The sequence below is a fragment of the Streptomyces sp. NPDC090445 genome (assembly GCF_044769385.1).
Lineage (GTDB): Bacteria > Actinomycetota > Actinomycetes > Streptomycetales > Streptomycetaceae > Streptomyces.
This window is the reverse complement of sequence record NZ_JBIVXV010000003.1, coordinates 121,217-177,533: the sequence shown is the minus strand read 5'-3', so window position 1 is coordinate 177,533 and position 56,317 is coordinate 121,217. Positions and strand designations below refer to the sequence as shown.

Below are 56,317 nucleotides of genomic sequence, written 5' to 3'. Positions count from 1 at the left end.
CGCCCACCAGAGCCGCGGAAGCGCCGGCCAGAACAATACGACGGGTCCAAAAACGCTCGAACATCAGAATTCTCCACTCGGTATAGGAAGGGGTTTTCGTGAACCGCCCCGCAGGAGGAGCCGGAATTTTCCGCCGGCCCCTTTTCCTCCGGGAGTTCCCGGTGAGGGCGTACTCCAAATAAACCCCACGAGCGAAGAGGCGTCACGCCACTTGAATGCGTGGCTTGACGGCTGCCGTCGAGCCTGCTAATTGGCCGATGCCGTGCGGCGCCCGGATCCCCGCGGTGATCCGGGCGCCCGGAGAACACGCCGCATGCCGCGGGGTCCTGCTCGCGGCATGATCCACACGCTAACGTCACCCTCGCACAAGCCCCCGGGGGATCTCCCCGACGTCTGCAACGCCACCGGACGCATCCGGCCGCAGCCCCCCAGCGCCCCCAGCGCCCCCGCCTTGGCCGCAGGCGAAGACTTCGCACACGAATCCCGGAGAGTTTCCGATGAACGCGCGTTCCTGGACCCGTCGTATCGTGCTGGCCGCGGCTTCCGTGGCACTGACCGGCGGCGTGGTGCTGCCGTCGACCGCGATGGCCGCACCCGCAGCCCCGTACCACAGCAGCGCCCTCGCCCCCGGCGGGTGCAGCGGCCTCTGCCACGGCAGCACCAACACCGCCACGGGCACCGGTGCCTCCGGCTCGTGCGAGGGCCTCTGCCACGACAGCACCAACACGGCCGTGGGCGACGGCGCCTCCGGCGTGTGCAAGGGGCTGTGCACGAACAGCGCCAGCACCTCCGTGGGCGTCGGCGCGTACAACGAGTGCACGGGCCTGTGCGGCGGCAGCACCAACACCTCGGTCGGCGCCGGCGCCTCCACCCTGTGCACCGGCCTCTGCCTCGACAGCGTCAACACCGCCGTGAGCGACGACGTACTGAGCACCGGCACGTTCCGTGCCCTGACCGGTGTCCAGAAGGGCGCGCGGGCGGCGGGCGACACCAACGGCGGCACCAACGCCAACGCCACCGCCACCACCGGTGCCGCGACGGCCGAGAACAACACGCTCGGCGGTACCGCCACCTCCGGCAGCGCCAACACCGGCGTCGGCACCTGCATCGGCCGCTGCACCATCACCACGGGCAACGCCACGACCGGCAGCGCCAGCGCCGACGCCCTCAACTCCGGTTCGGCGACGGCCATCAGCGGTGACGCCACCGCCACGGGCGGCGGCAGCTGACCACCCGGCGATCGGAATCAGGCCCCCCCGTCACGCGCGCGTGACGGGGGGCCGCCTTGCAGCGTGCGGCGGCCGGGCGGGGCGCCCGGCTCAGCGGTGCCGGGCCACGCCGGCGACGAGCAGCGGCTTCAGGGCGGGCATCGACCTCAGCCGGATCACGGCCGCGGTTCCCGGCCCGGCCAGCAGCATCAGCACGGCGGGCGCGAGCAGCGCGCCCCAGGCGAAGCCGGCGATCACGTCGTGCAGGTAGTGCACACCGAGGAAGCTGCGGGACAGGGCCGTGAGCACCGCCACCGGAAGGGCGAACCTCATCGCCGTGCGCCACACCGCGAAGAGGGTGAACGCCGCGCCTCCCGCGATGGCGGAGTGGTTGCTCGGGAAGGACCAGTCGCCCGGCTCCGGGCACTCGGCGATCGGCCGCGCACCGCTGACCGCGCGGCAGGGCCGCTCCTCGCGGATCACGGACTTCACGATCTCGCTGAGGACGTACGCCACGCCGGTGGCCACCGGCGCCAGCAGGGCGAGCGCCATCCCCGCGTCGGATCCCTTCCGGGCACGCCACCACGCTCCGACGAACAGCGCGAGCAGGATCAGGATGCCGCCCTCGGTGCCCAGCTCCGCCGTGTGCCGGAACCAGGAGGGGGTGTCGTCCGCCCGTTCGGTGATGTGCCTGTAGAGGTCACCCCCGAACGGATCGGCGGCATGGATCAGGAGTGGTTGAGCGGTCACGGTGAAGCCTCCCCGGCCTTCGCGGCGTTGTTCCCGACCAGCACGCTACGAATCCGCAGGTCACCGGGCATTGCACGAAAGGAGGGGGCCAACTCAACCTTCGACCTATGTCCGAGGGCCCCTCGGATCCACGGGGTGGCCCGGTCAGGCGAAGGAATCGGCTCCGGCTTCGTGGGCGACGACCGCGGCGGCGGCCCGGTTCTCCACCCCCAGCCTGGCCAGGATGGAGCTGACGTGCGCCTTCACCGTGCCTTCCGCGACCCGGAGGCTCCTGCCGATGGCGGCGTTGGACTGCCCCTCCTTCAGCAGGCCGAGAACCTGCCGCTCGCGCGCGGTGAGTGCCGCGACCTTCGCCTTGGCGTCGGCGCGCCGGGCGCCCAGCACCCCGGCCCCGGTGGAGGCGAGGTGGGCGACCACCCTGGCCGCCACGACCGGCGACAGGTAGGCGGCGCCGGCGGCCACGGCCCGGACGCCCGCGATGAGTTCCTCGGGCTCGCCCGATTTGATCAGGAAGCCGGCGACGCCACCGCCCAGGGCCTGCAGGATGTAGTCGTCCTCGCCGAAGGTCGTCAGCATGACCACTCCCGTCTGCGGCGCCAGCCGGCGGATCTCGGCGGCGGCCTGCAGCCCGTCCGTGCCGGGCATGCGGATGTCGAGAACGGCCACGTCGGGGAGGTGCCGCCGGGCCAGTTCCACGGCGTCGCGCCCGTTGCCCGCCTCGGCGATCACGTCGAGTCCGGGGTCGACCGCGAGAACGGCGCGGACTCCCGCGCGGATCATCGGCTCGTCGTCGGCGATCAGTACGCGGATCATGCCGCGCTCACGGGGTGCGGGCGCCCGGCGACGCGATCCTGCCGACCTCGGAACGGCTCCGGTACGCGGCCCCCGAGCGGCCGTCGAACCGGTCGGCCGTCATCGCGCCGTACTCCCATGTCACACCCTGCCCTTTCGGTTCGGGCGCTTCCGGCAGGTCCGGCGTCCGGCGGTCCGGCGGTCCGGCAGCACCCGCTCGGTCTTGGAACGATCTTGCCGCACGCGCAGCCTCGTGCCGTCACGCGGGTGGAGGACGGACCAGTACGCCGCCGTCCGGTCCGGGCCGCTCACGGCTGCGACGCGGCAGCTGCGATGGGTGCGGCCCGGAAGTGGTGGCCGTTGAGCAGGGTGCGGCCCAGCGGGGTGAGCGCGTGCATGACCGCGCTGCCGTGGCGGGTGGTGGTGATGAGGCCGGCCTGGCGCAGGACGGTGGCCTGCTCGCTGGCGGTGGGCAGGGATGCCGAGATCCGCTCGGCCAGCTGCCCGGTGGTGCAGGGCCCCCGGCCGATCGCGTCGAGGGCGTGGGCGCGGGTCCGGCCCAGGAGGGCGGTGAGGGCCTTGTCCAGCCCGTACTCGGGTGTGGTGAGCAGCGCGGCGGCGTCGGCGACGCTGTGGATGACGGGCACGAACAGCACGGTGGGAGCCTGCCCGTCGACCTCGCTGGTGTAGGTGGCGGGTCCGGTCCGGCTGAACGCCGGGGCTGCGGCCGCCCGTCCTCGGCGGCCGGCGCCGTGCGACGGCGGGGCGGGCGGCGGGGCGCGGTGCGGGCCCCGGTCCTCGCGCAGCCTCGGCCGCGGCCCGCCGGAACCGTGCGGCCCGGACTGCGTTGGTGCTCCCTGCCCCGCTGGATCATGCTTGTCAGTGGGGCCTCTGGCCGTGCGGTTTCCCGTGGGACCTCCCACGGGACAGCGGTAGCGGAACGAGCGAGGGCGAGTGAGCGGCGATGGAGCAACTTCCCACCTCTCCTGGTGAGCGGCCGGAGGAGACGCACGCCTCCCCCCAGCGGGCGTACACGGCCACGGCCACCATCAACGAGCAGGGCATCGTGACGGAGTGGAGCGAGGGTGCCACCCGGCTGCTCGGCTACGTGTCTTCCGAGGTCGTGGGGCTGCCCGCCGAACGGCTGCTCGCCGATGCCGCCGACGGCACGGCGCAGCGGATCGCGCCCGGCCAGGAGCGGTGGAGCGGCACGGTCGCGCTGCGGCACCGGGACGGGCACCGGCTGGAGCCGGGGCTGCTCGCGCACCGCTGGACGTCCAGCGGCGGGACCGCCAAGTGGTTCGTGGTCTCCGCCGTGCCGGGCGGGCCGGCCGCGCCCGCCGGCGAGCCGCTGATGGAGCTGAAGGAGTGGGCGTTCACCCAGTCCCCCTGCTTCCTGGCGATCTTCGATGCGGAGCTGCGGCTGGTGCGGGCGAACGACGGCATGGAGCGCACGCTGTCCCTCACCGAAGCCGAGATGCGCGGCCTGCGGCTGCCGGAGATCGCCCCGGACCCGGTGAGCGACGAGACCGAGCGGAGGATGCGCCTGGTCCTGGAGACGGGGGAGCCGCAGTACGTGGACGCCTTCGTCCGTCCCACGGCCGCGGGATCGGAGCACGGCTGGGCGGCCTCGCTGGCCCCGCTGCGCGACCCGGACGGCCGGGTGCGCGCCGTCTGCCTGGCCGCGCACGACCGGGCCGCTGCCGGGGAGGGCGTCCGGGAGCACCTGCACCTGCCGAACGACGTCGCCGCCCACATCGGCACGGCCCTGGACAGCGCCCGCACCGCGCAGGAGCTGGTCGACGTCGCCGTCCCGCGGCTCGCCGACTTCGCCGTCGTCGACCTGCTCGAACCGCTCCCGCGGGGCGACGAACCCGCGCCCCGCCCCGGGGCGGGGCCGGTCACCGTCACCCGTACCGCGGTGCGGTCGGTCCTCGAAGGGGGCCCGGAGTCCCGGATCGCGATCGGCGGGACGACCGTCTACCCGCCGCTGTCGCCGCCCGCCGAGTGCCTGGCCGCGGGCCGGGGCGCGGTGTACGGGGCGGGTGACCCGGCGGTCGCCCGGTGGGCGGAGCAGGACGCCGGGGCCGCCTGGATCGGCGAGTACGGGACCCATTCGATGATGGTGGTGCCGATGCGGGCCGGCGACACCACGCTCGGGGTGGCCCTCTTCGGCCGCCAGCTGCACCGGGAGCCCTTCCAGTCGGAGGACCTGTGGCTGGCCGAGGAGCTCGGGCACCGGGCTGCCGCCGGCATCCACGGCGCGGTCCGGCAGCCCCGCGAGCACACCACCACCATGACCCTGCAGCGCAGCCTGCTCCCGCACACGCTGCCCGAGCAGGCGGCGCTGGAGATCGCCACCCGCTACCTGCCCGCCGGCACCGAGGCCGGGGTCGGCGGCGACTGGTTCGACGTGATCCCGCTCTCCGGCGCGCGCGTGGCCCTGGTCGTGGGCGACGTCGTCGGCCACGGCATGCGGGCGGCCGCCACCATGGGCCGGCTGCGCACCGCCGTCCGCACCCTGGCCGACGTCGACCTGCCGCCCGACGAGCTGCTCACCCACCTCGACGACCTGATCATCCACCTGTCCGCGGACGAGGGCGACCAGGATCCCGGCGGCGAGGCCGCGGGGGGCATCGGCACCACCTGCCTGTACGTGGTCTACGACCCGGTGACCCGCCGCTGCACCCTCGCCCGGGCCGGCCACCCCCCGCCGGCCGTGGTCTCGCCGGAGGGCTCCGTGTACCTCATCGACGTACCGGCCGGCCCGCCGCTGGGGCTGGGGGGACTGCCCTTCGAGACCACCGAGGCGGAACTGCCCGAGGGCAGCATCATCGCCCTGTACACCGACGGCCTGCTCCAGACCCGCGACCGGGACATCGACGACGCCCTGGACAGCATGCTCGCCGCCCTCTACCGGCCGGCGAACACGCTGGAAACGGTCTGCGACCGCGTCCTGACCGCCCTGCTGACCCACCCTCCCGACGACGACGTCGCCCTGCTCGTCGCCCGGACCCGGGCCCTGCACGCCGACCAGGTCGTCGTCTGGGACCTGTCCTCGGACCCGTCCGTCGTCGGCCAGGCCCGCCGGTACACCACGGACCAGCTGACGGCCTGGGGGCTGGAGGAGGCCTCGTTCGTCACCGAGCTGCTGGTCAGCGAGCTGGTCACCAACGCCATCCGGTACGGCCAGCCGCCGATCCAGCTGCGGCTGATCCACCAGAACAGCACGCTGATCTGCGAGGTCTCCGATTCGAGCAGCACGGCCCCGCACATGCGGCGGGCCCGGACCTTCGACGAGGGAGGGCGGGGCCTGCTGCTGGTCGCCCAGCTCGCCCAGCGCTGGGGCACCCGGCCGGCCCCCATCGGCAAGACCATCTGGGCCGAGCAGTCCCTCGTCGGGTTCTGAAACGGGACGGGCGGGCCCTGTGACACGCCTGTGACAGTCGACGGACAGCGCCATGACGTCGCGCAGCCAGTCTTTTGAGCAGGGACAAATACCGACATTCGGTATAGATCCCCTGCTTCCGAGGGTGTGAGCAGAGATGACCCAACCGATTCGTCGGAGGAAATCCCATGAGCCTCACGCTGACCGCCCCGACCGCCCCGACCGCCCCGGCCACCTCGGCCGCCCCGGCCGCCCCGGCCGCCGAAGCCACCGCCTCCACGCTGGCCCCGCGTGAGCAGGAGGCCCTGCGCCACATCGCCTCCGGCTGCACCTACCTGCAGACGGCCCGCAACATGGGGCTCTCGAAGCACACGGTCGACGCCTACCTGCGCCGCATCCGCGCCAAGCTGGGCATCAACACCACGGCGGAGATGACCCGCCTGGCCGTCTCGATGGGGCTGTGACCCCCGCCGTCGTTCACAGCGGCCCGCCGGACGGGCCGCGGAAGACCGGGGCGGCCCAGGCCGGAGGCTCCGGCGGCGGCTCGCCGCCCGCCGCGCCCCCCGGAGGCCGGCGGTCCGCCCGGGACTCGGGATCCGAGCGCCGGCCGGCGATCCCGGTGGCGGCGCGCAGGGCGGCCACGAACTCCAGGCAGGAGTCGTAGCGGTCCTCCGGGACCTTCGCCAGGGCCTTGCCCAGGACCTCGTCGGCGGCGGGCGGGATGTCCGGCCGCTTCTCGGTCACGGGGGGCGGCGGATCGTACTGGTGGGCCCACAGCAGCGCCGCGTCCTCCTCGCGCTCGAAGGGCGGCCCGCCCGCGAGGGATTCGTACACCACGCAGGCCAGGCTGTAGAGGTCGCACCTGCCGTCGACCGGCCGGCCGGAAATCTGCTCGGGCGCCATGTAGTCGAGGGTTCCGACGAACTCGCCGGCGGTGGTGAACCCGGTGAGCGACAGGGACTTCTTCGTCAGCCCGAAGTCCGTGAGGTAGACGTGCTCGGGGTGGTCGCTGTCGGTGCCCGCGGCGACCAGGATGTTGCCGGGTTTGACGTCCCGGTGGACGAGGTCGTGCTCGTGGGCGGCGTCGAGCGCGGACGCCACCTGGCCGGCGATGCGCAGGGCGGTCGCGACGGGGAGCGGGCCCTCCCGGTCCAGCAGGGCCCGCATGTCCAGGCCGGAGACGTACCGCATGGCGATGTAGAGGACGCCCTCGGTCTCGCCGGCTTCGTAGATGGGCACGATGTGCGGGTGGTCGATGGACGCGGCCACCCGCGACTCATGGGTGAAGCGGCGCCGGAAGGTGTCGTCGCGGGCACGCTCCGGGGCGATCAGCTTGAGCGCGACCGTACGGTCCAGGCGCAGGTCCTTCGCGGAGTAGACGACGGCCATCCCGCCGCGGCCCAGCATGCGCTCGACCCGGTATCCCGCGATCTGCTTGCCGATCAGGCCGGAGCCGCGGCCGCCCGCGTACACGCTCAGGTTCGACGCCGTGCCCATCAGGCACCCCTCACCCGGCCCCGCAGGCGGCGCCGCCGCGGACGCGGTGGTGCCGGCTCGGACGCGCGATCGACGCGACAGGCCGCTCCTCCATACCCGAAAGTCTATCCAGTGATCCACACGCGTGCCCGTTCTCGCGGCCGTACGGCGGACCGGGCGCGGACGGCGCCTGCGGGCGCGCCGCGGCCCGTGCGGGCTCGGGGGTTCCGGATCGCTCCGGCTCGGACAGCGTGCGGTGCGCATCGCACGGGCAGGACGGGGGTCAGCAAGGTGACGAACGGTCAGCATCCGGACGCCGGGGACGGCGTGGGCCGCGCGGACGCGCCGGCCGCGCACTTCGAGCCGCTCGGTCCCGACGACCCGGCGACGGTGGCCGGGTACCGCATCGGTGCCCGGCTCGGCGCGGGCGGCATGGGCAAGGTCTACCTCTCCCACACCCCCGGCGGCCGCCCCGTCGCGATCAAGGTGATCCGCCCCGAGTTCGCGGAGGACCCCGAGTTCCGGCGCCGGTTCACCCAGGAGATCCGCTCCGCGCACCGCGTCCAGGGCCTGTTCACCGCGCCCGTCATCGACGCCGACACCGACGGGGCGCACCCCTGGCTGGCGACCGCCTACGTGCCGGGGCCCTCGCTGGCCGCGGCCGTGTCGGCGCACGGCGCCCTGCCGGACGAGACCGTGCTGCTGCTCGTCGCGGGCATCGCGGAGGCGCTCCAGGTGATCCACGGCGCGGGCATCGTGCACCGCGACCTCAAGCCGTCGAACGTCCTGCTGGCCGCCGACGGCCCGCGGCTCATCGACTTCGGCATCGCGCACGCCGCCGACGCGACCTCCCTCACCGGCAGCGGCGTGGCCGTCGGCACCCCCTCCTTCATGGCCCCGGAGCAGGCCGCGGGCCGGGGCGTCGGGCCCGCCACCGACGTCTTCGCGCTGGGCCAGGTCGCCGCGTACGCCGCCACCGGCGCGCCCGCCTTCGGCGAGGGCTCCTCGCACGGCGTGCTGTACCGGATCGTGCACGAGGAGCCCGACCTGTCCGGCCTGCCGCCGCGGCTGTCCGAGCTCGTCACCCGCTGCCTCGCCAAGGACCCGGCGGCCCGGCCGCCGGTCGCCGAGGTCATCGCCCTGTGCCGGTCCGCGAACGACGCCACCTCGCTGCGCCGGGCCGAGGACTGGCTTCCGGCGGCGGTCACCGCCGAGATCGCCGCCCGGTCCGCGGCCCCCGCCCCCGCCCCGGCCCCGGCCCCGGCCCATCCGCCGACGGCACCCGCCACCCAGCCCGCGGCACCGGCCGCTCCGGCACCGCCCGCGGCCACGGCGGCTCCGGCGGCCCCGGCCCATCCGCCGACGGCGCCGTCCGGCCCCGGGTACGCGCCGACGGCACCGTCCGGACCCGTGTACGCGCCAACGGCCGCCGCGACCCCGCCCACGGCAGTGCCGTCTGCGGCCCCGCCGCAGGCACCGCAGCAGCCGCACCCCGCCGTGAACCCGTACGCTCCCACGCAGTTCTCCCCCGCCCAGCCGGCGCAGCCACAGCCGCAGGCGGGGTACCTCCCTCCGCAGCTCCCGTTCCCGGCCCAGGCCGGGGCCGCGGGCGGGCAGCCGCCGAAGGCGGGCCGGAGCAGCCGGGCCGTCGCGGCCGCCATCATCGCGGCGGCCGTCTTCGGCGGGGCCGCGGTGTACGGCCTGGTCAACGGCAAGGACGCCGAAGGCGGCTCGTCGGCCTCCTCCGGAGCCGGCGGCAGCGGCAACGGCGCCACCGGGACGGGGACCGGCGCGAAGCCCTCCGCGAGCGGGGCCCGACCCGACCCGGCGCCGGCCGACTACAAGAACATCAACCTGACCGCGGGCTACCACCTCACCCTCGGCGAGGACCCGCTGCACCCCCAGAAGGGCGAGGACGGGAACTACGAGCTCTCGTACGACACCGGCGGCTACCTCGACGCCGAGAGCCGCGGAAGCACGTTCGCACTCCTCGACCCCGGCCAGGAGGGATCACTCGCCGCCTGCCGCGCCGAGACCCGCTTCACGGAGAACGTGTACGTCAACAAGCTGGGGGTGGGCCGCCAGATGTGCCTCACGACGGGGACCGGCCACATCGGCCTGGTCACGGTCCGCGGCATGTCCCCGGAGAGTTCGTCGAGCACCTACCTCACGCTCGACGTGACCGTCTGGCGCAATGCCGCACCGGGCACCGCCTCCCGCTGACCCGCGCACCCGGCACCCGGCACCCGGCACCCGGCACCCGGCACCCGGCACCCGGCACCCGGCACCGGGTCAACGGCCCAGGGCCTGCTTGAGTTCGGCCTTGTCCATCCGGGAGCGGCCCTTGATGTTCCGCTCCTTGGCCTCGTTGTACAGCTGCTCCTTCGTCGGTCCTCCGGAGCCGCTGTGCGACCGCTGTCCGCCGCGCTTGGACGAGGACATGTCGTGGGTGGAGGAGCGGCTGGCGGTGTCCGACTCGCCGGAGCGGGCACGCTCCTTGTTCACCGTCCGGGCGGCGATCTCCTCGGCCCGCCTCTCGGACTCGCCGCGGTCCAGCGCGGACTCCTTGATGTGTTCGTACTGTCGTTCCCGCTTCGGGGAAGAGCCGCGGGGCATGACCCTCTCCTTCCGTGTCTTCCGTGCCTCCGTGGGCGGAGCCGCGGCGGCTCAGGCCGCCTTGCCGCGGCCGGTGACGAGGTCCCGTGCCCGGTCGACGAGGCCGAGGCCCGGGGCGAGCAGCTTGTTGGCGGGCGGGGTGGACGGGCTGCCCGGGTGCGGGCGGGTCGGCGCGAGCTTCTTCGCGCGCCGGATGCTGTCGCCGAGGTCGTCCAGGTCCTGCTGCGGGCAGTTGTGCCGCAGGGCCGGGAAGAGGTTCTCCTCCTCGTCCTTGATGTGGGCGAGGACCTCGGTGCGCAGTTCGATCAGGCACCGCTCGAACTCCGGTCCGGACGGGTCCAGTTCCTCCAGCTCCTTGAGCATCTGCTCCGCCCGGGAGTGGTCGGCGATCTCCTTGTCGGCGATCCGGTCGCCGCCGTCGAGGTGTTCGCGGACGGCCGGGTAGAGGTACTGCTCCTCCGCGACCGAGTGGCGGACGAGTTCGATGGTCAGCAGGTCGGCGACCTCCCGCCGCCGCTGGCCCTCGGTGGTGGTGCGCAGTTGCGTGAAGTAGTCCTTCACCTCGTCGTGATCGGCAGTGAGTTCCTTGACGACGTCTCCACCGTGTCCCATGGGGTGCCTCCGATCCAGCGGTCCGGGCCGGCCGCCCGGACACCATTGGTCGGCGCCTGCCCCGTCGCCCGCGCGTCATGCCGGGTGGCCGGGCTTCAGGTCGCGTACGTCGGCGTACCTCAGCGGCGGGACGGGCGGGCCGGGCGGGCCGGGGGCCGGCGGGGACCCGTCGACCGGGGACAGGAGGAAGCCCTCGTGGTCGCCGCCCGCGAGCACGCCCTCGATCCGGCCGGTGAACCAGTCGGCCGCGTCCGACAGCACCGGGCTGCCGTCGCGGCCAGGCCGCCAGCCGGTGCGGGCGAACTTGTCCACGCGGTCCCCGGTCCGGCCGCCGAAGAGCTCCGCGAGTGCCCGCTGGTCGCGGCGCAGCAGGTGCACGGTGAGGTACCGGGCACTGCGCGCGACCGTGTGGGTGTGGTTGGCGGTCGACAGCCAGACGACGAAGCGGGGCGGCTCGATCGAGCACTGCGAGGCGAACCCGACCAGGCATCCGGCCCGCTCGCCGCCGGACGCGGCCGTGACCACGTACATGGGTCCGTCCAGCGCGGCGTTGAAGGCGTCGAGGCCGGGTCCGGGTTCCGGCACGGATGGCTCCTCGGGGTCGGCTGACGGGCCTGTGAGGTGCCCCCTCCTGCATCGGCAGGGCCGCGGCCCGGCTTGAGGCGTCGGCCGCGCCGCCGAGCGTATTGCTGCTCCAGCAGCTTTCGGCCGGTGCAGTGGCTTGCGACCGGCCCCCGAGCCCGTGCGCCGATGACCCGGCCGCGATCTGCCGGGCGGAGGTTTGGCGGGCGGAGGTTTGGCGGGCGGCCGAGCGGTTAGGCGCCGGTCGGCGCGGCGACAGCCGCCGCCGAGCAGTGCGCTCACGCGCGGTGACGCAGCAGATGCGACCGGCTACGGGCGGACGATCTGGGAGTGTGAAAGGCCATGGGCGGCGACAGCGACAGGCAGGACAGGGACCGGATCCGCGGGCGGTCGCCGGACCCGGACCGGCTGAGGACGGGCGGCCGGCCGCGCAGCCCCGAAGAGGTCGCGCACGAGCGGGGCCGGGAGGACGCGACGATGCGCGACGTCATGCACGAGCTGAGTGAGGGCGACCTGGACGACATGCGCGACGACCGCTGAGGAACGGCCGACGGGGAGGACGCCCGGGCCCATCTGCCCCGGACCGGCGGACGGCGGTCCTCCGCGTCCGCGCCCAGTGACGTTTCCCCGGTGAATTCACTCCCCCTGGAGAGTGAGCAAAGCGCTCGCCTAAGGAGTTTCCCGGTTCTCCCACGAAAGTATCGGGCTTTGGTAAAGGACCGTCGTGTTGCGGCGGTCCTGCCATGTCTCTGTGCTGCTTCACCATGACGAGGAGTCAGGCGTTGACCTACGGGAACAAGTTGCGGGAACAGATCGCCGCGCCGGGAACCACGCCCCTGATCGGCGTGTACGACATGTACTCGGCGTCCATCGCGGCCCGGCACTACGACGGGATGTTCGTCTCCGGCTTCGGTTTCGCCGCGTCCTACTACGGGCTGCCCGACATCGGGTTCATCGCCTGGCCGGACATGGTCGCCTTCGTGCAGCGCCTGCGCGGCGCGTTCCCCCGGCACCACCTGCTCGTGGACATCGACGACGGCTATGCCGACCCGGAGGTGGCCTGCCACGTGGTGGAGGGGCTGGAGCGCATCGGGGCCTCCGGCGTGATCCTGGAGGACCAGCAGCGCCCGCGCCGGTGCGGGCACGCCGACGGAAAGCAGGTGCTGCCCCTCCAGGAGTACCTCGACAAGCTGGAGATGGTGCTGGCCGTCCGCCGGGACATGGTCGTGGTGGCCCGTACGGACGCCACCGAGGAGGCCGACATCCTGCACCGGGCCGAGCGCCTGGCGGCCACCGGTGCCGACGTCGTCCTGGTCGACGGGGTGCGCAGCGTGGAGTGGATCCGGCGGATCCGGGAGGTGGTCGGCGCCAAGCCGCTGCTGTTCAACCAGCTCGCGGGCGGGAAGTCGCCGCGGCTCTCGCTCGGCGAGCTGGCCGACCTCGGCGTGGACGTGGCCATCTACAGCACGCCGTGCCTCTTCGCCGCCCACGAGGCGATGGACTCGGCGCTGCGCGACCTGCGGCGCGACGACGGGCGCCTGCCCCTCGTGACCGCCGACGGCGGGATCGGCGTCGCCGCCGCGACCCGGCTCCTGGAGGACAACGTGGCCCGGCTGCGGCCGGTTCCCGAACGGGTGGGGGCGTGAGCCGGCGGCCGGGCGGGCGGGTGCGGGCGGCGGCCGTCCCGGCGCTCGCCGCGGCCCTGCTCGGTGCGGCGGCGGCGCCCGCGGCGGCCGGCGGGAGTCTGATCACGGTGGTCGACAACTCCGGTGCCGACTCGTTCCTGGAGGTCGACCGGGCCGCCAACGTCCAGTACCGCAGCAGCGGCACGGCCGGCAGCGACCACGACGGCAGCGCCGTCGCGGCCGTGCAGGCCCTGATCGGCGCCCTCGGCCCCGCGCAGCAGGGCTGACCGGCACGGCGGCCGCCGCGACCGGTCCGGGCCGCCCGGCACCCCGGCACCCCGGCGCCTCGGCGCGCCCGGCGCCGGGCGGTCGGCCGCGGCGGCCCGCCCCGCCCCGCCCCGGTACCGGGCCACCGCGTGACGCAGGTGATGCGGCCGGCCGCTCCGTCGACGGGGAGGAGGTTGCCGTGCAGGTCGTTGATCGCGAGCAGCTGTACGGGGACGCGGTGTCCCGGGCCGCGGCGGCTGCTTCGGCGGCCGCCGGCCCGGCCGGGGCCGGGCCGGCGGCGAGGGAGAGGGCGGTGAGGGCGGGCGCGGGGACACCGCGCCGCGCGAGTTTCCTGATCACGCCCAACGTTCTGCGGTTCGGGCCGCGGGCCGCGGACCGCGTCCGCCCCGGTGCCTCACTCCGACGGCGGGGGCGGTTCACCGCAGAAACGATCACGGGTGCGCCCCTCCGGCGCAATCCTCCCGCTTGCGGTTTCCGTCAGGCGAGGACGACGGGGGTGCCGGTGAGTTCGACCCCGGCCCGGCGCAGTTCGTCGACCGCCTGCTCGGTCGTGGCGGCGGCCACACCCGCCGTGTAGTCCAGCAGGACGCGCACGCCGAATCCCGCGCGCACCCCGTCGAGGGCCGTGGCCTTCACGCAGTGGTCGGTGGCGATGCCGACGACGTCCACCGTGTCCACGCCCTGGGCGCGCAGCCACTCGGCGAGTGCGGTGCCCTCGGCGGTCGCGCCCTCGAAGCCGCTCTTCGAGGCCGAGTGCGCGCCCTTGAAGAAGACCTCGTCGACCGATCCCGCGGCCACGGCGGGCAGGAAGTGCGGATGGAACTCGCTGCCCTCGCTGCCGACGAGGCAGTGCACGGGGAAGGAGTCGCGGAAGTCGGGGTCCGCGGAGAAGTGGCCCCCGGGATCGATGTGGTGGTCCCGGGTGGCCACCACGCGGTGGTACTCCCCGGGAGCCCGGTCACGGACCAGCTCCTCGATGGCGCTGGCCCGCTCCGCACCCCCTTTCACGGGGACGCTGCCGCCTTCGCAGAAGTCGTTCTGCACATCGACGACGATCAATGCTCGGCCCGTCATCGGACCTCCTCGGTACTCGGACGATGCGGCGCTCCCCGGTCCGGGGGCGCGGCCGGACGTTCCCGTCAACCGGTGCCGACGGGTTCCGGACGGGTCCCGTGCGCTCGCTTCACCCGCTTATTCGTTCCTGCGGCGGCCATCCGGCGCAGCTGCCGTCGCACGCCGCTCCGACACCGACGGTGACGGTGCCGACGGCGGCCGGGGCGACCGCGGCGGGGGCGGCACGGGTGCGGGATGTGCACTGCATCGGGCGGCCTGCTCTTCCAACTGCGGTCGAAGGCCGGAGCGTTCGCATGGTCCCACTGTTGCGGCCGGCCTGTCGGTCCTGCGCAGCGGACGGCGGAGATGCGACCGAGGCCCGACGTCGGGCGCGCGCGGCCACGCTCCGTGTTCACCTTCCGATAGGGGCGCGTTCCACATGGCACATATTGCCGTGGTGGCAATCGGCGTTCGCTCAGCGGAGGCTCAGATCCGGATAACGATCGAGTCACCGAGGAAGGGTCTTTCGGCCAGGTCACAGGCGAATGACCGTTATGCCGGTGATGTGCGCCACGGTCCGTCGTGGCCGGGCGTGGTACATCTTCACGACCGCCTGCCGGACACCACCCTCGTCCGAGCAGGGGCGCTGGAGCCGGCCACCGCCGGCAGCAACTCCATCAGCATCCGGGGGATCGGAACCCGATTCGCAGCCGTGCGCGGCGCGGATCGGCATGGAGCGGAAAGGCGCACCACAGCATGACCTCGACGCAGGTCGAACAGCACAACGGCGACAACACGGCCGCGGGCAGCACGCCCGAGGAGGGCTACGAGCGCGGGCTCGGCAGCCGCCAGGTCCAGATGATCGCCATCGGCGGCGCCATCGGCGTCGGCCTCTTCCTGGGCGCGGGCGCGAACATCGCGAAGGCCGGGCCCAGCCTCATCCTGATGTACGCCCTCGCCGGCGTGATCGTCTTCTTCATCATGCGGGCACTCGGCGAGCTGCTCCTGTACCGGCCCGTCTCGGGTTCCTTCGCGGAGTACGCCCGCGAGTTCCTCGGTCCGTTCTTCGGTTTCGTGACCGGCTGGACGTACTGGCTCATGTGGGTGGTCACCGGCATGGCCGAGCTGACCGCCGCGGCGATCTACATGCACTACTGGTTCCCGGCCATCCCCCAGTGGGTGACGGCCCTGGTGTTCCTGGTGATCCTGTTCGTCGCCAACCTCATCTCGGTGAAGATCTTCGGCGAGATCGAGTTCTGGTTCTCGATGGTCAAGGTCACCGCCCTCATCGGCATGATCGTGATCGGTATCGGCGTCGTGACCTTCGGCTTCAGCGCCGCCGGTGACACCGCCGCCGTGTCGAACCTCTGGGCCTTCGACGGCATCTTCCCGAAGGGCGTCGGCTCCAGCCTGATGACCCTGCAGGGCGTCATGTTCGCCTACCTGGCCGTCGAGCTCGTCGGCGTCACCGCGGGCGAGTCCGAGAACCCGGAGAAGACCCTCCCCAAGGCCATCAACACCCTGCCGTGGCGCATCATCGTCTTCTACGTCGGTGCCCTCAGCGTGATCCTGATGGTCGTCAAGTGGACCGAGTTCCAGCCGGGCGTCAGCCCCTTCGTGGCCGCCTTCGCCAAGATCGGCATCCCGGCCGGTGCGGCCATCGTCAACTTCGTGGTCCTCACCGCCGCCCTGTCGTCCTGCAACTCCGGCATGTACTCCACCGGCCGCATGCTGCGCGACCTGGCCGCCAACTCCGAGGCCCCCAAGCTGCTGGGCAAGCTGAGCTCCACCAAGACCCCGGCCGTGGCCATCACCCTCTCCGCCGCCCTCATGGGCATCGGCGTCGTCCTCAACTACGTCGTCCCGGAGAAGGCCTTCGGCTACGTCACCTCGGTCGCGACCGCCGCCGGTATCTGGACCTGGCTGATGATCCTCGTCAGCCACATCCGCTACCGCCGCGCGGTGGACGCCGGCAAGCTGCCCGCCTCCTCCTTCCCGGCCCCCGGCGGCACGATCTGCAGCTGGATCGCCGTCGCGTTCCTGCTGCTGGTCACCGCGATGATCGCCATCGACCCCGACAGCCGCATCTCCCTGTACGTGGGTGCCGGCTGGGCGGTCTGCCTGGCCATCGGCTGGGCCGTGCTGAAGTCCCGCAACCCGCAGATCGCGGCGCGGGCCGCGGCCGACAGCAGCCCGAAGACCGCGGGCCGGTCCTGATCAACCCCTGAGCGGGTCCTCCCCCGCCCGCTCCCCTCGGGGGCGTACCTGCCGGAACGGCGGGTACGCCCCCTTCGGCGTACGCACCCGCAGCCCGACGGGCCGACCGGATCGGCCGGGTCGGCCGGCCGGTGTGCAACCCGGCGGCCGGACCCTGCGTCCCTCTGCACAGGACGCGCCGGCCGACCGGCGCGTACAGTCCCACGGAAGCAGGACATGGTGATGAGCGAAAAGGCGCGCAGGCTCTTCGACGCGCTCGATCTCGACCAGGACGGCACCCTGACGCGTGCCGAGGTCATCGGGGCCCTCCGGGCCAAGGGCCCCACCCTCGCCGCGCAGGGAGTGATCCCCTTCTGGGGGGTCGGGGACGATGCCGAGTCCTCCGCCCTCTTCGACGCGGCCGACCAGAACGGCGACCGCGTCCTGACCTTCGAGGAGTTCTCCGCCGTGGTGGACCGCCGCTTCGGCTGGTGAGCCACCGCGCCGGGTAGCCCTCCCGGCAGCCCCGCCCGCCGCCGCCGGCGGATCCCGCCCGATCCCGCGGGAACCCGGCGCCCCCGCCGGCCGACTACTGGCAGGCAGGAGCCGTCCGCTCCGGTCCCGCTCCTGCACGCACCGCGGCAGGGAGGCAGGGAATGGGTGGACTGGACGTACGGATGCGCGGGGTCAGCTGCCGGCACGGCAGGGTCGACGCCGTCACCGGCGCCGAACTGGAGGTCGCGGCCGGCGAGCGGGTGGCGCTGACCGGAACGAACGGATCCGGGAAGACCACGCTGCTGCGGGCCGTCCTCGGACTGCACCGGCCCGCCGCCGGCAGCGTCCTGGTCGGCGGCCGCGACGCCCGCACACCCGCCGAGTGGGCCTGGCGGCGCCGGGCCTGCGCCTGGATCCCGCAGAAGCCGGCCGCCGGCCGCTTCCCCCTGCTCGGCCGGGAACTGCTCGCGGCGGGCACCTCCCCGCCCGAGGCCGCCGAGGCCGCGCAGCGCCTGGGCGTGGCCGCGCTGGCGGAGCGGCCGCTGCACACCCTCTCCGGGGGCCAGCTCCAGCGCATGTACCTGGCCCGGGCCGTCGGCTGTGTCGCCGCGGGGGCCGGGGTGCTGCTCGCGGACGAGCCCACCGCCGCCCTCGACTTCGCCGGCCAGGCGGAGGCCGCCGACGTACTCTCCGCGCTGCCCGTCACCCTGGTCGTGGTGACCCACGACCGGGCCCTGGCCGAACGCTGCGACCGGATCCTGGAAATGGCCGCCGGGCGGCTGCGGGAGGTCCGGTGACCACCCTCGCCACCGCCGATGTCGGCGCCCTGCTCCAGCTGGTCCCCGTACAGCGCGCCGGGGCGGCGCTGCTGCTCGCGGCGATCGGCCTGCCGGTGATCGGGGTCGTCATCGTCGGGCTCGACATCATGCCGGTCCGCTTCGCGATGATGCACGTGGCCCTGCTGGGCATCGCCGCCGGCCTGCTGACCGGGCTCGACCCGATGCTCTGCGCCCTGGTCGCCTGCGCCCTCTCCGGTGCCGGGGTGGCGCCGCTGGCCCGCACCCCGGCGGGGCTGTCCGGGGCGATGGGGCTGCTGATGAGCCTCGCCATCGCCGCCGCCCTGCTGCTGCTCGCCGTGTCCGGGGTCAACGCCTCCGGGGCGTTCGCGCTGCTGTGGGGCTCGATCCTGTCCGTGGGCACCGCCGACCTCGTGGTCCTCGGGGTGCTCGCGGCCGCCGTCCCCGGCCTGTTCCTGTGGCGCCGCCGCGACGTGGCCCTGCTGCTGTACGACCGGGAGCTGGCCCAGTGCTGCGGGGTGCCGGTACGGCTGCTGACGACCGCCCTGCTGGTGCTGGTCGCGGTCTCCGTCGCCGGAGCGCTCAAGCTGACCGGCGCCCTGCTGGTCGACGCGCTCACGCTGCTGCCCGCGCTCGCCGCGCGGCGCCTCGGCAGCTCACTGAAGTCGATCACCCTGTGGGCGGTCGGCATCGGCGTCGCCGTCAACCTGGCGGGGTTCCTCCTCGCCCTCTGGCTGGACTGGCCTCCCGGTCCGGTTCTCGTCCTGACGGCGGGGGCGGTCGTCCTCGCCGTCCACCTCGTACCCGAACGGAGAAACACCACATGGCGCGCACCCGCGTCCGTATCGCCCCCCTCGCCGCACTGAGCGCGGCCCTGCTCCTCACCGCCGGCTGCGCGGACGGCGGCGGGACCTCGTCCGAGCCGACCGCCGCGGCCTCGGCCGGGGCCGGGGAGCGGAAGGCGAAGCCGGTGGTGGTCGTGACCACCACCTGGGAGGGGGCCTTCGCCAAGGCCGCAGGCGCCGAGAACGTGAAGGTCATCGTGCCGCAGTCGGTGCACCACGCCCCGGACTACGACCCGAAGCCGTCCGACCTCGCCGCCGTGGCCCAGGCCGACTTCGTGCTGTACGCCCCCTTCGAGCCGTACGCGGCGAAGATCAAGGAGGCGGCCGGCTCCCGGGCGAAGCTGGTGGAGGTGAACCTCGACAACGATGCCGACAAGGTCGGCGCCGAAGTGGCCCGGCTCGGCGCGCTGTTCGGCACCGAGTCCGCCGCCGCGCAGTGGAAGTCCGGCTTCGACGGCGAATACGCCCGCCTCTCCGGGGAGGTGAAGGCGGCCTGGCCGGGCGGCACCAGCCCGAACGCCGTCTCCCAGGTCTTCACGGTCTGGGCGGCGAAGCTCGCGGGGGCGACAACGGTCGGCAGCTTCGGCCCGGAGCCGGTGACGCCCGCGCAGCTGGCCGAACTGTCCGCCAAGAAGCCCTCGTTGGTCCTGGACAACGCCCACATGTCGACCGGCACGGTGCTGCCGGACACCGGCGCCCGGCAGGTGAAGATCGTCAACTATCCCGGGCCGGACCTGGACCTGCTGCCGGTCTACCGCAACGCGGCCGCCGAACTGAAGAAGGCCATGGGCGGCTCCTGACCCGCGCCGGCCCCGGTCGGGGTGGGAGGACGCCGCGCGCCCTCCCACCCCGCGCGCTACCGGCGGGGCGGCGCGTCCGGCGTCCACACCGTGCCGCGGGCCTCGTATTCGAGCATGGCCTCCACCGACGCCGCCGTTTCGGCGCCGAGTTCACGGCGTACGAGCCGGAGCGCGAGGTCGAGGCCCGAGGTGATGCCGCCCGCGGTGACCAGGTCGCCGTCGTCCACGACCCGCGCCGTCTTCAGCACGCCGCCCTGCTCCGCCAGGTCGGGCCGGGCCCGGTGGTGGGTGGTGCAGGGCCGCCCGCGGGTCAGCCCGGCGGCGGACAGCAGCATGACGCCCGTGCACACCGCGGCAACGGTGAGCCCGGGCCGTACCGCCGCGGCCAGGGCCCGCGGCAGGGTGCCCCGGCGGATCTCGGCCCACACTCCGGGGTCCTCCCGCCGCGCGTATCCCCCGCCCGGTACGAGGAGCACGTCGGCCTCGTGCGGGGCCCAGCGGTGGGGGACCTGGACCGTCGTGCCGTAGGCGGCGTGCACCGGGCCCGGGGCGGAGACGGTGACGTAGCGGACGTCGATCGTGCGCTTCGTGAAGAACCGGGCTGCGGAGAAGACCTCGTACGGTGCGGCGAAGTCCAGTTCCTCGACTCCGTCGAACATGACGAGGTGCACGCGCAGCGGCTTCCCGTCCGCCGCGGCGGGCTGCCCGGAGGCGGCGGCCGGGGCGGCGGCCGTTCCGGCGAGGCCCGTGACCGCCGCGGTGGCGCCGAGGGCGGTGGAGGAGCGGAGCAGGTCCCGCCGCTTCACCGTGTGCTCCCTGTGGTGTCGTGGTGCGGCCGGCGCGGTCCGGGGACGGGCGCCGGGGCCGGGGCCGCGGTCAGGCGTGCGCGGAGGGCGGCGCGGTCGGGCTTGCCGGCCGGGGTCAGCGGCAGCTCGGGGACGAGGAGGAGCCGCTCGGGGTGTTTGCGCCGGTCGAGGCCGCGGCCGGCGAGGTGGGCGCCGAGGGCCTCCAGGGTGGGGGTGCGGTCGGCGCGCGGCACCACGCAGGCCGCCAGGCGCTCGCCCATCAGCGCGTCCGGGACGCCGACGCACACCACGTCGCGGACCTCGGGGTGCGAGGTGAGCTCCCGTTCGACCTCGGCCGGGCTGATGTTGGCGCCGCCGCGGATGACGACGTCCTTGAGGCGGCCGACCACGTGCAGCACTCCCCCGTCGTCCAGGAAGCCGAGGTCGCCGGTGCGGACCCAGCCGTCGGGGGTGCGGTAGCGGGCGTCGAGTTCGGGGGCGCCGACGTAGCAGAGGGGGGTCATGGGCCCGCGGGCGGTGATCTCCCCGACCCGGCCCGCCGGGAGCTGCTCGCCGGTGTCCGGGTCGGTGATGCGAATGTCGGCGACCTTGGGGTCGGGGCGGCCGGCGACGGCTCCGTGGGAGTCGGTCGGCGGGGTCCGGTGGTCCAGTCCCGTATGGCAGTTGACGCCGTCGGCGGATCCGTAGAGGTTCACGACCGGGCAGCCGAAGGCGTCGGCGGCGGCCGCCGCGGTCGTCTCGTCGAGCGGTGCCCCGCCGAGGACCAGGGCGGTGGGCGCGGGCAGTTCCCCGCCGGTCTCGGCGAGCCGGTCGAGCATCATCCGCACCATGGTCGGCACGCCGAGGACGTGGGTGGGCCGGTGCTCCCGGATGGCCGCGAGGGCGGCGTCGGCGGTGAAGTGGTCGAGGAGGACGAGGGTGCCGCCGTGCCGGGCGAGGGTGACGGCGGTGCCGTTGGATCCGAAGGCAGTGGACAGGGGCACCAGGAACAGGCATCGCGGCGGCCGGCCGTCGGGGATGAGCGAGGCGAGGAAGTTGCCGCGGCCGCCAGCCAGCGCGTTGTGCGAGTAGGCGACCATCTTGGGCTCGGCCTCGGAGCCGGAGGAGACGAGGATCCGGGCGGCGCTGTCGGGGTCGGGCCGGGCCGGGGTGAATCCGGCCGGGTCGGTCCGTGTCAGCGAGGCCAGCGGAATCGTTCCTTCGGGGGCGTTGCCCGGCCCTGCGGCGATGACGTGGGCCAGCGCGGGCAGCCGGGCCGACAGGGCGTGCAGGTCGGCGGCGTGGTGGCAGCCCCGGTGGTCGGCGGCCGCGATGACGGCGACTGCACCGGCCCGGCGCAGCAGGCACGCGGCCTCCCGGGCGCCGCGGCCGGCCGGGAAGGGCAGCGCGACCGCGCCCAGCGCGGCGATCGCGAGGTCGGCGATGACGGCATTGCGCTGGTCGGGCAGTTGGACGCCGACCACGTCGCCCGGCCGCACGCCGAGGTCCCGGAGGCCGGCGGCCAGCGAGCGCGCCTTGCGGTCGAGGGCGGTGTAGCAGAGGGCGCCCTTGGCGTCGAGGACGGCGGTGCGGTGCGGGTCCGCGATCTGGCGGGCCCGCTGGAGGCTGTAGAGGTCGAGGTCGGGGCAGGTCCCGTCGACCGCCCAGGAGCGGCGGAGGGCGGCGGGCAGCAGGTCGTGCAGTACGGGCCGGGCGGAGGCGGTCATGCGAAGCTCCACGGGTCGGGAACGGCGGGGGCACCGTGCGCGTCGCGGCCGATCGAGCCGGCGAAACGCGGATCGCGGTGCAGGGCGGCGAGGTCGGTGGTGACCGCGGTGGCGGTGAGGCCGCGGGTCCGCAGCCGGTGCAGGGCCTCGTCCGTGGGGAGTTCGCGGACGGCGTCGGCGACGGCGGCGACCACGGCCGCGGAGTCGTCGCCCGGGGCGATCCAGCCGTCGGCCGTCGGCAGCGGGCGCCGGAACCCGGCCGGCCGCCGGGGTTCCCCGCCGGAGGCGGCCCGGCGCAGTGCGGGGGCGGTGAGGAGGTCGGCGGCGCCCAGGAGGGAGGAGTCGACGCGGACGGCCCGGCCGGTGCGTTCGCGCAGCAGCAGTCCGGCGAGGACGGCCTCGGCGCCGGTCAGCCCGCCCAGGACGTCGAGGAGCGTCATGAGGGAGGGGGCGGGCGGTTCGCCGTCCGGGCGGACCGCCTCGCCGACGCCGGTGCGGGCCTGCACCATGAAGTCGGTGCCCATGGGGGCATCGCCGATCCGGCCGGCCCAGCCGCTGGTGTACGCGTACACGAGCGCGGGCTGTACGGCCGTCAGGTGCTCGGCGTCCAGGCCGAGTTCGCCTGCCTTGCCGGGGGCCCAGTTGTGCAGGAAGACGTCGGCGCCGGCCACCAGCTCGTACAGCCTGCGCCGGTCGCCCGGCGCCTTGATGTCGATCTCGACGGCCTGCTTGCCGCGGTTGAGGGCGAGCCAGCGCGCGGACGTTCCCGAGCAGGCGGGCGGCATGCCGCGCAGCGGGTCGCCGCCCGGGGGTTCGACGCGGATGACCTCGGCGCCGAGCAAGCCGAGCAGGTGCGCGGCGAGCGGGGCCTGGATGCGTCGGCCGGCCTCCACGACGGTGAGCCCGGCCAGCGGGCGGCCGGGGGACGGGGCCGGTCTGCGGCGCACGGCGGTTCCGGGGTCCGCCGGGGGCGTGCCGAGCGGGTCCAGGGTCCAGGGGGCCGCCCCGTCGTGCTCCGCGGCCCGCTCGGCCAGGGTCCGCAGGGCGCACACGTCGGCCCCGGCGTCGGCGGCGGCCTGCCGGATCCGCGCGAAGGCGTGGGACCGGGTGGTGCGGTGGAGGGCGTCCGGGAGGGGCGCGCTGGCCGTGGCGTAGCGGAACTGGAAGGGGCGCCAGCCGGCCCGCAGGGCGTCGGCGGGGGCGTCCAGGGCGCGCCAGAACGCGGCCCACACCCCGGCGTCAAGGGTCTCCAGCTCGAACCGGACCCCCTCGGCGGAGGTGAAGGGCGGCCCTCCGGGAGCGGGGGCGACGGCCTCGGCCTCGTCCGCCCCGGCGGCCGCGAGGTACTGGGAGACGGCGAGCAGCCCGGCGTGGTCGGCGCGCGTCTCGACCCGGGCGGGGGCGCCGCCTCGGGCCTGGGCGAGGAGCCCGGCGAGGAGGCCCTGCACGGTGAGGATGCCGGTGGCGGTGGCGGCGTAGTCGGCCGCCAGGCCGTGCGGTGCGCCGTCACGGCGGCCGTGGACGGCCATGATCCCGGTGGCCGCCTGGACGGTCGCCTCGTCGGCGATCCCCGATCCGGGCGCCGCCCACACGGTGGCCGCCTCGGCGGGGGCGAAGCCCGCACCGGTGAGCACGGCGTGCCCGGTGGGCGCGATGGGCCCGGCGGCCGCGATGGGCCCGGCGTGCGCGGCGGGTGCGGCGGCCGGGTCGGCCGAGGTCGCCCGCTCCGCGCCGAGGAGCCGGAGGTGGTCCGCGACGACGTCCGTGATCTGCGGGGGCCCCGAGATGTCGAAGCGCAGGGTGTCGAGTGGCCGGACCGTCCTCGTGGTGACTGGTGACGCCATGCCTCTCCTCTCCGGGCGCGGTGGTGTGGTGCGCCCGAGGTCGTGTGGAACGCGGGAACCCGTCGGGGCTCGCGCCCGACCAGTTCCACGGAAAAGTCAGTCGGACAGCCGTTCCCACGGGTTCCCGGCGAACTGGAGGAAAACCGTGCCGAGTCGAGACCGTTCAGCGCCCGTACGGGGCCAGGAGGCCCCGGATGCCGGGCCGTTGCGCGAGCGCGTCGAGGAGTTCACGCGGAGCCGCGTGCTGCCGGAGGAGCCCGTACTGGACGCGGGCGGCCCCGCGGCGGCGGCCGTCCGGGCACGGCTGCGGCGCGCCGCCCGGGAGGCCGGGCTGTGGGCGCTGCCGCTGCCGGCCGAACTGGGCGGCGGGGGCCTGACGCTGGCGCAGTACGCCGGGGCGGCGGAGGCCGAGGGCGCGAGCGACCACGGGCCGGCGGTCCTGGGCTCCGCCCCGCTGCTGGACGTACGGATGCTCGCCCGGTACGGCGACCCCGTCGTCCGGGAGCGGTACCTGGAGCAGATCGTCGCCGGGGAGCTGCGCGCCTGCTACGCGATGACCGAGCCCGATGTGCCGGGCACCGACCCGTTCCTGACCGGGACCCGGGCCCGGCAGCAGGCGGACGGCAGCTGGTGCATCACCGGCCGCAAGTGGTTCACCTCCGGGGCCGCGGACGCGGACCTGGTCACCGTGCTCGCCCGCACCGACGGCGGCGACGGGGACCGCGAGGGCCTGTCGCTGCTGCTCGTGCCCACCGCCTCGCCCGGCTTCCGCTTCGTACGCGAACTGCCGGTGCTGGGCGCGGCCGGCCAAGGGGAGATCGAGCTCGACCGGGTCGTCGTGCCCGGCCACCACCTGCTGGGCGAGCGCGGCCAGGCCCTCGCCATCGCCGGCGAGCGGCTCCAGCTCGGCCGGACGCTGCGCTGCCTGCGGTGGCTCGGGCAGGCACGGCGCGCCTTCGACCTGATGTGCGGGCGGGCCGTCGCCCGGACCGGGTCGCGCGGACCCCTGGCCGGGCACCAGCTCGTCCAGCAGCACGTCTTCGACGCCCTGCTCGCGCTGCGCACCACCCGGCCGCTGGTGTACGAGGCGGTCGCCCTGCTCGACGCGGGGCAGGACGCGCACACCGAGGTCGGCCTCGCCAAGGTCGCGGCGGCCCGGATGCTCCAGCAGGTCGCCGATGCCGCGATCCAGGTCCACGGCGCCGCCGGACTCGGGCCGGACACCCCGCTGCCCGCCCTGTTCCGCACGGGGCGGGCGGCACGCATCCTCGACGGCCCGGACGAACTCCACATCACGTCGGTGGCCCGCCGCGTCCTGCGCGAGTACGAGCAACGCACCACGGCGTCCTGCTGAGGCCGGGGCCGCGGAGGCGTGTCCGACGCGGGCCCGCACCCGGCGGTGTCCGGCGTCGGCCTCCTCCCGGCCTGGCAGGAGGGGCCGTCCGCGAAATCCATCGTGCCGACGGACGGCCTTGGCGGGGAGGTCGCACTCGCACCGGCCGCGGGCGTCGGTGTCGTCGCCCGGGCCGGCCGGGCTGGTGCGGCCGCACGGCGAATGCCGGCGGCGACGACGCGCTGTACGTTCGCCGAGGACCGGTGGTTGCGGGACGCGGCCCCGCCTGCCGGCCGCGGACCGGGACGAGGGTGCCGTCCACGATCCGCAACCGGTCGGCCGGCAGACCCGTGGCCGGGGAGAACCCGAAGAGCGGGGCGGGCTGCCGTATGCCCGCAAGCCCGCGAGCGTCCGCCCGTGCCGGCGAAACGCCCCGGACCGGGTCTTCTGCGACACCCTCAGGCCTCGGCAGCCCCGGTCAGGCCGGTGAGGGTGGCCAGGCCCAGTGCGAGGAAGAAGTCTCCCCAGATCAGCTCGTGCCGGACGGCCGTGCCGTCCCGCGCGTCGTAGCAGCCGTCGAGCAGCATGCCGGCGGGGCGGGCGCCGCCTCTGCCTGAGAGGTGGGTATCGGCCAGGTGCCGCAGGATCCCGGCGGCCCGGCGCCGCAGTTGTTCGGCGCGCCGGGTGTCGGTGTGGGCCAGTTTCAGCAGGGCCACCGCGTTGACGGCCGCGGCGGAGGTGTCGTACGGCCCGCCGGGGTGCGCGGTGTCGGCGGGCGGCACGGGCGGGCCGTCGAGCACGCCGGACGTGGCGAGCAGCTCCTCGGCGGCCCCGCGGAGCCGGTCCGGCCGCCAGGCGGACGCGGCGGGGTGCAGCAGGGCGTCGGCGACGGCCAGCAGCAGCCAGGCCCGGCCGCGGCTCCACCCCGGCGGGGGCTCCGCGCACGGCTGCCACCCCGCCCCGGGCGTGAACCGCCAGGCCGGATACGCGCCCCCGGATCCCCCGGCCCCGGCGAGGCACAGGTCGAGGTGCCGGTGGAGGTGGTCTCCGGCCGCCCGCACCCCCTCCGGGCCTGCGGCGGCGAGCAGGTGCACCGTGCCGGGCACCCCGTCGGCGCGGGCCTGCAACCGGTCCCCGCCCAGGGCGGAGCCCCACGGCAGCAGGCCGAGGCCGGGGTCCGCGGCCGCAAGGCAGGCGCGGGCTCCGCGCCGGAGCAGCGCGGCCGCCTCCCGGTCCCCGGCCGCGAGCGCGGTCCCGTACCAGAGGATGAGGCCGCGGGTCGCCGTGTCGGCGTCGGCCCACGGCGCCAGGCGCCGGGTGCACTCCGCGGCCGCGCTCCGATCCTCGCCGCTGCCGGTCCAGCGGGCCCGCAGCCACAGCAGTCCGGCCCAGAAGCCGCCCGTCCAGGAGCCCCGGGCGGTGGTGGTCCAGCGGCCGGTGGCCGGGTCGGCGAACAGGGGAAAGCGCTCCCCGACCCCGTCCCGGGTGACAGCCACCCGATTCAGCACCACCGCCAGCACGTCCCCCGCCCATCCGAAACCCCCGCCCGTCGGACCCAAGCCCGGACGTTCACCGGCCAGGCCCTGCCCCTGACGGCCGCCGGTCACATCCGGACCCCGACCACCGGCCGTCAGTTCGGAGCCCCGGCCGCCCCGCGGCGCGACCGAGCCCCGGTCGCCGCCCGTGACGTCCGGGATCCGGTCACGGCCGGTCAGGCCCTGGCCCCGGTGGCCCGTCAGCCCCGAGGCTCGGCGGCCGGCGGCCGTCCGGCCCGGGCCGGGGTCGTCGGGTCGGGTCGGGGCCTGTGGGGTGCTCGGCGGGTTCGGGGTGGGGTCGGCGGCGGTCATGCGGGAGTCTCCGCGGTGCGGCGGTGGTCGCGGATGGCCCAGGCGGTGGCCACGGCGGCGGCCGCCGCGAACTCCGCCGCCACCAGCAGCCAGCCGGCACCGTACCGGCCGACCTCCGCGAGCAGGCCGAACAGCGGCGGCCCGACGGCGAATCCGGCGAAGAATCCGGCGGCGACGAGTGCCGAGTCCTGGCCGGCCCTCCCGGCGACGGCCCGCTGCATCACCAGCACCATGGACACCGCGTTGCCCGAGACGGCGAACACCCCGACGGCGACGGCCGCCGCCCAGGCCAGCGGGGCGGCGTACACCGCGGCCGCCAGCAGGAGCGCGGCACCGACCGCCCCGGCCGCGAGCCCGCCGGGCAGCCATTCGGCGCGCCCGGGCCGGGCCGTCCGCGACCAGCCCACGCGCCCCGCGATCCCGGCCACGCCCAGGACGGCGACGAGCGCCCCGGCCGGGGTCGGCCCCATGCCGAGTTCGCGTACGCCGAACAGCGCGAGGTAGGTGTTGACCGAGGCGATGCCGGCACCCAGCAGCAGGGAGAACGCCGCCAGCCAGGCGACGTGGCCGCGCGGCAGCAGCGGCGCCGCGGCGGCGCCGGCCGGCGGGGCCGGGTCCGCGGGCAGGGACCGGGCGGCCCACAGCGCGACCACCGCGGCTGCCGCGGCGGCCGCCCAGACCGCGCCGCGCCAGCCGATGCCGCCGGCCAGTGCCGTGAGGGGCAGTCCGGCGGCGAAGGCGCCGAGCTGGACGCCGGACTGCTTCATGCCGGTCACCGCACCGCGCCGGGCGGGTGCGACGGCGGCGAGGACGGCCTTGTTGGTGGCGGGGTTCGCCAGGGCCTGCGGCAGCCCGCCGAGGGCGACCGCCGCCAGCAGCACCCCGGCGCCGGGCGCCACCGCGATCAGGGCGAGCGCGGCGGCGGTGACCAGCAGCAGGGCGACGAGGGCGCGCCGCGGACCGATCCGGTCGACCAGGCGCCCGCTGACGGGGGACAGTACGGCGGCGGTGCCGAAGCCGACCGTCGTCGTGACGCCCAGCAGGGTCGCGGAGACCTCCAACTCGTCCATCAGCCGCGGCCCGAGCGCACCGAGCAGGAACAGCTGGAGCATCGAGAACCCCATGGCGCAGGTGAGCAGCGCGGTCGGCGCGCGGCGCTCCGGAGGGCCGCCGGCCGCCTCCGTCGCCGCGCCCGGGGCAGGGGCCTGCTCCACGCCGTTCTCCCTTCGTACCGTCTCCACACCGTTTCGGCGGCCCGTGGCCGTGGGACAGAAGTCGGAAGCGGCAACTCGCTGGTTCCCGAAGGGATTTGTGGCGTACGACACAGCTTCCGAAACGGAATGGCAGTAGCCGACTTGTCTCCACCGACCTGTGCCCGCCGGATCCGGGAGTGCAAGGATGAGCCCGTTATGACCTCTGACCGATGGTGTCGAGCCGTGCGGGCCGCGGTGTTCGCGGCCACGTGTGTGCTGCTCGCGGCCATCGGCCACACCCTCATGTCGGGCGCCGGTGTGCCCGGTTGGGCGCTGGCCGCGGCGTTCGCCACGACGGCCGGCGCGGCCTGGGCCCTGGCGGGCCGGGAGCGGCGCCTGTCGGCCGTGACCGCCGCCGCCGTCGGGGTCCAGGGGGTGCTGCACGAGCTGTTCTCGCTGGCACAGGCCCCCGTTCCGCATCCGCCGATGCACCACACGGCGGCGGGCACGGGCGGCCACGGCACGCCCTGCGGACACGGGGCAGCCGGGGCCGCCGGCACGGTCGACACGGCCGGGATGGACGGTACGGCCGCCGGGTTCGACGGCACGGCCGGGATCGGCGGCATGCACGGCATGCACGGCACGGCCGGTGTGTCGGGGAGCGGCATGATCGCGGCCCACCTGCTCGCCGCCCTCCTGTGCGGCCTGTGGCTCGCGTACGGCGAGCAGGCCGCGTTCCGCATCCTGCGGGCGCTCGCCGGCTGGTTCCTCGCACCGCTGGGGCCGCTGCCCCGCCTGGCCGCCCACCCCCACCGGCCCCGCGTCCGCTCGCGGCGGCCGCACCACGGTTCCGCGCTCCGCCGGCTGCTGCTCGCCTATGCGTTCGGCACGCGGGGGCCGCCGTCCGGGATCGCTGTCGTCTGACAGCCGGCTCACCCGAAGGCGCGGGTCATCCCCCGCGCTTCGGGTCTCGGCCCTGCCGTCCGGCAGCGGCCGTACGACGCACCGGGCCCGCCGATCGCGCCGGTCCGGATCCCGACACCTCGTGAAGGACCTGTGGCGATGACCCCTGCCCTCAGCCTGCCCCTTACGCCCGCCACCCCCGCCATGCCCACAACAACCGCCATGCCCGCCACGCCCACCCGCACCTCCCACCGCCCGCGCCCCTCGCGCCCCTCCCGCCCCGCGCACGCGGACCGCACCGCGCGTGCCGCCTGCTCCGAGGAGCAGGTGACGCGGCTGGCGCTCGCCGCGCGCGGCGGCGACCCCCGCGCCGTGGACGGGTTCGTCCGGGCCCTGCACCGGGACGTGTGGCGCTACGTGGCGTACCTGAGCGCCGACCGGCAGGCAGCCGACGACCTCACGCAGGAGACGTTCCTGCGGGCCCTCGGCAGCCTGCACCGGTTCGAGGGCCGCTCCTCCGCCCGCACCTGGCTGCTCTCCATCGCCCGGCGCACCGTTGCGGACAGCCTCCGGTACGCCGCCGCCCGGCCCAAGGTGTCCGACCGCGACGACTGGCAGGCCGCCGCGGAGCAGTGCCAGCCGCGCGGCGTGCCGGGCTTCGAGGACGGCATAGCGCTCGCCGAGCTCCTGGCGGCGATTCCGGGCGAGCGCCGGGAGGCGTTCGTCCTCACCCAGTTGCTGGGGCTGCCGTACGCCGATGCCGCGAAGGCCATCGGCTGCCCGGTCGGCACGGTCCGCTCCCGGGTGGCCCGGGCGCGGACCTCGCTGATCGAGGTGATGGAGCTTTCGGCGTAGCGGGTCGGGCCCGGGCTCGCGGCCCGGGCCCGACCTCGGCTTCAGCCGAGCCGGAGCACGACGGTGGCGGCTCCGCCGGCGCCGACCGCGGCCGACGCCTGGGCGCTCCTCCCGTCCGGTGCCCGGCACTGCACCGTGTAGACGCCCTCGGCCGACACCGCGAACGAGAACCGGCCGTCGGCGCCGGTGAGGGCGGCTACGTCGGGGAAGGAGCCGGGCCCGCCCGCGAGGTAGACGGACACGCCCGGCGCCGGACTGCCGTCCGTGTCGACGACGACACCGCCGATCAGATGCGTGCGGGCGCCGCCGGTCGGGGGCACCGCTCACACCGCCCGGCGGTCCGGCGGCCCGGCGGGACGCCGGCCCGTCACGCCTTCCACTGCACCAGGTTGTTGAAGACGGACTGGGTGATCCGGGTTCCGGAGTTGGTCGTCGTACCGCCGTACGCGTGCACGGCGATGCCGTACCGGCCGCCGTTGTGGATGCGGTAGACCGCGCTGCCGCTCTGGCCGCCGGCGGTGTCGATGTCGTAGAAGACCTTCAGGGGGTTCACCGAGCTGACGCCCCGGCCGTCGTACCACTGGGTTCCGGGAGGCTTGTCCCCCGGGTATCCGGAGATGTTGACGGAGGTCTTGAGCAGGTCGGCGTCCGGCCAGGCGCCGAAGCCGAACCAGCCGGTGGTGGCGCCGAGTTCGGTGGGGATGATGATGGCGCCGTAGTCGAAGTTCTCGTCGCCGCTCTCGGTCCAGCCGGTGACGGTGCGGAAGCTGGTGCTCGTGACCGCGCCGAAGGGCAGGGTCGAGCCGTTGCGGCCGGGCATCACCTGGATGCTCTTCACGAAGCCGTCTCGGCCCGGGACACCGCTGTTCTTGATGTACACGACGTGCCCGGCGGTCGCCAGGGTGTGCGGGCCGATGAACCAGCCCGTCCCGATCCACTGGGAGTTGTCGGCGGCGGTGATCAGCAGGGACGCGTGGGCCCGCCACGGATAGCTGGAGGTGTCCGTGATCGGGACGCGGTCGTCGGGGAGGTGCACCGTCTCCAGCATGTCCGGCGGGCCGAAGGAGGCCACTCCGATGTCGGGCAGTACGGCGGTCGGCGCCCGCCACGTCTCGGGCATGGATTCCGGCGCACTGCGCATGTGGCCGTTCACCTGTTCCAGGCCGTCGGACGTGAAGGGCGTGGGGCTGCCCTGCACCCCCTCCGACGGGCCTTCGAAGACCGGCTGTTCGGGAACGGCGTTGGCCAGTTCCTCGGGCTGGTTGGAGACGGGCGTGTGCGGGCCATTGGCCATGGGGACTCCTTGGGTGGGCACACCTGAGGTGTTCACGGACGTGGGTCGTGGGGCTGTTGGGCTGCGGGGCTGCGGGGCTGCCCGCGACGGATGCACCGCTGGGACTTCCCGGGTCGGAGCGCGTGCAGCATCCGGGCACGTCCCCCCACGACCATGTAAAGCCGACCCGGGGGTGATCGCCACGCGACGGCGGCGCCGACCCGGCCGCCGGACGGCGTACGCGCCCTCCGGGCGCCGGGCCGGATGCGGGGCCGGAAGCCGGGCCGGAGGCGGCCCGCGCGGTCAGCGCTCCGACAACTCGGAAGGGGCCTCCTGGACCACCCATCCGTTGCCGTCCGGGTCCGTGAAGGTCATGAACGAGTTCCAGGTCTCGCCCTTCCCGTCCTCCCAGCCCGTCTTGCCGACGTGGCGGACCGGCGAGACGTCCACGCCCCGGCCGACGAGTTCGGCGCGGGCCGCCTCGATGTCGGTGACGCACAGCTGGACGCCGTGCAGGGTGCCCGGGGCCATCTCCCGGGTGCCCGGGGTCGCGGGCAGCCCCTGCTGCAGGGCGATCGAGCAGCGGGAGCCGGGCGGGGTCAGCTGGATGACGCGCAGGCCGGGGGCGACCTCGTCGTCGATGTCGACCTTGAAACCCACCCGATCGGCGTAGAACGCCTTCGCCCGGTCCAAATCGGTCACGGGGACGAGGACGACTTCGAGGGTCCAGTTCATGGCAGCTCTCTCCTCCACGGGGGTCGGCGCATCCGGCCGGTCCACGCCACGGTGGCGTACGCGGGCGCCGCGGCGCACCCCGAAACGCCCGGCGCGCACGGCTTCGGCTGCCCGGGTGCCGACGCCCGCGGCCGGGCGGGCGCGGCCTGGCGGGCGCGGCCGGGCGGTGCCGTACCGAGGGGCAGAAGCAGCGCTTCGTTCGCGGAGGCCGGCAGGGGCCCGTCTCCTCCCCGCACCGTCAACTCCGCCGTCGCGCCCGTTCCTTGCCCGGGTGGATCCTTTCTCGCCATATCGCGGACAGTCTTTGCCTTCTGCCGCCCGACCGTGGTTAGGATTACGGCATGGTCACGGCCCGGTCGTCATGCGGTGCGCCGCGGATCCGGTGGTACCGGATTCCGTCGGCACCTCTTTGGCTGGCGCTGCTGTTTCTCGGATTCCTGTACGCACACGGCAGCGGCGACGCGATTTCCGTGCACCATTCCTCCGCCGCTCCCGCGGTGGACTCGGCCCCGTATCGGACCGTCCACGACACGAGCGGGCTTTCCGCAGCCCCCGCGGCCCGCACCCCGCAGCAGGAATGCGCACACGGTGCGGAAAGCTCCCCGCACCCGGGCGAGCACTGCATGCCCGGGCAGCCGGACCAGGCGGCCGTGTCGGCGCCCTGCCCGCGGGCCGGCGAGCCCGGCGCGACCGCATGCCCGGACGGCGGCCGGCCTCCCGCACCCGGTGGAGCGGCGCAGACAAGCGGCACGGCAGCGGGCCCTCCCTCCGGAGTGCTCCGCATCTAGACGGCCGGATCCCCTGACGGTCGACGTCGACGGGCCCGGTGATGTCCCGACCGGCCCATGAAGGCGCTGCCGGCGCCCCCTTTCCTGCGGGTTCATACCGGTTCGCGCCCCGCCCCGCCCGCAGGCATCCGCGCGGATGGCCGAAGCGCCCGCGCGCCCTCGGTGCGGCCCCTGCCGCCGGCCGGCTCCCCGGAGGAACCGTGTCGCTCCACCCCCGTACCCACTCCCTCCCCCGCCCCCGCACCGGCCCGGCGTCCCGGGTGCGGCGGCTGCTCGCCGTCCTGCTGCTGGCCGCCTTCGCCGCAGCGACGGCCGGCTGCCTGCACCACTCGGACGCCACACCCCGGGCGCACGCGTCCGCGTTCGCGGGGGCCCATTCCGCCGCCCCTCACACGCACACCCACACGCACACCCACACGCCCTCCCACCGTCCGTTCACCGCGGATTCCCCCGGTTTTCCCGACCCCGGCGAATCCTGTGTCCCGAATTACCCGTCCCTCCCCGTCCAGGAAATCTCGGCGCCCCGCGCGGCCGCTTTCCCCGTCCTCCTCGCGGTGCTTCTCGGCCTCCGCTCCCCGCACCTCCCCGTGCGCGGGCAACGCCACCCGTCGGCATTTCCCGCGCGGGCACGGGAAGGCCGGACAACCCGCACGAGCATCTGCTGCTGGCGCATTTAGGCCTCATTCGCGCGGCCCCACCGCTTTCGGCGCGGCCGCCTGCCCCGTCCCGTACGGAATCAGCCGTCCAACGAATGAGAGCCGAGGAAATGTCCTCTCCGTCCGCCCGCACCACCTCCCCCACGCCCACCCCCACACCCCTCCACCGCACGGCCCTCTCCGGGCTCGTCGGCAACACCCCGCTCCTGCACGTGTCCGAGCCGTTCACCCCCGAGGGCCGCGGCTTCTGGGCCAAGCTGGAGGGCTTCAACCCCGGCGGCATCAAGGACCGCCCGGGCCTGCACATGGTCGAGCGGGCCCGCGCCCGCGGCGAACTCCGGCCGGGCGCCCGGATCATCGAGTCCACCAGCGGCACCCTGGGCCTCGGCCTGGCCCTGGCCGGACTGGTGTACGGGCATCCGGTCACCCTGGTCACCGACCCGGGCCTGGAGTCGTCCATGACGAAGCTGCTCACCGCCTACGGCGCCCGGGTCAACGTCGTCTCCGAACCGCACCCGACCGGCGGCTGGCAGGAGGCCCGGCGCGAACGCGTCCGGCAGCTGATGGACCGGCACCCCGGATCGTGGTGCCCCGACCAGTACAACAATCCCGACAACACCACCGCCTACACGCCGCTCGCGCTGGAACTCGCCGCCGACCTCGGGCACCTCGACGTCCTCGTGTGCAGCGTCGGCACCGGCGGGCACTCCGCCGGCGTCTCCCGCGTCCTGCGGCAGCTGTACCCGCAGCTGGAACTCGTCGGTGTGGACACCATCGGGTCGACGATCTTCGGCCAGCCCGCCCGGCCGCGGCTCATGCGCGGCCTGGGATCGAGCATCTACCCCCGCAACGTCGCCTACGGGAACTTCGCCGAGGTCCACTGGGTGGCACCCGCCGAGGCGGTGTGGGCCTGCCGGCAGCTCGCCTCCTCCCACTACGCCACCGGCGGCTGGAGCGTCGGCGCCGTCGCCCTGGTCGCCGGCTGGCTGGCCCGCACCCGACCGGCCGACACCCGGATCGCCGCGATCTTCCCCGACGGGCCCCAGCGGTACCTGGGCACCGTGTACGACGACGACTACTGCGCCGCCCACGGCCTCCTCGGCGGCCCGCCCGCGGCCGAGCCGGAGGTCATCGGCCGGGTCGACGAGAAGGAGGTCACCCGCTGGACCCGCTGCGCGGCCGTGGTCGACCCCCTGGCGGAGGCGGCGGAGGCCGCGGCCGACGACCCGGCGGCACAGGGCGCGGACGGCGCGGAGGATGCTGCGGGTGCGGAGGGTCCGGGCCGGTGAAGGGCATGCTCGCGCAGGTGCGCTCGTACGAGAGGAGCGTCCAGCTGCTGATGGTGAACCAGTTCACCATCAACCTCGGCTTCTACATGCTGATGCCGTACCTCGCCACCCACCTCTCCGGCTCGCTCGGGCTCGCCGGCTGGGCCGTCGGACTCGTCCTGGGCGTGCGCAACTTCAGCCAGCAGGGCATGTTCCTGGTCGGCGGCACCCTGGCCGACCGGCTGGGCTACAAGCCGCTGATCATCGCCGGCTGCCTGCTGCGCACCGCCGGATTCGCCACGCTGGGCCTGGTCGACTCGCTGCCGGCGCTGCTCGCCGCGTCCGCGGCCACCGGGCTCGCGGGGGCGCTGTTCAACCCGGCGGTGCGCGCGTACGTCGCCGTGGACGCGGGAGAGCGGCGGGTCGAGGCGTTCGCCCTGTTCAACGTGTTCTACCAGGCGGGCATCCTGCTCGGCCCGCTGGTGGGCATGGTGCTCACCGGGGTGGACTTCCGCATCACCTGCCTGGTCGCGGCGGCCGTGTTCGCCGTGCTGAGCGCGGTCCAGATCCGCAGCCTGCCCGCGCGGCGCGCGGACGGGGCCGGGGCGGGGGCGCGTGCGCAGGGCGGCGCCCGGGAGAAGGTGCTGGCGCAGTGGCGGGGGATCCTCGCCAACCGGCCGTTCCTGCTGTTCTCCACGGTGATGACCGGCTCGTACGTGCTGTCGTACCAGGTGTACCTGGCGCTCCCGCTGGAAGTCCGGCGGCTGGGCGGCGACGGCACCTTCGCCGCCGCCGCGACGGCCGCACTGTTCGCCGTGTCCGGGCTGGGCACCATCCTGTTCCAGACCCGCGTCACCGCCTGGTGCAAGGCCCGGACGACACCCGGTCGGGCGCTGGCCTGGGGGCTGCTCACCATGGGCGCGGCCTTCGTGCCGCTGCTGCTCGCGGCGGTCGTACCGCTCCCGGACGGCGGCGGATGGCGGTGGCCGACCGCCGTCGTGCCGCCGATGCTGGCCGCGGTGCTGCTCGCCCTCGGCACGATGATCGCCTACCCCTTCGAGATGGACACCCTCGTCCGGCTCTCCGGTGACCGGCTCGTCGCCACGCACTACGGGCTGTACAACACCATCTGCGGGATCGGGATCACGCTGGGAAACCTGCTCACCGGGATGGCGCTCGACGCTGCGCGGGGCGCGGGCGCGGCGGCGCTGCCGTGGTTCTCGCTGGCCGCGCTCGGCCTGCTGTGCGCGGGCGCGCTGTTCGGGCTGGACCGCAGCGGGCGGCTGGCGCCGGGCGCACGCCCGGCGCGTACGGAACCCGTGAAGGCTGCCTGACCCAGGCGAGGGGGTGAGAGGAGGGGCGGGCGCCCGCGGGGTGCCCGCCCCTTCCCCTTCCCTTCCCCCTTTTCGCGTTTCCGGGCCCTGCCGCCGCGGCCGCGTCAGGCCGGCGCCTGCTTCGACTCCTGCTTCGAATCCGGCTCCGGCTCCGGGGCGATCGAGGCGAGCAGGTTCAGGACGGTGGCCTCCATCGCGTGCCGGGCCTGCTCGGGGCTCAGGCCCGTCGAGCGCCAGTGGTGCCAGGCGCCCCAGGTGGTGACCGCGTCCAGCCCGTCGACCAGGTCGGTGCGGCGCTGCCCCGTCAGGGTGTCGAGCTCCTCCGCCAGCACGGCCTCCAGCCGGGCGCGGGCGTCCGCGAAGGCCTCGTCGATCGTCTGCTGGATGCGCGGCGACGGGTGGTCCATGCGCATCACCGCCTTGCGGGCGGGCGTGATCCACTCCAGGATCCGGGCCCGCTGCTCGGCGAGCGCGGCCACGCGCACCGCCCGCGGGCCGGTGGTCGGCAGCGGTCTGATCTGCTCGGCCAGCTGTTCCAGCCGCCGGGTGATCGCGGTGTCCACGAGCTGCGCCATGTCGGCGAAGTGGTGGAACACCGACCGCCGGGAGACCCCGGCGCAGGCGGCCACCTTGTCCGCGGGGAACTCCGTCGCACCCTCGTCCAGCAGGGCCAGCATCGCGTCGGCGATCTTCTCGCGGGTCTGCCGGCCGCGCTCGGTCCTGCCGTCCGCCGCCGCTGCCGGTGCTGCGGCCCGCTCCGGATCCTTCTCCACCTCGGCCTCCTTCCTCGGATTGACATTGTTGCACCCCGAGTGCAAGCGTAAATATGCACTCGGAGTGCAACTTGCTTGCGGGCCCTCCGGGGCGGTCCTGCGCGTCCCGGTGCCCGCGGTCGAACGAGAGGAAGATCCGCACGATGTTCCACGCCCTGGGGCGCAGCTGCGCCGGACGCCCCGGCCGGGTCGTCGCCGTCTGGCTCGCGGTGCTGCTCGCGCTCGCCGCCGCCGTCCTGGTCCACGGCCGGGCCACCAGCGAGGCGGTGACCATCCCCGGCAGCGACAGCCAGGCGGCCCGCGACGCGGCCGGGGCGTTCCCCGGCCCGCCCTCGGGGAACCAGCCCGTGGTCCTGCACACCCCGGCCGGCGGCGCCCCGCTGACCTCCGGGGCGATGGAGGCGGCGGTCCGGGCCGCGGCCGCGGAGCTGGCCCGCGTCGACCACGTCGTCGCCGTCACCACTCCGTACGATCCCGCCGGCCGGGCCGCGATGAGCCGGGACGGCCATACGGCGTACCTCTCGGTCGGGCTGGACGTGACCGGCCGCGACATCACCCCGGAGGTCACCGACGCCGTGGTGGCCGCGGCCGCCCCGGCGCAGGAGGCGGGGATCGAGGTCACCCCGGGCGGCGATCTCGCCGCCGCGGCGGACAAGGGATCCACCGGGCACAGCGAACTGATCGGCCTGGCGGCGGCCGCCGTCGTCCTCTTCGCGGGGCTGCGCCGGGTCGCCGCGGCGGGTCTGCCGCTCGTCGTCGGCGTCGTGGGGCTCGTGGTGTCGCTGGCCCTGATCGGGCTGGTCGGGCACGTGATGGACATGCCGTCCTCCGGCGCGACCATCGCCGCCATGATCGGCCTGGGCGTGGGCATCGACTACACCCTCTTCTGCCTGACCCGCTTCCGGGACCTGCTCGCCGCGGGGGTCCCCGTGGTGGAGGCCGCCGCCCGGACCACGGCCACCGCGGGCAAGGCCGCGGCCTTCGCCGGCTGCGCGGTGGCGGCCGCCCTGGCCGGCCTCGCGCTCGGCGGACTGCCGCTGCTGTACGCCCTCGCCCTCGCCCCCGGGATCGCCGTGCTCGTGGCCGTCCTGGCCGCGCTCACCCTGCTGCCGGCCCTGCTCGCGCTCCTCGGCCACCGGGTCGCCCCGGCCGCGCGCCGCCCCGCCGATGCCCACGCCCCCGCTGCCGTGACCGCTGCCGCGCTCGACGACCCTGCGGGCGATCCCTCGGCCGGTCCGGCCGACGCCTCCGCGGGCGCCCCCGCCGACAGCGCGGCCGGTGCGCGCTGGCACCGGCTGGCCGCCTCCGTCGCCGCCCGGCCCTGGCGCCACCTGCTCGCCGGGCTGGCCCTGGTCGCCGTACTGGCCGCACCCGCGGCGCAGTTGACGTTCGGCCAGCTCGACGCCGGGGACAAGGCCGCCGGGACGGACAGCCGCATCGCCCACGAGCGGCTCGCGGACGCCTTCGGCCCCGGCGCCAACGGCCCCCTCCAGGTGACCGCCTCCCTGCCCGCGCCCGCCGCCGGCCCCTCCGACGGGCGCCTCACCGCCGTCACCGCCGCGCTGGGGCGGACCCCGGGCGTGGCCGCGGTCGGTGCGCCGCAGCTCGCCGCCGACGCCCGTACCGCCCGCTGGCAGGTCACCCCCGCCACCGGCCCCGGCGACCCGGACACCGTCGAACTCGTCGACCGGCTGCGGGAGTCCACCCTGCCCGCGGCCACCGCGGACAGCGGGGCGACCGCCCACGTCGGAGGGGCCACCGCCGCCCAGGCCGACCTCAACGACCGGCTCGCGCACCGGATGCCCGTGATCATCGCCACGGTCGTCGCCGTCGCCGCGCTGCTGCTCCTGCTCGCGTTCCGCTCCCCCGTCGTCGCCGCCAAGGCGGCCGTGATGAATCTGCTGTCGGTCGGCGCCGCGTACGGGGTGCTCACCGCCGTCTTCCAGTGGGGCTGGGGCGCCGGGATCGTCGGCCTCGAAGGGCCCGTTCCGATCCCCGGCTACGTGCCCCTGCTGATGTTCGCCGTCCTGTTCGGCCTCTCGATGGACTACGAGGTGTTCCTGCTCACCGCCGTACGGGAGAACTGGCTGCGGTACGGGGACAACCGGCGCGCGGTGATCGCCGGCCTGGCGGGTACCGGGCGCATCATCACCTCGGCAGCCCTGATCATGGTGAGTGTGTTTCTGAGCTACCTGCTGTCGGAGGACCCCGTGGTGAAGATGTTCGGGATCGGCCTGGCCACGGCCGTCGCCCTGGACGCCACCGTCGTCCGCGGACTGCTGGTGCCCACCAGCATGGTGCTGCTCGGTACACGCAACTGGTGGCTGCCCGCCCGGCTCGACCGCCTCCTGCCCCACATGGACATCGAGGGCGAGGGCCACGGCCGGGGCGGGTCCGGCGGTGCGGGCCCGCGTGCGGCCGCCCCGGCCGGCACCGCCGCCGGACCCGCCGCACCCGCCGGACCTGCCCGACCTGCCGGACCGGCCACCACCGCAACCACCGCAACCACCGCAACCACCGAGCCGAACCCCGCCCCGTGAGGAACCGCATGCCCGCCACCCCGTCCGAGCTCCCCCGCCCGCGCCGGCGCCGCCGCCTGTGGATCGCCGTCGCCGCCCTCGCGGCGGTCGCGGTCGCCCTGCCCGCCGCGGACGCCCTCGCCCGCGAGCGCGGCGAGAGCCGGCTCGCCGACCGGATCGCCGCCCGCCACCAGGACCTGCGGTCGGCCCCGCAGGTGGAGATAGGCGGCTACCCCTTCCTGCTCGACGCCGCCCGCGGCAGCCACCCCGAGGTGCGGGTCACGGCCGACGGCCGCACACCCGACGGGCGCCCGGTCAAGGCCGCCGTGGACCTGAAGGAGGTCACGCAGGGCCCGGGCGGCTACTCCGCGACGGCGGTCGACGCCCGGTTCACCGTGCCGTTCGAGGCGCTCGCCACCCAGGCGGGCAAGAGCGTGCGCCTGTCCGACGCCGGGGACGGCCAGCTGCGGGTGGAGCGCAGCGCCTTCGGCATCTCGGCGGTCGTCACGGCCCGGCTGCAGCTGAAGGACGACACCGTCACGCTGCAGGCGACCAAGGCCACCCTGGCCGGGCGCCCCATCGACCCGGCCAACCCGCTGATCACCGAGGCCCTCGCCGGGAAGCGGTGGGAGCTGCCCGCCCTGCCGCTGGGGCTGCGGGCCTCGGAGGTCTCCGTGGGTCCGGACGGGGTCACCGCCCGGGCCCACGGGGAAGGCCTGGCCCTCAGCTGACACCGCGTCGGCCGGCCACGGCCCGGCGGCCGCCGACCGGCCGGCGGGCCGTACCGGCTCGTGGCCGGCTCACTCGTAGCGGTACAGGAGCGACTCGCGCTCGGCCCGGCGGATCTGCTCCAGCGTCAGGTCCGGCAGGTCCAGGTGGGAGAGGGCGATCTCGGCGGAGCTGGGCGCGGCGTCCTCCGGGAGCCATTTCTCCGGCTTCCAGGCGCCGCTGCGCAGGAACGCCTTCGGGCAGTGGTGGTACGCCTCCTCCACCTCGACGACGATCGCGCTGCGCGGCGGCTTCCCGACCGGGGTCAGCTGCTCCAGCAGCCGCGGGTCCGCGGTGACGCAGGCCTTGCCGTTCACGCGCAGGGTGGTTTCCCGGCCGGGGATGAGGAAGATGAGGCCGGCGCGGCCGGTCTCCACGATGTTGTGGGCGCTGTCCAGCCGCTTGTTGCCGGTGGCGTCGGGTAGGGCGAGGGTGAACTCGTCGAGGACGGAGACGAATCCGGCCGGCCCGCCGCGGGGTGTCACGTCGCAGCGGCCCTCGGCGTCGGCCGTGGCGACGAAGACGAGCGAGGAGCGGCCGATGAACGCGCGGGCGATGTCGTGGATCCGGTCCACCTCCTTGTGCCGGACCATCTCGCTCGGCGGCTCGTAGAGCTCGCGCAGCCGGGCGGCGTCCTGCACGGCGGTGGACTTCAGGGCCTCGAAGACGCGGCCGGTCGGCCGCTGCACAGTGGTCACGTGGCGCCACTATAGGAAACGGGCGCCCGCCCCGGGTGGCAATAACCCGGGGCGGGCGCCCGCTCGTTGTCCTGCTGCCGGACCGTCAGGCGCGCGGCGCCGGGAAGGTCGGGTACTCGACGCCCGAGACGTGCTGGACGACGCGGATGACCTGGCAGGAGTAGCCGAACTCGTTGTCGTACCAGAGGTACAGGATCGCGTTGTCGCCGTCGACCTTGGTGGCGCCGGCGTCCACGATGGAGGCGTGGCGCGAGCCGACGAAGTCCATGGAGACGGCGTCGGGGGCGGTGGTGAAGTCGATCTGGCGCTTCAGCGGCGAGTGCAGCGAGACGTTGCGGAGGTAGTCGAGGACTTCCTCGCGGGTGGTCTCGCGGCCCAGGCGCAGGCTGAGGATGGCGATCGAGACGTCCGGGACGGGGACGCGGATCGAGCTGCCGGTGATCGGGGCCTTGAGGTCCGGCAGCGCCTTGGCGACGGCGGAGGCGGCACCGGTCTCGGTGATCACCATGTTGAGCGGCGCGGAGCGGCCGCGGCGGTCGGCCTTGTGGTAGTTGTCCAGCAGGTTCTGGTCGTTGGTGAACGAGTGGACGGTCTCCACGTGGCCGCGCAGCACACCGTACTCGTCGTCCATGGCCTTCAGCGGCGGGACGATCGCGTTGGTGGTGCAGGAGGCGCAGGACAGGATGCGCTCGTCCGGCTTGATCATGTCCTGGTTGACGCCGTGGACGATGTTCGGGACGTCGCCCTTGCCCGGGGCGGTCAGGACGACCTTGTCGATGCCGGGGCGCAGGTGCTTGGCGAGGCCCTCGCGGTCGCGCCACTTGCCGGTGTTGTCGATGAGGATGGCGTCCTTGATGCCGTACGCCGTGTAGTCGACCTCGGAGGGGTCGTTGGCGTAGATCACGCGGATCGCGTTGCCGTTGGCGACGATCGTGCTGTTCGCCTCGTCGACGGTGATCGTGCCCTGGAACTGGCCGTGGATGGAGTCGCGGCGCAGCAGCGAGGCGCGCTTGACCAGGTCGGCCTCGCCGCCCCCGCGGACGACGATGGCGCGCAGGCGCAGGCCGTTGCCGGAGCCGGCCTTCTCGATCAGCAGGCGGGCGACGAGGCGGCCGATGCGGCCGAAGCCGTAGAGGACGACGTCGCGGCCGGTGGAGCGCTCCAGCTTGTTCTCGCCGGTGGCGCCGGAGACGGCCTCGGCGGTGAACTCGGCCACCGACAGACCGCGGTCGTCGGTCTTGTGGTTGGCGGCGAGCATGCCGATGTCGATCTGCGACGGGCCGAGATCGAGGGTGGTGAGAGCCTGCAGGAACGGCATCGTCTCGGTGACCGAGAGCTCCTCGCCGTCGATCTGCCGGGCGAACCGGTGGGTCTTGAGGATGCTGACCACCGACTTGTTCACCAGGGAGCGGCTGTGCAGCAGGATCGTGACATCCCGCTCGCGGTGCAGCTTCCCGATGATCGGGATCATCGCCTCCGCGATCTCCTCGCGGTGGTTCCAGTTGGTGAACGAGTCGTCATTGACAGTCACAGGCTTATCTTTCGAGCTAGGCGGCGCTCATATGCTAACCCCCTCGTCGTTCGATCATTCAAGAGGCACCCCTGTGGGATTCGACCACCCGGCGTCACGAGTGCGCCGGAATGGCCGAATGCACCGCTTTGTCCGGCCGGTATGCGGCTTTCGTCCGGGGTGATCGTGACAGCCGATCCCGTGGTGCGCCGGGGCGCGGGCTCAGCCCGTGAAACGCCGCAGCGGACGAGGACGGCCGGTGGGCGGCGCGCAGGGGCAGCATGCGGGGGCGGCGTGCGGGGGCGGTGCCGCGGTCCGTCGGTCATTTGACGTACGGCTGCAACGAGGGGCGGCGTGAGGCTGGGCGTGTTCGACGGCAGTGCCCGTGCAAGGAGCGTGTGTGTGAAGGTCGTACTCGATGCGGCGTCCGTACCGGACGCCGACAGGATCGCCTCGTGGCAGGAGGCGCTGGCCCGCTGGCACCGGTGCGGGTGACCGCGCCGGACGGCCGGCCGGCCGACGGCACCCTGTCCACGGCGCACCTGGGCTACCTGCGCGTGCTGTCGGTGACCGCCGGGCCGCTCCGGATCAGCCGCGACTCCCGGCTGGTGGCGGGCTCGCCGCTGGACCGGCTCGCCGTCGCCGTCCAGGGCGGCGGCCGGGCCGCGCTCAGCCAGGACGGCCGCAGTGCCGAGCTGCGGCCCGGCGACCTGGCGGTGATCGACCTCCGGGCCCCCTTCCGGCTGGAGCAGCGGGAGCCGTTCGGCCTGCGCCTCTTCCGGCTCCCCCCGCAGGCGGTCGGCGCCTCCCGGGCGCGGCTGGAGAAGCTCACCGGCCGGTCGGTCACCCCGTCCGGCGGGGTGGCCGCGCTGGTCGTCCCGTACCTGGAGACGCTGGCCCGCACCGCGGGCCGGGTGACGCCGGACGTCGGGGACCTCCTCGCGGGGAGCACGGCCGAGCTGCTGGTCACGCTGGCGCAGGAGCTGGGGGGCCGGGGCGCTGGTCGCCACCGACTCGGCCCTGCCCTCGCTCCGGGTCGCGCCCGGCCCCGGCGGCGGTGCGCTCGCCGCCCTGCACGTGCCGCGCGCCCTGCTGCCGCAGCCCGACGCCGTGCTCCGCGCGGCGGCGGGCCGGGTCCGGGACGCCGGGACCGGGGTGGGGGCGCTGCTGGTCCCCTCGTCCTGGGCGCCGCCGGCGCACCGCCGCAGCCGGGCCGGGGCCGGGGCCCGCACCCGTACCCTCAGGGGTACGTGATCGCCGCGCGGGGCCTGCGCGGTGAACTGGAGGAGCTGCTGGGCCGGTTGCGGCCGTGGGCGGCGGAGCGCCGGCCGGCCTTCGTCCTGCACCGGCTCACCGCCATGGAGGCGCTGTGCGCCCTCACCCTCGGCGACTACGAGACGGCGTACTGCCGGGCGGTGGCGGTCACCCCGCCCGGCACCTTCCCCGCGGACGTGACGCAGTTCCACCTGTTCTTCCTGGACCTGGTGCAGGCGGCCGTGCACACCGGCCGGACCGAGGCGGCCCGCCGGCACGTGGCCGCGGGGCGGGCGGCGCGGATGCAGGACATCTCCCCGCACCACGCGTTCGTGCTAGCCGCGGCCGAGGCGATGGCGGCCGCCCCCGAGGACGTCGACGCGGCCTGCCGGGCGGCGTACGCGGTACCCGGGGCGGAACGCCGGCCCTTCCCCCTGGCCCGGGTGCGGCTGCACCACGGGGCGTGGCTGCGTCGGCGCAGCCGCACCGCCGAGGCGCGGGAGCACCTGGCCTGCGCACACCGGCAGTTCACCGCGCTGGGGACGGAGCCCTGGGCGGAGCGGGCGGCCCAGGAGCTGCGGGCCGCCGATCCGGCGGGGGGGCTCCGCCCGGCCCGGGGCGGTGGAGCCGCTGACCGCTCAGGAGGTGCGGATCGCCCGCCTGGTGGCGACGGGACTCGGCAACCGGGAGATCGGGGAGCGGCTGTCCATCTCCCCCCGGACCGTGTCCAGCCACCTGTACAAGATCTTCCCCAAGCTCGGGGTCACCAGCCGCACCGCCGTGGCCCACGCCCTGGAGGACCTCCCGGCCGCGGGGCCGGACCGGCTCGGATGAACCCGGCCGGCGGGCCGGAAGATACCCTGGGGCGTGTGTCCGGCGACAGGGAACTCGTAGGCAGGCAGCGGGAAACGGCGCTGCTCACAGACGTACTGGCGGCCGGACGCCGCGGCGCGCGGGGCGCTGCGGTCCTGCTGCGCGGGGAGCCGGGCATCGGCAAGACCGCCCTGCTGGAGTGGACCCGGGCGCGGGCCGGGCGGGACGGGTTCGCCGTGCTGCGGGCGGTGGGCAGCGAGGCCGAGTCCGGTCTGGCGTCCGGCGCCCTGCACCAGGTGCTGGCCCCGCTGCCGGAGCACTCCCGCACCCTGCCCGCGCACCAGCGGGAGGCCCTGGAATGCGCGCTCGGGCTGCGCGACGGGCTGCCGCCGGGCGGCTTCCTCGTCGGCGCGGCCGCGCTGGCCCTGCTCGCGGGCGCCGCCCGTCCCGACCGCCCGCTGCTGCTCCTGGTCGACGACCTGCACTGGGTCGACGCCTCCTCCGCCGCGGTGTTCGCCTTCCTCCACCGGCGGATCGCCGACCTGCCGATCGCCTTCGTCAGCGCGGGCCGCCGCGACGGCGCCGCCGCCGAGGCCTGGCCCGTGCACCCCGTCGACGTACCGGCCCTGGACCCGGCGGACGCGGACGCGCTGCTGCGCCGCCGCCACCCCGCACTCGCCGCCGGGGCCGCCCGGCGCGTCCTCGACGAGGCGGCCGGAAACCCGCTCGCCCTGGTGGAACTCCCCTCCCAGCTCGACGAGGACCAGCTGCGCGGCATCGTCCCGCTGCCCGAGCGGCTGCCGCTGGGCGCCCGGCTGGAGCGGCTGTTCGCCGACCGGCTGGGCACCAGCGGCTGCCGCTGGGCGCCCGGCTGGAGCGGCTGTTCGCCGACCGGCTGGGCACCCTGTCGGGCGCGGCGGCCCGGGTGCTGCTGCTCGCCGCGCTCGGCGGCCGGGCCTCGGCGCCCCGTGCGGCGACCTGGCTGGGCGCGGCCGCCGGACCCGAGGGCGCCGAGGCGGTCCTCGACCGGATCGAGGCCTCCGGGCTGGCCCGGCCGGACGCGGCGGGCCGGCTCGTCTTCCGCCACCCCCTCGTGTGCAGCGCGGTGATCTCCTCGGTGTCGGCGGCCGAGCGACGCCGCGCCCATCTGGCCCTCGCCCAGGGCCTGGAGGCGGACGACCCGCGGCGGCTCGTCCACGAGGCGGCCGCCGCCGAGGGCCCCGACGAGGAGCTGGCCGCCCGCCTGCAGGAGGCCGGACGGTGGCTCGCGGGCCGCGGCGACGCGGAAGGGGCGCTGCTGCTGGACCGGGCGGCCGCCCTCAGCGCCGACCCCGACGCCCGCTCCCGCAGGCTGACCTGGGCGGCGGTGACGGCGGCCCGCGGCGGCCGGCTCGCGTACACGGCACGCCTGGTGGAGGAGATCGGGCGGCGGCCCGTACCGCAGGACATCGCCCCGCTGTTCGCGTACGCCGTCGTGTACGTGGACCAGAGCCACCGCATCGACTTCGAGTCCTCCTTCACGCTGCTGCCCCAGGCCCTGGACGCCCTGGCCGAGGAGACCGACGGGCGCCTGGCCGGGCTCGCCGAGCAGGTGTACTTCAAGCTGCTGCTGGCCTGCGCCTACACCGACGACCCGCGCGGCCGGCGCGCCCTCGACGGACGCCGCGCGGGCATGTCCGACCTGGCCCGGCTGTGCCTGCGCGCCTGGTCGGACCCGGCGCGCACGGCACACGGCGTCGTCGGCGAACTGCGCAAGCTCGCCGCACACATGAGCCCGGAACAGGAGGTCGAGGAGGCCCGCGCCCACGTGGCCGCGGGCCGGGCGGCACGGATGCAGGACATCTCCCCGCACCACGCCTTCCTCCTCGCGGCGGCCGCGGCACTGGCGGCGCCCGACGAGGAGGCCGACGCGGCGTACGCGGCGGCGTACGCCGTCCCGGGCGCGGGCAGCTGGGTGTTCGAACTGGCCCGGCTCCGCCTGGCCCACGGGTCCTGGCTGCGCCGGCGGCGCCGGCCCGCCGCCCACGACGTACTGCGCGAAGCCCACCGGGCGTTCCGCGACCTGCGGGCCGAACCGTGGGTGCAGCGCTGCGCCCGGGAACTGCGCGCGGCCGGGCATCCGGTGGACGCCCCGGCGAGCGGACCGGGAGCGCTGACGGGGCAGGAGCTGCGGATCGCCCGGCTCGCCGCCCAGGGGCTGACGAACAAGGAGATAGGGCAGCGGCTGCACATCTCGCCGCGGACCGTCGCCGCCCACCTGTACAAGATCTTCCCGCGCCTGGGCATCACCTCCCGCGCGGCCCTCGCCCAGGCCCTCAAGTCCGGCTGAGAGGGGCGGCTCGCCTGGAGGCGACGGGCGGAGCCCCACGGGGGACAATGGGTGGCGGAGAGTCATGTTCCCTTTCACCCTGCGGGCCATCCGGTCATGGGCCGCGGTGCTGGCCTGCGCGGCCGTCGCGTGGGGCGGCACCGCCGCACCGGCGGCGCCCGCCACAACAGTGCTCCCGGCCCAGGGGACGGAACGGATCGAGCTGGATCCGATGACGGGCCCGCCCGGCAGCCCGGTAGGCGTGCACGGCTACGGGTTCGAGAACTGCCGGAAGCCTGTGCAGGGCGCCGTGGGTGACGTGACCAAGACGCCGTCGCCGGAGCCGACGTCGTACAGGCCGGGTGTGGTCGCGGTCAGCATCGCCCCGGGCGGAGGCGCTCCCGACATCGCCGTGGTCGACCTGGACACGGGCGAGTTCAAGGCCGATGTCACGGCACCGTCGGACGCCGCGCCCGGTCGTCCCCTCACCGTGCTGGCCAAGTGCGCGAGCGACCTCAAGATCAGGGCGACCGCTCAGTTCAACGTGGAACCAACTCCCGTGCCGGCCCTGTCCCTGGACCGGACCACGGGGCCCGTGCGAACCCCCGTCCAGGTCACCGGTTCGGGATTCGACTACTGCGCTGCCAAGGGCAGCGGCAAGGCCCGGCTGACGTGGGACGGCCGTCCTCTGGACGGCGTGGAGCCGGCCGCGGTGGATCCCGAGAGCGGCTCGTTCTCGGCCGGCATCGAGGTTCCGGCCGACGCCGTCCCGGGCGACAACCACAAGGTGACGGCCACCTGTGTCGGATACGAGTCGGTCTACGCCGAGACGCCGTTCACGGTCGAGAAGTCCCCCGAACCGTCAGTCGAACCCTCCGAGTCACACGAACCGACCGACGAGCCGACCGAGACACCCGAACCAACCGTCGAACCCTCCGAGACCCCCGAACCGACCGACGAACCGACCGACGAACCCACCGAGACACCCGAACCGACCGTCGTACCCCCCGGAACACCGGACGTGGTGCTCACCCCCACCGAGGGGCCGGCCGGTGCGGATCGCGTCGCCGTGACCGGTTCCGGGTTCAACTGTCCCTTCGTGAACGTGTTGTGGGACAGGGAGTCCGTGGGACCGGTCAAGGCCAGAGGCAACGGAACGTTCACCGTGGGCCTCGACATAGCGCCGAACGTGCGTGCGGGCGACCACGCGGTGCGGGCCGAGTGCCAGTCGGATCCGGCTGTGGCCGACGAGGCCACGTTCCGGGTGACGGACACCCCGCTTCCACCGCCGACATCGGAATCCGCCCCCACGCCCGACATCACGGCCGATGAGACGGACGGCCCCACGGACGGCCCCACAGGCGGCACTACTGACGGCCCAACGGACGGCCCGACGCCCGCCCGGACGTCGCCGGACGGCCCGACGCCCGCCCGGACGTCGCCGGACGGCCTGGGCCCCGCGGACGGGGGCGTGCCCGTCGGCCTGGTCGTCGGTACGAGCCTCGTCGGCGTGGCCCTGATCGCCGCCTTCGGCGCCTCGCGGCTGGTCCACCGCAGCCCGCGCTGGGTGCAGAAGCACGTCAGCGCCCGGCTGCGGCCCGCCCCGGCGGCGACCTCCGTGGCCGAACACGCCGCCGAGGAGGACGGGGCCGGGTCGCACACCATCCGGCTGGAGCCGCACGCGGATCCCGGCGAGCAGACCGTGCAGGAGAACACCGCGCAGGAGAAGGAGGACGACACATGACCGCCGCCGCCCCCGCCCCCGGCCTCGCGCCCCTCACCGTGGGCGCGTTCCTGCTCGGTCCGCAGTTCGAGGCGTCCGCCGAGAGCATCGCCGACACCCTGCACGACCACCAGGCCGCCACCGGCGTCCTCCCCGGCCGGCAGGGCCTCACGGGCGCGGCGGACCGGGCCGTGGAGTCCGAGCTCGCCCGCGTCGTCAACGGCTTCCTCGAACTCGACGTGTTCTCACTGCTGGGCCACGGCTGGGCCAAGCACTCCGAGCTGCGGGCCGCCGCCCACCGGACCCGCCTGTCCCCGGACGTCCCGGAGCTCGTCGCACTGGCCACGCACAGCATCACCTCCGCCCACCACCCGAGCGTCGAGCTGCTGGTGGACGGTGCCCCGGTCAGCACGGTGGAGGTGGAGCTGACCGTCGTCTTCCACGTGCGCGCCCTGGTCGCGGCCGTCGAGGGCGGGCGGTTGACCGAGGTGCACAGCGGGCAGTGCGACATCGAGGCGAAGCTCGCCGTCCGGCAGATCCCCGTCGCCGCCCGGCAGGGGCGGCTTGCGCTGCCGCTGGGCCGTCGTCTGCGCTCCCCGGTCGAGCTGCTGCCGCCGGAGGTGCCGCCGCCGCCCGCGCGGCCCCCTCACTTCGGGGCGGGGTAGACCCTGGACTGCTTGACGCTGCCGAAGGCGAAGCTCGACTCGATCGAGGAGATGCCGGGGATGGCGTGGATCCGGTTGCGGACCAGGGACTCGTACGCCTCCAGGCTCTCGATGACGACCCTGAGCAGGTAGTCGCTGCTGCCGGCCATCAGGTAGCAGTCCTGGATGTGCTCGATGACGGCGACGTGCTCCTCGAAGACGCGCACGGCCTCCGCGGTGTGGCGTTCCAGCCGTATCCGGACGAACACGGTGATCGGCAGGCCGTACTCGACCTGGTCGACCATGGCCGTGTAGCCGCGGATCAGACCGGCCTCCTCCAGCCTCCGCACCCGGCGCAGGCAGGGCGAAGGCGACAGCCGGACCCGGTCGGCGAGCTCCTGGTTGGACAGGCGGCCGTCGGCCTGCAATTCGCGGATGATCTGCAGATCGACTGCGTCCATGGCCACTCCTTGGCAGATTCTGCCCCCAAGCTATGCCTGAGCGGCAGAACTGGCAATCGCCTGCCCCGGCAAAAGCTCTAGCGTTGCCTTGTGGCCGGATCCGGCCCCTGGATCTGGAGGACATGACCGTGGTCGCCGTGAAGACCGTGCCCGCAGCGCCCGCGCCGGCGCCCCCGCGAGAGCGCACCGCGGGCGTCCGCGGGCTCTCCCCGCAGACGCAGGGCATGATCGCGCTGGTCCTGACCGTGCTGATCTGGGCCGCCTTCGCGCTCAGCGCGCGGGCCCTCAGCAGCTCCTCCCTCCAGCCCGCCGACGCCGCACTGCTGCGCTTCGGCGTCCCGCTCGTCGTCCTGGCCCCCGCCCTGTGGCGGCGGCGCCGGGCGCTCGCCGCGGTGCGTCCGGCCGCCGCACTGAAGGTCGCCTGCGGGGCGGGGGTGCCGTTCTTCCTGGCCGCGATGTACGGCGGCTCCCTGACCTCGGCCGCGTTCGTCGGCTCGATCGTGCCGGGCATGGTCCCGCTGTTCGTCGCCGCACTGATGGTCGCCGGCGGGCGCGGCGCGCCCCGCGGCACCCAGACGGCCGGGCTCGCACTGATCGCGGCCGGTGTGGTCGCCCTCGTCTGGCGCCACGTCTTCCCCGTGAACGGCTCGGTCCTGGCCGGCGCCGGCATCCTGCTCGCCGCCAGCGGGCTGTGGGCGCTGTACACCGTCGGGCTGAAGGAGGTGGAGCTCGACCCGGTCGGCTCGATCGGCCTGCTCTGCCTGCCCTCGTTCGCGGTGATGGCCCTGCTGGTCCTGACCGGGGTGCTGCCCAGCGGCCTGCCGTCCGCGGCGGGCTCCGACATCGTCCTGTTCCTCGTCGTGCAGGGGCTGGGCGTCGGGCTGTGCGCCGGCCTGCTGTACGCCTTCGCCATCCGCCGGCTGGGCGCGGAGCGCAGCTCCGCCGTCGGCAGCCTCAGCCCGGTCCTCGTGGTCCTGCTCGCCGTTCCGCTGCTCGGCGAATCGCCGACGCTCGCCGTGCTCGTCGGCGTGCCGCTCATCGCCGCGGGGGTCTTCCTCGCCAACCGGCGCCCCCGCACCCTGCCCCGCCCCGTCTCCGACCGCTGACCCGCCGATCCCCGTCCGAGGTTCCCGCCATGCTTGAGCTCCTCCTCCCGCCGCCCGTCGACCCGCTGTGGGACCTGACCGAGGCGTACGGTGCCGACGCCCGGCCCGAGCGCCTGAACCTCGTCCTCGGCGTCTACCGCGACGACACCGGCGGGACCCCGGTGATGGCGGCGGTCCGCGAGGCCGAGATACGCCTGGCGGAACGTTCCCTCTCCAAGGAGTACCGCGGGCTCTCCGGCAACCTGGCCTTCAACCGCGCGATGCTGTCGATGGTGCTGGGCGAGGGCGGCGCCGCCGAGCGCGCCGTCGCCGTCCAGACCGTCGCGGGCAGCGGTGCGCTGCGGCTGCTGGCCGACCTGGTCTGCCGGACCCGGCCCGGCACGACGGTGTGGATCAGCGACCCCGCCTACGTGAACCACCGGCCCATCCTGGAGGCCGCCGGGCTGACCGTGCGCACGTACGCCTGGCTCGACGCGGAGGGCCGGCCCGACGCCGAGGGCATGCTGCGGGACCTGGGGCAGGCCCGCCGCGACGACGTCGTGCTGCTCCAGGGCTGCTGCCACAACCCCACCGGCGTCGACCCGACCCCCGAGACCTGGCAGGCCCTTGCCGACCTGGCCGTGCGGACCGGGTGGGTGCCGTTCGTGGACCTGGCGTACCACGGGCTGGGCGACGGCCTGGAGGCGGACCTGGCACCCACGAGGATGTTCGCGGAGCGGGTGCCGGAGATGCTCGTCGCCGTCAGCTGCTCGAAGAACTTCGGGCTCTACGCCGACCGCACCGGCTGCGCGATCGTCATCGGCGCCTCCCGGCCGTCGCTGCGCCACGTGGAGACGGCCCTGCAGAACGCGGCCCGCACCCTGTACTCCATGCCTCCGGAGCACGGGGCCGCGGTGGTCGCGACCGTCCTGGAGGACGACGGGCTGCGGGCCCTGTGGCGAGCCGAGCTGGACGGGATGCGCGGCCGCATCGAAGCCAACCGCAGCGCTCTGACCCGGCAGCTGGCCTCGCTCGGCTGGGCCGACCGGGCCGAGGCGCTGGCGCGGCAGAAGGGCATGTTCTCGATGCTGCCGCTGAGCCCGGACCAGATGCTCCGCCTCCGCGACGGCTTCGCCATCTACGGCACCACCGCGGGCCGCATCAACATCGCCGGCATCCCGGCGGACCGCATCCCCTGCCTGGCCGACGGCATCGCCGCCGTCCTCGCCGAGGAAGCCGCCACCGCCGGCCGATAACACCGCCCGGTGCCGCGCCCCGTCGGCAGGCGAACCGCCTGCCGACGCCCCGGCCACCCCTGCTCCGGCATCCCCTCCGAGACCGGGACCACGGCCGGGACAACGGATTCCCCCGGGCCCGGCATCGGGAAGGCCCGCGCCCGGGCGCGCGTCCGCGTGTCCGCGTGTCGCGGCCCCCTGCCGGACATACAGAAGGATGATCCCTTTAGCCTGCGTGCAGGACACATGCACGAGAGCAAACGGGGGAACGGTGGCCGAGGATACCTTGCCCCAGCCGGAGCAACTGCCGCTCACGCCGGACGAACTGAAGAAGCGCAACCTTGAGGCCCTGGGCCCGTTCTACACGGCGCCGCCCGCCGACAGCTACGCGGATCCCACGGTGCCACGCCTGTCCCGGCAGGCACCTTCACCGCTGCAACCGCAATCGCCGTTCCTCAAGCCACCCTCGGGGGCCTCCGGGCCCCGCGGTCCCCACGGCGAGCTTCCCGGGCAGCGGCTCAAGATCGAGCCTGCCATCCTCAACAAGGCAGCCGGCAGCGCGGACGAGATACACACCGCCTTCACCAAGCCGGCCGCCGCCCTGGAAACACCGGCGAAGGCTGCGGCCACCGCCATGGCGGGCTGGGAGACGGAGTACGCGCTCCGGGCAGCCCACAAGCAGTGGGAGACCCAGGCCGGAACGGTGGCGGGCTGGCTCGCCCACATCGCCGAGAGCCTGCGGGCCGGAGCCCGCGACCACACCACGACGGATGCCGCGATCGAAGAGGCCTTCCGTGGGATCAAGCCGCGCCGGTCGCTGCTGGAGGGACTCTGATGGCCTCCTACGAGGAGATCCTGAGCACCGACCTCGGACCGCTGCAGAAGCTTGCCGACCAGTGGCGGACCACGCACAAGGGCATCAGCGGCCTGGGCAAGCGGGTCCAAGGAGAGATGCTCACCCCGCTGCGCGACAAGGGCTATTGGGAGGGAGTGGCGGCGCCGTTCGTCTGGCGGATGATCGATGACATACAGCGGCAGCTCAACCGTGCCATGCACGGCCAGCCCCTCTACTCGCCGGGCTCGAAGGACACCCCGTACGACCTCGGCCTCGCCTGGGTCACCGGCATCGGCCCCCGCGTTCGCACCTACGACGACGGCGACGAGATGACCGAGCCCATCAAGTCCAGCGTGAGCATGGAGCAGCTACGGGCCGACACTCTGGCGAAGTGGAATCAAGGCGGCAGCGGGGAAGGCCGCGCCAGCTATTCCATCTCCGAGAGCGGCAAGATCGGCGCCCTCAAAAGCACCTTCTCCACCGTGTCCCAGACGATCAAGTGGACCGAGCGCATACCTGCGGGAACGAAGTCGCAGCACGATGAACCATCGCATCCGGGCCACAACGGCCCTACTTGCCCTCACCTGGCCTCTCACCGCGTGCGGGGGACCCGGCGTCTTCGAGCACTGTGTCCCCGAGGAGAGCTCCACGGCAAGCTCGGCCGAGCTGGAAGGCAGCTACGAGGGCTCCCTGGACGCCAAGGGCACGCGCCTGGTGCTGAAGACCCGGCCGGGCGAGAGCGGGGGCACGCTCACGGTCGAGAACTGGCCGACCGGCGATTCCTTCCGCAACGAGCTGGGACCGTCCTTCAGCGGCACCGGCACATGGCAGATCGCCCGCCCCTCGGGTTCGGAGAAGTCCGCGCTGCTGCGCCTGCACTTCGACCCTCCGAAGCCGGACCTGCCCACACCGGACACCATCGACCTGCTGTCCATCGGCATCGACGCGAAGCGCACGTTCCTCTACGACAACGCGGACCCCGACACCTGCCCGGACTTCCGCCTCCAGCTGCAGAGGAAGTGACCCGGGCGTACGACGCGGCGGCCGGGCCCCGGAACTTCCGGGGCCCGGCCGCCACGCTCATGCGGGTCGGGTGGTCAGCCCGGCCGGGCCGTCCGGCCCCTCGGGCGGAGAGGCCGTCAGGACGGAGTGTCGCCGCAGGCCCGGTGGGTGGCGCGGCCGGGGGCGGGGGGAGCTGATTCATCATCAGGTCGGTTGTCCCGGACTCTTGACTCTCCCGGCGGCAGTGGCGATCCTCATCGCGAATTCGCGCGGGACATGACATTCAGCCGGCCTCGGACGGTCTGCGTCCTCGACCGCGCCCTCCGCCTCCCGATGACGTGAGTGGTGATGACCATGACCCGACTACCACCCGGCCGCAACAGGCCCTTCGCGGTTCTCGCAGCCCTCCTCGCAGGCCTGCTGGCCGTGGCCCTCGGCCCGGTGTCCGGCGCCTCGGCCGAACCCGCCGCCGGAACCGCCGGGGCCGCAGGTGCCCCGGCCGAGACCGGCTGGTGGGTTCCGACGGCCCGGCCCGGCCCCGACTCCCAGATCAATGTCACCGGCGAGCCCTTCAAGGGCACCGACGCCCAGGGCCGGGTCCGCGGCTTCGTCGACGCCCACGACCACATCATGTCCAACGAGGGCTTCGGCGGCCGCCTCATCTGCGGCAAGCCGTTCTCGGAGCAGGGCGTCGCCGACGCGCTCAAGGACTGCCCCGAGCACTACCCCGACGGCACCCTCGCGGTCTTCGACTTCATCACCAAGGGCGGCGACGGCAAGCACGACCCCAACGGCTGGCCGACGTTCAAGGACTGGCCCGCCCACGACTCGCTGACCCACCAGCAGAACTACTACGCGTGGATCGAGCGGGCCTGGCGCGGCGGCCAGCGGGTCCTCGTCAACGACCTCGTCACCAACGGGGTGATCTGCTCGGTCTACTTCTTCAAGGACCGCGGCTGCGACGAGATGACCGCCATCCGCCTGGAGGCGCAGAAGACGTACGACATGCAGGCCTACATCGACCGGATGTACGGCGGCCCCGGAAAGGGCTGGTTCCGGATCGTCACCGACTCCGCGCAGGCCCGCGACGTCATCCAGCAGGGCAAGCTGGCCGTCGTCCTCGGGGTGGAGACCTCCGAGCCGTTCGGCTGCAAGCAGATCCTGGACATCGCCCAGTGCAGCCGGGAGGACATCGACCGCGGTCTGGACGAGCTGTACCGGATCGGCGTGCGCAGCATGTTCCTGTGCCACAAGTTCGACAACGCGCTGTGCGGGGTGCGCTTCGACGAGGGCGCCCTCGGCACCGCGATCAACGTGGGCCAGTTCCTCTCCACGGGCACCTTCTGGAAGACGGAGCAGTGCACCGGCCCGCAGCACGACAACCCGATCGGCCTGGCCGCGGCCCCCGCCGCGCAGAAGGAGCTCCCGGCGGGCGTGGCAATGCCCTCGTACACAGCCGACGCACGCTGCAACACCCGCGGGCTCACCGAGCTCGGCGAGTACGCCCTGCGCGGGATGATGAAGCGCAAGATGATGCTCGAAATCGACCACATGAGCGTCAAGGCCGCCGGCCGCGCCCTGGACGTCCTGGAGTCCGAGTCGTACCCGGGCCTGATCTCCTCCCACAGCTGGATGGACCAGGGCTGGCTGGAGCGCCTCTACAAGCTCGGCGGCTTCGCCACCGCCTACATGGGCGGCGCCGAGGGCTTCAGCGCCGAGGCGAAGCGCAATGCCGCGCTGCGCGACAAGTACGGCGTGGGCTACGGCTTCGGCACCGACATGAACGGCGTCGGCGGCTGGCCCGGCCCGCGCGGGGCCGACGCCCCGAACCCGGTCCGCTACCCGTACCGCAGCACCGACGGCGGCTCGGTCATCGACCGCCAGACCACCGGGCAGCGCACCTGGGACTTCAACACCGACGGCGCCGCGCACTACGGCATGGTCCCCGACTGGATCGAGGACATCCGCAACGTCGGCGGCCAGGATGTGGTGGACGACCTCTTCCAGGGCGCCGAGTCCTACCTGCGCACCTGGGGGTCGTCCGAGAAGCACAAGGCCGGGGTGAACCTGGCCGCGGGCGCCGCCGCCTCCGCCAGCTCCACCGAGTGGAACCCGTTCGTCAGCTACGCGGCCGGCCGGGCCGTGGACGGCAGCCGCGGGTCCCGCTGGGCGAGCGACTGGAGCGACGGCCAGTGGCTGCGCATCGACCTCGGCTCCCCGCAGCTCGTCAAGCGGGTCACCCTCGACTGGGAGCGGGCGTACGGCCGGTCCTACCGCATCGAGGTGTCCTCCGACGACGCGAACTGGCAGACGGTCTGGTCCACGACCACCGGGGACGGCGGCCTGGACACCGCGCAGTTCGCCGGGGTGCCGGCCCGCTACGTGCGGATCCACGGCCTCGGCCGCGGTACCCAGTGGGGCTACTCCCTCTACGAGGCCGGCGTCTTCAGCAGCTGACGGCGCCGCCGAAGAAGAGGCACCCCGCTCCCCCGGGCCGGGGGGGGGCCCGGCCCCCCCCCCCCCCCCCCCGGCCCCCCCCCCCCCCCCCCCCCCCCCCCCCCCCCCCCCCCCCCGGGGGGGGCAAAACGGCCCACGGGCCGGGTGAGGGGGAGCCCCGGGCCGCCG

At 74.6% G+C, this 56,317-nt stretch carries 49 protein-coding genes and 2 pseudogenes (1 of these 51 only partly in view); 30 read left to right on the top strand and 21 right to left on the bottom strand.

The window, feature by feature from the left end:
* Positions 1-64, bottom strand: partial view of a hypothetical protein gene (locus ACIQUT_RS08910; RefSeq protein ID WP_403560943.1) — the 5' end (the start) only. The gene continues 362 nt to the left of window position 1, outside the view; only the first 64 of its 426 coding nucleotides appear in the window; its start codon is at positions 62-64; the stop codon falls past the left edge of the window.
* A 433-nt stretch (positions 65-497) separates the two neighbouring features.
* Here ACIQUT_RS08910 and ACIQUT_RS08905 point away from each other — a divergent pair, with 433 nt between their 5' ends.
* Positions 498-1,229, top strand: a complete 732-nt coding sequence (locus ACIQUT_RS08905; protein ID WP_403560941.1) for a hypothetical protein — start codon at positions 498-500, stop codon at positions 1,227-1,229.
* A 90-nt stretch (positions 1,230-1,319) separates the two neighbouring features.
* Here ACIQUT_RS08905 and ACIQUT_RS08900 read toward each other — a convergent pair whose 3' ends face one another.
* The 3 genes from ACIQUT_RS08900 to ACIQUT_RS08890 form a co-directional block, all read right to left on the bottom strand.
* Entirely contained in the window at positions 1,320-1,958 is a 639-nt protein-coding gene (locus ACIQUT_RS08900; RefSeq protein ID WP_403560939.1) for a phosphatase PAP2 family protein, read from the bottom strand.
* Between the two features lie 144 nt (positions 1,959-2,102).
* A complete protein-coding gene (locus ACIQUT_RS08895) occupies positions 2,103-2,771 on the bottom strand; it encodes a response regulator (protein ID WP_403560937.1) in 669 nt (222 codons plus the stop codon).
* A gap of 287 nt (positions 2,772-3,058) precedes the next feature.
* Complete coding sequence (locus tag ACIQUT_RS08890; RefSeq protein ID WP_403560935.1) at positions 3,059-3,406, bottom strand: ArsR/SmtB family transcription factor; 348 nt, start codon at positions 3,404-3,406, stop codon at positions 3,059-3,061.
* Positions 3,407-3,714: 308 nt separating this feature from the next.
* Between ACIQUT_RS08890 and ACIQUT_RS08885 the strand changes: the two genes are divergently transcribed.
* Positions 3,715-6,159: a SpoIIE family protein phosphatase gene (locus ACIQUT_RS08885; RefSeq protein ID WP_403560933.1), complete on the top strand. Its 2,445-nt coding sequence runs from the start codon at positions 3,715-3,717 to the stop codon at positions 6,157-6,159.
* Between the two features lie 167 nt (positions 6,160-6,326).
* On the top strand, positions 6,327-6,602 hold the full coding sequence (locus tag ACIQUT_RS08880; RefSeq protein ID WP_403560931.1) for a response regulator transcription factor: 276 nt from the start codon (positions 6,327-6,329) through the stop codon (positions 6,600-6,602).
* A 13-nt stretch (positions 6,603-6,615) separates the two neighbouring features.
* Here ACIQUT_RS08880 and ACIQUT_RS08875 read toward each other — a convergent pair whose 3' ends face one another.
* Positions 6,616-7,635, bottom strand: coding sequence for a serine/threonine-protein kinase (locus ACIQUT_RS08875; protein ID WP_403560929.1), 1,020 nt, complete (start codon positions 7,633-7,635; stop codon positions 6,616-6,618).
* Between the two features lie 270 nt (positions 7,636-7,905).
* Between ACIQUT_RS08875 and ACIQUT_RS08870 the strand changes: the two genes are divergently transcribed.
* On the top strand, positions 7,906-9,837 hold the full coding sequence (locus ACIQUT_RS08870; RefSeq protein ID WP_403560927.1) for a serine/threonine-protein kinase: 1,932 nt from the start codon (positions 7,906-7,908) through the stop codon (positions 9,835-9,837).
* 69 nt (positions 9,838-9,906) lie between these two features.
* On the opposite strand, the gene ACIQUT_RS08865 is transcribed toward ACIQUT_RS08870, so the two are convergent.
* The 3 genes from ACIQUT_RS08865 to ACIQUT_RS08855 form a co-directional block, all read right to left on the bottom strand.
* Positions 9,907-10,230 carry a plasmid stabilization protein gene (locus tag ACIQUT_RS08865; RefSeq protein WP_403560925.1) on the bottom strand — a complete coding sequence of 108 codons (324 nt, stop codon included), beginning with the start codon at positions 10,228-10,230 and terminating at the stop codon, positions 9,907-9,909.
* 51 nt (positions 10,231-10,281) lie between these two features.
* The gene (locus tag ACIQUT_RS08860) at positions 10,282-10,842 is read right to left on the bottom strand and encodes a hemerythrin domain-containing protein (protein ID WP_403560923.1); all 561 of its coding nucleotides are present in this window, start codon (positions 10,840-10,842) and stop codon (positions 10,282-10,284) included.
* Between the two features lie 75 nt (positions 10,843-10,917).
* Positions 10,918-11,373, bottom strand: coding sequence for a flavin reductase family protein (locus ACIQUT_RS08855; RefSeq protein ID WP_403561646.1), 456 nt, complete (start codon positions 11,371-11,373; stop codon positions 10,918-10,920).
* Between the two features lie 393 nt (positions 11,374-11,766).
* Between ACIQUT_RS08855 and ACIQUT_RS08850 the strand changes: the two genes are divergently transcribed.
* The 3 genes from ACIQUT_RS08850 (at position 11,767) to ACIQUT_RS08840 (ending at position 13,336) form a co-directional block, all read left to right on the top strand.
* Positions 11,767-11,964: a hypothetical protein gene (locus tag ACIQUT_RS08850; RefSeq protein ID WP_403560921.1), complete on the top strand. Its 198-nt coding sequence runs from the start codon at positions 11,767-11,769 to the stop codon at positions 11,962-11,964.
* A 242-nt stretch (positions 11,965-12,206) separates the two neighbouring features.
* Complete coding sequence (locus ACIQUT_RS08845) at positions 12,207-13,070, top strand: oxaloacetate decarboxylase (RefSeq protein ID WP_403560919.1); 864 nt, start codon at positions 12,207-12,209, stop codon at positions 13,068-13,070.
* Positions 13,067-13,336, top strand: coding sequence for a hypothetical protein (locus ACIQUT_RS08840; RefSeq protein WP_403560917.1), 270 nt, complete (start codon positions 13,067-13,069; stop codon positions 13,334-13,336). Before ACIQUT_RS08845 ends, ACIQUT_RS08840 begins: the two co-directional genes overlap by 4 nt.
* A gap of 478 nt (positions 13,337-13,814) precedes the next feature.
* On the opposite strand, the gene ACIQUT_RS08835 is transcribed toward ACIQUT_RS08840, so the two are convergent.
* Positions 13,815-14,411: an isochorismatase family protein gene (locus ACIQUT_RS08835; RefSeq protein WP_403560915.1), complete on the bottom strand. Its 597-nt coding sequence runs from the start codon at positions 14,409-14,411 to the stop codon at positions 13,815-13,817.
* Positions 14,412-15,146: 735 nt separating this feature from the next.
* Here ACIQUT_RS08835 and ACIQUT_RS08830 point away from each other — a divergent pair.
* The 5 genes from ACIQUT_RS08830 (at position 15,147) to ACIQUT_RS08810 (ending at position 19,523) form a co-directional block, all read left to right on the top strand.
* Complete coding sequence (locus tag ACIQUT_RS08830) at positions 15,147-16,607, top strand: amino acid permease (protein ID WP_403560913.1); 1,461 nt, start codon at positions 15,147-15,149, stop codon at positions 16,605-16,607.
* Positions 16,608-16,829: 222 nt separating this feature from the next.
* Positions 16,830-17,081 carry an EF-hand domain-containing protein gene (locus ACIQUT_RS08825; protein WP_403560911.1) on the top strand — a complete coding sequence of 84 codons (252 nt, stop codon included), beginning with the start codon at positions 16,830-16,832 and terminating at the stop codon, positions 17,079-17,081.
* A gap of 161 nt (positions 17,082-17,242) precedes the next feature.
* The gene (locus tag ACIQUT_RS08820; protein WP_403560909.1) at positions 17,243-17,878 is read left to right on the top strand and encodes a metal ABC transporter ATP-binding protein; all 636 of its coding nucleotides are present in this window, start codon (positions 17,243-17,245) and stop codon (positions 17,876-17,878) included.
* Entirely contained in the window at positions 17,875-18,744 is an 870-nt protein-coding gene (locus ACIQUT_RS08815) for a metal ABC transporter permease (RefSeq protein ID WP_403560907.1), read from the top strand. Before ACIQUT_RS08820 ends, ACIQUT_RS08815 begins: the two co-directional genes overlap by 4 nt.
* The gene (locus ACIQUT_RS08810; RefSeq protein WP_403560905.1) at positions 18,702-19,523 is read left to right on the top strand and encodes a metal ABC transporter solute-binding protein, Zn/Mn family; all 822 of its coding nucleotides are present in this window, start codon (positions 18,702-18,704) and stop codon (positions 19,521-19,523) included. The genes ACIQUT_RS08815 and ACIQUT_RS08810 overlap by 43 nt, the downstream gene beginning before the upstream one ends.
* 56 nt (positions 19,524-19,579) lie before the next feature.
* Here ACIQUT_RS08810 and ACIQUT_RS08805 read toward each other — a convergent pair whose 3' ends face one another.
* Genes ACIQUT_RS08805 through ACIQUT_RS08795 form a run of 3 tightly spaced genes read right to left on the bottom strand, consistent with a single transcriptional unit; the run spans position 19,580 to position 23,879 of the window.
* Positions 19,580-20,329, bottom strand: coding sequence for a DJ-1/PfpI family protein (locus tag ACIQUT_RS08805; RefSeq protein WP_403560903.1), 750 nt, complete (start codon positions 20,327-20,329; stop codon positions 19,580-19,582).
* Positions 20,326-22,035: a class I adenylate-forming enzyme family protein gene (locus tag ACIQUT_RS08800; RefSeq protein ID WP_403560901.1), complete on the bottom strand. Its 1,710-nt coding sequence runs from the start codon at positions 22,033-22,035 to the stop codon at positions 20,326-20,328. The genes ACIQUT_RS08805 and ACIQUT_RS08800 overlap by 4 nt, the downstream gene beginning before the upstream one ends.
* Positions 22,032-23,879 carry a CoA transferase gene (locus ACIQUT_RS08795; protein ID WP_403560899.1) on the bottom strand — a complete coding sequence of 616 codons (1,848 nt, stop codon included), beginning with the start codon at positions 23,877-23,879 and terminating at the stop codon, positions 22,032-22,034. Before ACIQUT_RS08795 ends, ACIQUT_RS08800 begins: the two co-directional genes overlap by 4 nt.
* A gap of 145 nt (positions 23,880-24,024) precedes the next feature.
* Here ACIQUT_RS08795 and ACIQUT_RS08790 point away from each other — a divergent pair, with 145 nt between their 5' ends.
* The gene (locus ACIQUT_RS08790; protein ID WP_403560897.1) at positions 24,025-25,233 is read left to right on the top strand and encodes an acyl-CoA dehydrogenase family protein; all 1,209 of its coding nucleotides are present in this window, start codon (positions 24,025-24,027) and stop codon (positions 25,231-25,233) included.
* Positions 25,234-25,670: 437 nt separating this feature from the next.
* Here the strand turns inward: ACIQUT_RS08790 and ACIQUT_RS08785 are convergent, their stop codons facing one another.
* A complete protein-coding gene (locus ACIQUT_RS08785) occupies positions 25,671-27,059 on the bottom strand; it encodes a sugar ABC transporter permease (RefSeq protein ID WP_403560895.1) in 1,389 nt (462 codons plus the stop codon).
* Entirely contained in the window at positions 27,056-28,273 is a 1,218-nt protein-coding gene (locus ACIQUT_RS08780) for an MFS transporter (RefSeq protein ID WP_403560893.1), read from the bottom strand. Before ACIQUT_RS08780 ends, ACIQUT_RS08785 begins: the two co-directional genes overlap by 4 nt.
* 195 nt (positions 28,274-28,468) lie before the next feature.
* Between ACIQUT_RS08780 and ACIQUT_RS08775 the strand changes: the two genes are divergently transcribed.
* Complete coding sequence (locus ACIQUT_RS08775) at positions 28,469-29,176, top strand: hypothetical protein (RefSeq protein WP_403560891.1); 708 nt, start codon at positions 28,469-28,471, stop codon at positions 29,174-29,176.
* A 201-nt stretch (positions 29,177-29,377) separates the two neighbouring features.
* Positions 29,378-30,010 carry a sigma-70 family RNA polymerase sigma factor gene (locus tag ACIQUT_RS08770; protein ID WP_403561644.1) on the top strand — a complete coding sequence of 211 codons (633 nt, stop codon included), beginning with the start codon at positions 29,378-29,380 and terminating at the stop codon, positions 30,008-30,010.
* A 41-nt stretch (positions 30,011-30,051) separates the two neighbouring features.
* Here ACIQUT_RS08770 and ACIQUT_RS08765 read toward each other — a convergent pair whose 3' ends face one another.
* The 3 genes from ACIQUT_RS08765 to ACIQUT_RS08755 form a co-directional block, all read right to left on the bottom strand.
* Complete coding sequence (locus ACIQUT_RS08765; protein ID WP_403560890.1) at positions 30,052-30,330, bottom strand: carboxypeptidase-like regulatory domain-containing protein; 279 nt, start codon at positions 30,328-30,330, stop codon at positions 30,052-30,054.
* Positions 30,331-30,377: 47 nt separating this feature from the next.
* Positions 30,378-31,304: a trypsin-like serine peptidase gene (locus tag ACIQUT_RS08760; RefSeq protein WP_403560888.1), complete on the bottom strand. Its 927-nt coding sequence runs from the start codon at positions 31,302-31,304 to the stop codon at positions 30,378-30,380.
* Positions 31,305-31,586: 282 nt separating this feature from the next.
* Positions 31,587-32,018 (bottom strand): VOC family protein, encoded by a 432-nt coding sequence (locus ACIQUT_RS08755; RefSeq protein WP_403560886.1) that lies wholly within the window; start codon positions 32,016-32,018, stop codon positions 31,587-31,589.
* Positions 32,019-33,572: 1,554 nt separating this feature from the next.
* On the opposite strand from ACIQUT_RS08755, the gene ACIQUT_RS08750 reads away from it, so the two are divergent.
* The gene (locus ACIQUT_RS08750; protein WP_403560884.1) at positions 33,573-34,751 is read left to right on the top strand and encodes a PLP-dependent cysteine synthase family protein; all 1,179 of its coding nucleotides are present in this window, start codon (positions 33,573-33,575) and stop codon (positions 34,749-34,751) included.
* Between the two features lie 5 nt (positions 34,752-34,756).
* Positions 34,757-36,064 (top strand): MFS transporter, encoded by a 1,308-nt coding sequence (locus ACIQUT_RS08745; RefSeq protein WP_403560882.1) that lies wholly within the window; start codon positions 34,757-34,759, stop codon positions 36,062-36,064.
* A gap of 104 nt (positions 36,065-36,168) precedes the next feature.
* Here the strand turns inward: ACIQUT_RS08745 and ACIQUT_RS08740 are convergent, their stop codons facing one another.
* Positions 36,169-36,837 (bottom strand): TetR/AcrR family transcriptional regulator, encoded by a 669-nt coding sequence (locus ACIQUT_RS08740; protein ID WP_403560880.1) that lies wholly within the window; start codon positions 36,835-36,837, stop codon positions 36,169-36,171.
* Positions 36,838-36,980: 143 nt separating this feature from the next.
* Between ACIQUT_RS08740 and ACIQUT_RS08735 the strand changes: the two genes are divergently transcribed.
* Complete coding sequence (locus ACIQUT_RS08735) at positions 36,981-39,377, top strand: MMPL family transporter (RefSeq protein WP_403560878.1); 2,397 nt, start codon at positions 36,981-36,983, stop codon at positions 39,375-39,377.
* 8 nt (positions 39,378-39,385) lie between these two features.
* On the top strand, positions 39,386-40,087 hold the full coding sequence (locus ACIQUT_RS08730; RefSeq protein ID WP_403560876.1) for a DUF2993 domain-containing protein: 702 nt from the start codon (positions 39,386-39,388) through the stop codon (positions 40,085-40,087).
* A gap of 69 nt (positions 40,088-40,156) precedes the next feature.
* Here the strand turns inward: ACIQUT_RS08730 and ACIQUT_RS08725 are convergent, their stop codons facing one another.
* Both ACIQUT_RS08725 and ACIQUT_RS08720 read right to left on the bottom strand, forming a co-directional pair.
* Positions 40,157-40,822, bottom strand: a complete 666-nt coding sequence (locus ACIQUT_RS08725; protein ID WP_403560874.1) for an MSMEG_1061 family FMN-dependent PPOX-type flavoprotein — start codon at positions 40,820-40,822, stop codon at positions 40,157-40,159.
* An 85-nt stretch (positions 40,823-40,907) separates the two neighbouring features.
* The gene (locus tag ACIQUT_RS08720) at positions 40,908-42,353 is read right to left on the bottom strand and encodes a glyceraldehyde-3-phosphate dehydrogenase (protein WP_403560872.1); all 1,446 of its coding nucleotides are present in this window, start codon (positions 42,351-42,353) and stop codon (positions 40,908-40,910) included.
* A 434-nt stretch (positions 42,354-42,787) separates the two neighbouring features.
* Between ACIQUT_RS08720 and ACIQUT_RS08715 the strand changes: the two are divergent.
* The 6 genes and pseudogenes from ACIQUT_RS08715 to ACIQUT_RS08690 all read left to right on the top strand — a co-directional run.
* Positions 42,788-43,243: pseudogene (locus tag ACIQUT_RS08715) on the top strand (AraC family transcriptional regulator); the annotation flags it as partial.
* A 964-nt stretch (positions 43,244-44,207) separates the two neighbouring features.
* On the top strand, positions 44,208-44,420 hold the full coding sequence (locus ACIQUT_RS08710; RefSeq protein WP_403561643.1) for a helix-turn-helix transcriptional regulator: 213 nt from the start codon (positions 44,208-44,210) through the stop codon (positions 44,418-44,420).
* Positions 44,417-44,893: pseudogene (locus ACIQUT_RS08705) on the top strand (ATP-binding protein); the annotation flags it as partial. The gene ACIQUT_RS08710 and the pseudogene ACIQUT_RS08705, both read left to right, overlap by 4 nt.
* Positions 44,894-45,324: 431 nt before the next feature.
* Entirely contained in the window at positions 45,325-46,728 is a 1,404-nt protein-coding gene (locus ACIQUT_RS08700) for a LuxR C-terminal-related transcriptional regulator (RefSeq protein WP_403560870.1), read from the top strand.
* A 64-nt stretch (positions 46,729-46,792) separates the two neighbouring features.
* Positions 46,793-48,451 (top strand): hypothetical protein, encoded by a 1,659-nt coding sequence (locus ACIQUT_RS08695; RefSeq protein ID WP_403560868.1) that lies wholly within the window; start codon positions 46,793-46,795, stop codon positions 48,449-48,451.
* Positions 48,448-49,095 carry a hypothetical protein gene (locus ACIQUT_RS08690; protein ID WP_403560866.1) on the top strand — a complete coding sequence of 216 codons (648 nt, stop codon included), beginning with the start codon at positions 48,448-48,450 and terminating at the stop codon, positions 49,093-49,095. The genes ACIQUT_RS08695 and ACIQUT_RS08690 overlap by 4 nt, the downstream gene beginning before the upstream one ends.
* On the opposite strand, the gene ACIQUT_RS08685 is transcribed toward ACIQUT_RS08690, so the two are convergent.
* Positions 49,077-49,535, bottom strand: coding sequence for an Lrp/AsnC family transcriptional regulator (locus ACIQUT_RS08685; RefSeq protein WP_403560864.1), 459 nt, complete (start codon positions 49,533-49,535; stop codon positions 49,077-49,079). The genes ACIQUT_RS08690 and ACIQUT_RS08685 overlap by 19 nt on opposite strands.
* A 122-nt stretch (positions 49,536-49,657) precedes the next feature.
* On the opposite strand from ACIQUT_RS08685, the gene ACIQUT_RS08680 reads away from it, so the two are divergent.
* The 5 genes from ACIQUT_RS08680 (at position 49,658) to ACIQUT_RS08660 (ending at position 56,149) form a co-directional block, all read left to right on the top strand.
* Positions 49,658-50,641 (top strand): EamA family transporter, encoded by a 984-nt coding sequence (locus ACIQUT_RS08680; protein ID WP_403560862.1) that lies wholly within the window; start codon positions 49,658-49,660, stop codon positions 50,639-50,641.
* Between the two features lie 29 nt (positions 50,642-50,670).
* Entirely contained in the window at positions 50,671-51,876 is a 1,206-nt protein-coding gene (locus ACIQUT_RS08675) for an aromatic amino acid transaminase (RefSeq protein ID WP_403560860.1), read from the top strand.
* Between the two features lie 265 nt (positions 51,877-52,141).
* Complete coding sequence (locus ACIQUT_RS08670) at positions 52,142-52,690, top strand: hypothetical protein (RefSeq protein WP_403560858.1); 549 nt, start codon at positions 52,142-52,144, stop codon at positions 52,688-52,690.
* A 540-nt stretch (positions 52,691-53,230) separates the two neighbouring features.
* Positions 53,231-53,713, top strand: a complete 483-nt coding sequence (locus ACIQUT_RS08665) for a hypothetical protein (RefSeq protein WP_403560856.1) — start codon at positions 53,231-53,233, stop codon at positions 53,711-53,713.
* A 333-nt stretch (positions 53,714-54,046) separates the two neighbouring features.
* Complete coding sequence (locus ACIQUT_RS08660; RefSeq protein WP_403560854.1) at positions 54,047-56,149, top strand: discoidin domain-containing protein; 2,103 nt, start codon at positions 54,047-54,049, stop codon at positions 56,147-56,149.
* Positions 56,150-56,317: the final 168 nt, after the last annotated feature.

Bases quoted from the DNA above. Each gene is read 5' to 3' on its own strand.
- ACIQUT_RS08875 (WP_403560929.1), bottom strand. From the start codon at position 7,635: ATGGGCACGGCGTCGAACCTGAGCGTGTACGCGGGCGGCCGCGGCTCC.
- ACIQUT_RS08685 (WP_403560864.1), bottom strand. From the start codon at position 49,535: ATGGACGCAGTCGATCTGCAGATCATCCGCGAATTGCAGGCCGACGGC.
- ACIQUT_RS08795 (WP_403560899.1), bottom strand. From the start codon at position 23,879: ATGGCGTCACCAGTCACCACGAGGACGGTCCGGCCACTCGACACCCTG.
- ACIQUT_RS08675 (WP_403560860.1), top strand. From the start codon at position 50,671: ATGCTTGAGCTCCTCCTCCCGCCGCCCGTCGACCCGCTGTGGGACCTG.
- ACIQUT_RS08750 (WP_403560884.1), top strand. From the start codon at position 33,573: ATGTCCTCTCCGTCCGCCCGCACCACCTCCCCCACGCCCACCCCCACA.
- ACIQUT_RS08905 (WP_403560941.1), top strand. From the start codon at position 498: ATGAACGCGCGTTCCTGGACCCGTCGTATCGTGCTGGCCGCGGCTTCC.
- ACIQUT_RS08775 (WP_403560891.1), top strand. From the start codon at position 28,469: ATGACCTCTGACCGATGGTGTCGAGCCGTGCGGGCCGCGGTGTTCGCG.
- ACIQUT_RS08730 (WP_403560876.1), top strand. From the start codon at position 39,386: ATGCCCGCCACCCCGTCCGAGCTCCCCCGCCCGCGCCGGCGCCGCCGC.
- ACIQUT_RS08810 (WP_403560905.1), top strand. From the start codon at position 18,702: ATGGCGCGCACCCGCGTCCGTATCGCCCCCCTCGCCGCACTGAGCGCG.
- ACIQUT_RS08690 (WP_403560866.1), top strand. From the start codon at position 48,448: ATGACCGCCGCCGCCCCCGCCCCCGGCCTCGCGCCCCTCACCGTGGGC.
- ACIQUT_RS08760 (WP_403560888.1), bottom strand. From the start codon at position 31,304: ATGGCCAATGGCCCGCACACGCCCGTCTCCAACCAGCCCGAGGAACTG.
- ACIQUT_RS08835 (WP_403560915.1), bottom strand. From the start codon at position 14,411: ATGACGGGCCGAGCATTGATCGTCGTCGATGTGCAGAACGACTTCTGC.
- ACIQUT_RS08895 (WP_403560937.1), bottom strand. From the start codon at position 2,771: ATGATCCGCGTACTGATCGCCGACGACGAGCCGATGATCCGCGCGGGA.
- ACIQUT_RS08855 (WP_403561646.1), bottom strand. From the start codon at position 11,373: ATGTACGTGGTCACGGCCGCGTCCGGCGGCGAGCGGGCCGGATGCCTG.
- ACIQUT_RS08755 (WP_403560886.1), bottom strand. From the start codon at position 32,018: ATGAACTGGACCCTCGAAGTCGTCCTCGTCCCCGTGACCGATTTGGAC.
- ACIQUT_RS08860 (WP_403560923.1), bottom strand. From the start codon at position 10,842: ATGGGACACGGTGGAGACGTCGTCAAGGAACTCACTGCCGATCACGAC.
- ACIQUT_RS08825 (WP_403560911.1), top strand. From the start codon at position 16,830: ATGAGCGAAAAGGCGCGCAGGCTCTTCGACGCGCTCGATCTCGACCAG.
- ACIQUT_RS08695 (WP_403560868.1), top strand. From the start codon at position 46,793: ATGTTCCCTTTCACCCTGCGGGCCATCCGGTCATGGGCCGCGGTGCTG.
- ACIQUT_RS08665 (WP_403560856.1), top strand. From the start codon at position 53,231: ATGAACCATCGCATCCGGGCCACAACGGCCCTACTTGCCCTCACCTGG.
- ACIQUT_RS08820 (WP_403560909.1), top strand. From the start codon at position 17,243: ATGGGTGGACTGGACGTACGGATGCGCGGGGTCAGCTGCCGGCACGGC.
- ACIQUT_RS08885 (WP_403560933.1), top strand. From the start codon at position 3,715: ATGGAGCAACTTCCCACCTCTCCTGGTGAGCGGCCGGAGGAGACGCAC.
- ACIQUT_RS08850 (WP_403560921.1), top strand. From the start codon at position 11,767: ATGGGCGGCGACAGCGACAGGCAGGACAGGGACCGGATCCGCGGGCGG.
- ACIQUT_RS08880 (WP_403560931.1), top strand. From the start codon at position 6,327: ATGAGCCTCACGCTGACCGCCCCGACCGCCCCGACCGCCCCGGCCACC.
- ACIQUT_RS08865 (WP_403560925.1), bottom strand. From the start codon at position 10,230: ATGCCCCGCGGCTCTTCCCCGAAGCGGGAACGACAGTACGAACACATC.
- ACIQUT_RS08680 (WP_403560862.1), top strand. From the start codon at position 49,658: ATGACCGTGGTCGCCGTGAAGACCGTGCCCGCAGCGCCCGCGCCGGCG.
- ACIQUT_RS08660 (WP_403560854.1), top strand. From the start codon at position 54,047: ATGACCCGACTACCACCCGGCCGCAACAGGCCCTTCGCGGTTCTCGCA.
- ACIQUT_RS08830 (WP_403560913.1), top strand. From the start codon at position 15,147: ATGACCTCGACGCAGGTCGAACAGCACAACGGCGACAACACGGCCGCG.
- ACIQUT_RS08770 (WP_403561644.1), top strand. From the start codon at position 29,378: ATGCCCGCCACGCCCACCCGCACCTCCCACCGCCCGCGCCCCTCGCGC.
- ACIQUT_RS08800 (WP_403560901.1), bottom strand. From the start codon at position 22,035: ATGACCGCCTCCGCCCGGCCCGTACTGCACGACCTGCTGCCCGCCGCC.
- ACIQUT_RS08785 (WP_403560895.1), bottom strand. From the start codon at position 27,059: ATGACCGCCGCCGACCCCACCCCGAACCCGCCGAGCACCCCACAGGCC.
- ACIQUT_RS08745 (WP_403560882.1), top strand. From the start codon at position 34,757: ATGCTCGCGCAGGTGCGCTCGTACGAGAGGAGCGTCCAGCTGCTGATG.
- ACIQUT_RS08735 (WP_403560878.1), top strand. From the start codon at position 36,981: ATGTTCCACGCCCTGGGGCGCAGCTGCGCCGGACGCCCCGGCCGGGTC.